Origin of the sequence: Peptostreptococcus sp. (genome assembly GCF_036639115.1) — a bacterium.
In the GTDB taxonomy this organism is placed as follows: Bacteria; Bacillota; Clostridia; order Peptostreptococcales; family Peptostreptococcaceae; genus Peptostreptococcus.
The window spans coordinates 1-57,671 of sequence record NZ_JAVWJH010000005.1 but is presented as its reverse complement, the minus strand read 5'-3'; the positions used below and the strand labels follow the sequence as shown (position 1 = coordinate 57,671).

General features: G+C 31.7%; 49 protein-coding genes. 5 read left to right on the top strand and 44 right to left on the bottom strand.

Features of this window, described 5'->3' with window-relative positions; all coding sequences use genetic code 11:
* Positions 1-48: 48 nt before the first annotated feature.
* The 4 genes from RR561_RS07205 to yedF form a co-directional block, all read right to left on the bottom strand.
* On the bottom strand, positions 49-1,245 hold the full coding sequence (locus RR561_RS07205; RefSeq protein ID WP_332506945.1) for an aminotransferase-like domain-containing protein: 1,197 nt from the start codon (positions 1,243-1,245) through the stop codon (positions 49-51).
* A 161-nt stretch (positions 1,246-1,406) separates the two neighbouring features.
* Complete coding sequence (locus RR561_RS07200; RefSeq protein WP_106777147.1) at positions 1,407-1,586, bottom strand: DUF951 domain-containing protein; 180 nt, start codon at positions 1,584-1,586, stop codon at positions 1,407-1,409.
* A gap of 10 nt (positions 1,587-1,596) precedes the next feature.
* Complete coding sequence (locus tag RR561_RS07195) at positions 1,597-1,863, bottom strand: DUF3343 domain-containing protein (RefSeq protein ID WP_332506942.1); 267 nt, start codon at positions 1,861-1,863, stop codon at positions 1,597-1,599.
* Positions 1,864-1,990: 127 nt separating this feature from the next.
* The gene (yedF, locus tag RR561_RS07190; protein ID WP_332506940.1) at positions 1,991-2,605 is read right to left on the bottom strand and encodes a sulfurtransferase-like selenium metabolism protein YedF; all 615 of its coding nucleotides are present in this window, start codon (positions 2,603-2,605) and stop codon (positions 1,991-1,993) included.
* Between the two features lie 932 nt (positions 2,606-3,537).
* Here yedF and RR561_RS07185 point away from each other — a divergent pair.
* Positions 3,538-4,194 (top strand): GerMN domain-containing protein, encoded by a 657-nt coding sequence (locus tag RR561_RS07185; RefSeq protein WP_332506938.1) that lies wholly within the window; start codon positions 3,538-3,540, stop codon positions 4,192-4,194.
* 146 nt (positions 4,195-4,340) lie between these two features.
* Positions 4,341-5,480, top strand: coding sequence for an aminotransferase class V-fold PLP-dependent enzyme (locus RR561_RS07180; protein ID WP_332506936.1), 1,140 nt, complete (start codon positions 4,341-4,343; stop codon positions 5,478-5,480).
* 72 nt (positions 5,481-5,552) lie between these two features.
* Here the strand turns inward: RR561_RS07180 and RR561_RS07175 are convergent, their stop codons facing one another.
* From RR561_RS07175 to mnmE, 17 genes are all read right to left on the bottom strand, one after another.
* On the bottom strand, positions 5,553-6,344 hold the full coding sequence (locus tag RR561_RS07175) for a hypothetical protein (RefSeq protein ID WP_332506935.1): 792 nt from the start codon (positions 6,342-6,344) through the stop codon (positions 5,553-5,555).
* Between the two features lie 161 nt (positions 6,345-6,505).
* Positions 6,506-7,702 carry an aminotransferase-like domain-containing protein gene (locus RR561_RS07170; protein WP_332506934.1) on the bottom strand — a complete coding sequence of 399 codons (1,197 nt, stop codon included), beginning with the start codon at positions 7,700-7,702 and terminating at the stop codon, positions 6,506-6,508.
* Between the two features lie 122 nt (positions 7,703-7,824).
* Entirely contained in the window at positions 7,825-9,009 is a 1,185-nt protein-coding gene (locus tag RR561_RS07165) for a hypothetical protein (protein WP_332506933.1), read from the bottom strand.
* 170 nt (positions 9,010-9,179) lie between these two features.
* The gene (gene brnQ, locus RR561_RS07160) at positions 9,180-10,523 is read right to left on the bottom strand and encodes a branched-chain amino acid transport system II carrier protein (RefSeq protein WP_332506931.1); all 1,344 of its coding nucleotides are present in this window, start codon (positions 10,521-10,523) and stop codon (positions 9,180-9,182) included.
* Positions 10,524-10,627: 104 nt separating this feature from the next.
* Entirely contained in the window at positions 10,628-11,407 is a 780-nt protein-coding gene (locus tag RR561_RS07155) for an acyl-CoA dehydratase activase (RefSeq protein ID WP_332506929.1), read from the bottom strand.
* 22 nt (positions 11,408-11,429) lie between these two features.
* Positions 11,430-12,425 carry a D-2-hydroxyacid dehydrogenase gene (locus RR561_RS07150; RefSeq protein ID WP_332506927.1) on the bottom strand — a complete coding sequence of 332 codons (996 nt, stop codon included), beginning with the start codon at positions 12,423-12,425 and terminating at the stop codon, positions 11,430-11,432.
* A 36-nt stretch (positions 12,426-12,461) separates the two neighbouring features.
* On the bottom strand, positions 12,462-13,475 hold the full coding sequence (locus RR561_RS07145) for an electron transfer flavoprotein subunit alpha/FixB family protein (RefSeq protein WP_332506926.1): 1,014 nt from the start codon (positions 13,473-13,475) through the stop codon (positions 12,462-12,464).
* A gap of 17 nt (positions 13,476-13,492) precedes the next feature.
* The gene (gene etfB / locus RR561_RS07140; protein ID WP_332506924.1) at positions 13,493-14,278 is read right to left on the bottom strand and encodes an electron transfer flavoprotein subunit beta; all 786 of its coding nucleotides are present in this window, start codon (positions 14,276-14,278) and stop codon (positions 13,493-13,495) included.
* Between the two features lie 21 nt (positions 14,279-14,299).
* On the bottom strand, positions 14,300-15,445 hold the full coding sequence (gene acdB, locus RR561_RS07135; protein WP_332506922.1) for a putative isocaproyl-CoA dehydrogenase AcdB: 1,146 nt from the start codon (positions 15,443-15,445) through the stop codon (positions 14,300-14,302).
* A gap of 17 nt (positions 15,446-15,462) precedes the next feature.
* Positions 15,463-16,590 carry a 2-hydroxyacyl-CoA dehydratase subunit D gene (locus RR561_RS07130; RefSeq protein WP_332506920.1) on the bottom strand — a complete coding sequence of 376 codons (1,128 nt, stop codon included), beginning with the start codon at positions 16,588-16,590 and terminating at the stop codon, positions 15,463-15,465.
* A gap of 24 nt (positions 16,591-16,614) precedes the next feature.
* Entirely contained in the window at positions 16,615-17,826 is a 1,212-nt protein-coding gene (locus tag RR561_RS07125) for a 2-hydroxyacyl-CoA dehydratase subunit D (protein ID WP_332506918.1), read from the bottom strand.
* A gap of 44 nt (positions 17,827-17,870) precedes the next feature.
* Entirely contained in the window at positions 17,871-19,082 is a 1,212-nt protein-coding gene (locus RR561_RS07120; protein ID WP_332506917.1) for a CaiB/BaiF CoA transferase family protein, read from the bottom strand.
* A gap of 567 nt (positions 19,083-19,649) precedes the next feature.
* On the bottom strand, positions 19,650-21,074 hold the full coding sequence (locus RR561_RS07115) for a sigma-54 interaction domain-containing protein (protein WP_332506915.1): 1,425 nt from the start codon (positions 21,072-21,074) through the stop codon (positions 19,650-19,652).
* A 577-nt stretch (positions 21,075-21,651) separates the two neighbouring features.
* Positions 21,652-22,707: a YdcF family protein gene (locus tag RR561_RS07110; RefSeq protein WP_332506913.1), complete on the bottom strand. Its 1,056-nt coding sequence runs from the start codon at positions 22,705-22,707 to the stop codon at positions 21,652-21,654.
* 235 nt (positions 22,708-22,942) lie between these two features.
* Complete coding sequence (gene rsmG, locus RR561_RS07105) at positions 22,943-23,665, bottom strand: 16S rRNA (guanine(527)-N(7))-methyltransferase RsmG (RefSeq protein ID WP_332506911.1); 723 nt, start codon at positions 23,663-23,665, stop codon at positions 22,943-22,945.
* A 34-nt stretch (positions 23,666-23,699) separates the two neighbouring features.
* Positions 23,700-25,583: a tRNA uridine-5-carboxymethylaminomethyl(34) synthesis enzyme MnmG gene (mnmG, locus tag RR561_RS07100; protein WP_332506909.1), complete on the bottom strand. Its 1,884-nt coding sequence runs from the start codon at positions 25,581-25,583 to the stop codon at positions 23,700-23,702.
* 62 nt (positions 25,584-25,645) lie between these two features.
* Positions 25,646-27,025 carry a tRNA uridine-5-carboxymethylaminomethyl(34) synthesis GTPase MnmE gene (mnmE, locus tag RR561_RS07095; RefSeq protein WP_332506908.1) on the bottom strand — a complete coding sequence of 460 codons (1,380 nt, stop codon included), beginning with the start codon at positions 27,023-27,025 and terminating at the stop codon, positions 25,646-25,648.
* A gap of 244 nt (positions 27,026-27,269) precedes the next feature.
* Between mnmE and RR561_RS07090 the strand changes: the two genes are divergently transcribed.
* Positions 27,270-27,806: a TDE2712 family protein gene (locus RR561_RS07090; RefSeq protein WP_332506906.1), complete on the top strand. Its 537-nt coding sequence runs from the start codon at positions 27,270-27,272 to the stop codon at positions 27,804-27,806.
* Between the two features lie 796 nt (positions 27,807-28,602).
* Here RR561_RS07090 and RR561_RS07085 read toward each other — a convergent pair.
* From RR561_RS07085 to RR561_RS07025, 13 genes are all read right to left on the bottom strand, one after another.
* On the bottom strand, positions 28,603-29,529 hold the full coding sequence (locus tag RR561_RS07085; protein ID WP_332506904.1) for a hypothetical protein: 927 nt from the start codon (positions 29,527-29,529) through the stop codon (positions 28,603-28,605).
* Between the two features lie 142 nt (positions 29,530-29,671).
* Complete coding sequence (locus RR561_RS07080) at positions 29,672-29,809, bottom strand: hypothetical protein (RefSeq protein ID WP_332506902.1); 138 nt, start codon at positions 29,807-29,809, stop codon at positions 29,672-29,674.
* A 694-nt stretch (positions 29,810-30,503) separates the two neighbouring features.
* Positions 30,504-32,549 (bottom strand): AAA family ATPase, encoded by a 2,046-nt coding sequence (locus RR561_RS07075; RefSeq protein ID WP_332506901.1) that lies wholly within the window; start codon positions 32,547-32,549, stop codon positions 30,504-30,506.
* Between the two features lie 7 nt (positions 32,550-32,556).
* A complete protein-coding gene (locus RR561_RS07070) occupies positions 32,557-33,033 on the bottom strand; it encodes a DUF6530 family protein (protein WP_332506899.1) in 477 nt (158 codons plus the stop codon).
* Complete coding sequence (locus RR561_RS07065; RefSeq protein ID WP_332506897.1) at positions 33,020-33,376, bottom strand: GIY-YIG nuclease family protein; 357 nt, start codon at positions 33,374-33,376, stop codon at positions 33,020-33,022. Before RR561_RS07065 ends, RR561_RS07070 begins: the two co-directional genes overlap by 14 nt.
* A gap of 330 nt (positions 33,377-33,706) precedes the next feature.
* Positions 33,707-34,255 carry a dihydrofolate reductase family protein gene (locus RR561_RS07060; RefSeq protein ID WP_332506896.1) on the bottom strand — a complete coding sequence of 183 codons (549 nt, stop codon included), beginning with the start codon at positions 34,253-34,255 and terminating at the stop codon, positions 33,707-33,709.
* Positions 34,256-34,282: 27 nt separating this feature from the next.
* Positions 34,283-35,338 carry a cell wall-binding repeat-containing protein gene (locus tag RR561_RS07055; protein ID WP_332506894.1) on the bottom strand — a complete coding sequence of 352 codons (1,056 nt, stop codon included), beginning with the start codon at positions 35,336-35,338 and terminating at the stop codon, positions 34,283-34,285.
* Between the two features lie 38 nt (positions 35,339-35,376).
* Positions 35,377-36,495, bottom strand: a complete 1,119-nt coding sequence (locus RR561_RS07050; protein ID WP_332506892.1) for an MrcB family domain-containing protein — start codon at positions 36,493-36,495, stop codon at positions 35,377-35,379.
* A 123-nt stretch (positions 36,496-36,618) separates the two neighbouring features.
* Complete coding sequence (locus RR561_RS07045; protein WP_332506890.1) at positions 36,619-38,736, bottom strand: DEAD/DEAH box helicase; 2,118 nt, start codon at positions 38,734-38,736, stop codon at positions 36,619-36,621.
* Positions 38,736-40,064 (bottom strand): ATP-binding protein, encoded by a 1,329-nt coding sequence (locus RR561_RS07040; RefSeq protein ID WP_332506888.1) that lies wholly within the window; start codon positions 40,062-40,064, stop codon positions 38,736-38,738. Before RR561_RS07040 ends, RR561_RS07045 begins: the two co-directional genes overlap by 1 nt.
* Complete coding sequence (locus RR561_RS07035; protein ID WP_332506886.1) at positions 40,065-42,497, bottom strand: NINE protein; 2,433 nt, start codon at positions 42,495-42,497, stop codon at positions 40,065-40,067.
* A gap of 275 nt (positions 42,498-42,772) precedes the next feature.
* Positions 42,773-43,216, bottom strand: coding sequence for a hypothetical protein (locus RR561_RS07030; RefSeq protein WP_332506884.1), 444 nt, complete (start codon positions 43,214-43,216; stop codon positions 42,773-42,775).
* An 8-nt stretch (positions 43,217-43,224) separates the two neighbouring features.
* Positions 43,225-44,655 (bottom strand): rhodanese-like domain-containing protein, encoded by a 1,431-nt coding sequence (locus RR561_RS07025; protein ID WP_332506883.1) that lies wholly within the window; start codon positions 44,653-44,655, stop codon positions 43,225-43,227.
* A 295-nt stretch (positions 44,656-44,950) separates the two neighbouring features.
* On the opposite strand from RR561_RS07025, the gene RR561_RS07020 reads away from it, so the two are divergent.
* Positions 44,951-45,895: an HAD family hydrolase gene (locus RR561_RS07020; RefSeq protein ID WP_332506881.1), complete on the top strand. Its 945-nt coding sequence runs from the start codon at positions 44,951-44,953 to the stop codon at positions 45,893-45,895.
* Positions 45,896-46,085: 190 nt separating this feature from the next.
* Positions 46,086-47,465, top strand: coding sequence for an APC family permease (locus RR561_RS07015; RefSeq protein ID WP_332506879.1), 1,380 nt, complete (start codon positions 46,086-46,088; stop codon positions 47,463-47,465).
* Between the two features lie 143 nt (positions 47,466-47,608).
* Here RR561_RS07015 and panC read toward each other — a convergent pair whose 3' ends face one another.
* From panC to RR561_RS06965, 10 genes are all read right to left on the bottom strand, one after another.
* On the bottom strand, positions 47,609-48,463 hold the full coding sequence (panC, locus tag RR561_RS07010) for a pantoate--beta-alanine ligase (protein WP_332506877.1): 855 nt from the start codon (positions 48,461-48,463) through the stop codon (positions 47,609-47,611).
* 2 nt (positions 48,464-48,465) lie between these two features.
* On the bottom strand, positions 48,466-50,238 hold the full coding sequence (locus RR561_RS07005) for a sensor histidine kinase (protein WP_332506875.1): 1,773 nt from the start codon (positions 50,236-50,238) through the stop codon (positions 48,466-48,468).
* A gap of 27 nt (positions 50,239-50,265) precedes the next feature.
* Positions 50,266-50,955: a response regulator transcription factor gene (locus tag RR561_RS07000; protein ID WP_332506873.1), complete on the bottom strand. Its 690-nt coding sequence runs from the start codon at positions 50,953-50,955 to the stop codon at positions 50,266-50,268.
* Position 50,956: 1 nt separating this feature from the next.
* Positions 50,957-51,634, bottom strand: a complete 678-nt coding sequence (phoU, locus tag RR561_RS06995; protein ID WP_332506872.1) for a phosphate signaling complex protein PhoU — start codon at positions 51,632-51,634, stop codon at positions 50,957-50,959.
* 12 nt (positions 51,635-51,646) lie between these two features.
* On the bottom strand, positions 51,647-52,396 hold the full coding sequence (pstB, locus tag RR561_RS06990) for a phosphate ABC transporter ATP-binding protein PstB (RefSeq protein WP_332506870.1): 750 nt from the start codon (positions 52,394-52,396) through the stop codon (positions 51,647-51,649).
* Positions 52,397-52,520: 124 nt separating this feature from the next.
* Positions 52,521-53,564: a phosphate ABC transporter permease PstA gene (gene pstA / locus RR561_RS06985; protein ID WP_332506868.1), complete on the bottom strand. Its 1,044-nt coding sequence runs from the start codon at positions 53,562-53,564 to the stop codon at positions 52,521-52,523.
* Complete coding sequence (gene pstC, locus RR561_RS06980; RefSeq protein ID WP_332506867.1) at positions 53,558-54,412, bottom strand: phosphate ABC transporter permease subunit PstC; 855 nt, start codon at positions 54,410-54,412, stop codon at positions 53,558-53,560. The genes pstA and pstC overlap by 7 nt, the downstream gene beginning before the upstream one ends.
* A 40-nt stretch (positions 54,413-54,452) precedes the next feature.
* Entirely contained in the window at positions 54,453-55,325 is an 873-nt protein-coding gene (locus RR561_RS06975) for a substrate-binding domain-containing protein (RefSeq protein WP_332506865.1), read from the bottom strand.
* Between the two features lie 315 nt (positions 55,326-55,640).
* On the bottom strand, positions 55,641-56,465 hold the full coding sequence (gene panB, locus RR561_RS06970; protein WP_332506863.1) for a 3-methyl-2-oxobutanoate hydroxymethyltransferase: 825 nt from the start codon (positions 56,463-56,465) through the stop codon (positions 55,641-55,643).
* 207 nt (positions 56,466-56,672) lie between these two features.
* Positions 56,673-57,563 carry a Rossmann-like and DUF2520 domain-containing protein gene (locus tag RR561_RS06965; protein WP_332506861.1) on the bottom strand — a complete coding sequence of 297 codons (891 nt, stop codon included), beginning with the start codon at positions 57,561-57,563 and terminating at the stop codon, positions 56,673-56,675.
* Positions 57,564-57,671 lie beyond the last annotated feature (108 nt).

Sequence of the window (57,671 nt, the reverse complement as noted above, 5' to 3'; positions counted from 1 at the left end):
CTGGGGGGCGCCCAAATTCTTCTATAATTTAATAGACACTATAAAATCTTATAGTTCGTCTATAGCTTCCTTAATTGCTAGACCTAATAGTCTTATACCTTCTTTAATCTTATCATCTGGCATATTAGAATAGTTCATTCTAAATGTATTTACATGTCCTCCATTTGGGAAGAATGGTTCACCTGGAACGAAAGCAACATTATGTGGAAGAGCCTTTTCCTTCTGTAGAACTGTTGCATCTACACCTTCTGGAAGTATTACCCAAGTAAATAATCCACCATTTGGATAAGTATAAGTTACTCCTTCTGGGAAGTACTTCTTCATAGCGTCTAACATAACAGTTCTTCTGTGTCCGTATACTTCTCTTAGCTTAGCTATATGAGCATCAACATCATAATCATCAAAGAACTTAGCCATTTCCATCTGAGATATAGTAGAAGCCTGTAGGTCAGCTGCCTGCTTGATTACATTGAACTTAGCAAGTATTTCTGGAGCTGCTGCTACCCAACCAATTCTATAACCTGGTGATAAAACCTTCGATAAAGTTCCTAAGAACATTACTAGTCCCTTTGTGTCCATTGACTTAAGAGATGGTAAATATTCACCTTCGTATCTTAATTCTCCATATGGATTATCTTCTGCTACTGGAATTTCATATTTATTTACTATTTCCATAAATTTCTTTCTTCTTTCTAGAGGCCAAGTTCTACCACTAGGATTCTGGAAATCTGGAATAACATATATAAACTTAACTCTATCATTTTCTTCAAGAATCTTTTCTAATTCTTCCATGATCATTCCATCACCATCAGTTGGAACGTCTATGAACTTTGGCTGGTATGCGTTGAAAGCATTTATAGCACCTAGGTAAGATGGACTTTCGCAAAGTACGATGTCATCCTTATCTAAAAATGCCTTACCTATAAAGTCTAGACACTGCTGAGAACCATTAGTGATTAGTAAATCATCTGCTACTACATTTGTCTGTAGCTTATCATTCATTCTCTTAGCAAGATGCTCTCTTAGTGGAGCATATCCTTCAGTAGTAGTATACTGCATAGCTACCTTACCATTTTCTTCAAGTACCTTTCTAGATACTTCTATCATAGCGTCTACTGGGAATAGCTCTGGAGCTGGCATACCTCCTGCGAATGATATTATTTCTGGTTTCTGAGTTAACTTTAAAAGTTCACGTATTGCTGAACCTTCCATGTTATTAGTTCTTTCTGCAAATTTTATTGCCATAAAAACGCACCTCCATTAATTAAAAAAAACAAAATAATATTTATCTAAATTCAAAGATACAACTTTATTGTATTTCAATTAAAAAATCCTTAACCGAAAAAAGATTGATATTGCATTTATAAATCCACTCAAGATCTATATAATTGTATACTTTAAATTCATTACAAAATCTTCTTTATTCTCTTTTCTGCTGTTTCTCTATCTAACATTATAATTCTTCCGCAGTTATTGCATTTGAACTTTACATCGGCTCCCGTTCTTGTAATTGTAAATTCCTTACATCCACAAGCATGTTGTTTCTTTAACTCCACAACATCACCCACCTTAATAGCTAGTGGCATACGTACCTCCTTAGTCCTGAATCTTTATGGCTTCTCTTTCCCCATCTTGATTCTTTATTATATGGAAAATTCCCCTTCTTTCTAGAGAATTTTCTTCCATTATTGTATTAATCTTTTCTAAATCATCCTTCTCAAATTTTATTGAAAGCCCACAACTTGCAGCTATCTCCCTAGGTGTAGGAAGTGTCAAAATCTTCAAATTTTCCGCTAAAAGAAGCTTTTCTGTTCTTATAGCATGATGTGTTGAGTTAAATGATATCACATAAAAATCGTTCATTAAACGATATTTCTCCTTTCAATTTCTAAGTAATCAACATCCATAATATAGTCTAAATTCAAGGAAATCTCAAACTTCTTGCAATTTAAGCAAACAAAGTATGATACCCTTTGCCTAAAAAGTCAATTTAGCCTATAGTAATTACCTTTGATGCAGACTTCATAGTCTCTACAATTGTATACATATTTGTAAGAGAACCCACTTTTAGTTCTTCTTTAAGTCCATAATAGTCAAGACAAGTTCCGCAAGATAATACCTCAACACCTGCGTCTTCCAATCTCTTTACATTTTCTACTGTTGCTTCATTGATAGTAGTAAGTTCTACTCCACCATTTAAAAATAGCACAGCCTTTGGTAATGGAGTTGCTTCATTAAGTGCAAATAAGAAGCCCTTGATCAAAACTTCGCCTAGTTCATCATTTCCACTTCCTAATCTATTGCTCATAATAGCAACAACTTCATTTGCTGAATTTGGTATATCACAACTAAAATCTTCTGCCTTAGCATCGATTACCGTTCCTTCACCCTTAACTATTCTTATTATCTTTTCATCTGCTTCATCTTTAATTAACTCTGCTTCACAATTTACAGATTTAGCAAATTTCAATATATTTTCTTTAGGTGCATTATCATCCACTGTAACTTCAATTACACCTTCTTCTATTTCTTCCAAAGCCTTCTTTGTTTTGATTACTGGCATTGGGCAAGCAAGTCCCTTTGCATCAACTTTTATTATACTCATTTTTATTCCTCCATTTCAAAAATGTGAAATATGCTTATAGCTATATAATAACATATTATGACATTTATTTACATATTAATATTTCAATTTTTTTCTTTCACATTTATATTTTTAGTCTTTATAAGCAAACTTTTTTTGCATTTTTTATATTATATTCATCTGTTTACTTTACAAAATAAATTTCTTTAATATTATATTTAATAAAATACAGTTTATTTTCTAAACATTCAGTTTACTATTATAATACACTAGATTAAATATTTTTTATAATACATATTTATTTAATCACTATTTATCAAACTTGATATACTATTTCTGCTAATATTATATAGTATTAATACTGTGAATTTTTTAAAATATTGCTATTCTTTTATTATATACCATTTACTCTTATTTTATTAGCTATTTACAAGAAATAATCTATGTTTTGCTTTTAAATTTTAAAACACGTCCTATTTCTAATGCTTTTCCTGTTTTGATGATTTTCTAATCATAAAAAATATACTGTCTTATTTTTCATTCTCTAAATTCGTTTTATTTTTTATTATCCAACTTTGTTTTATTTTCTATTCTCTAATCCTTGATTAAAAAGTTTTTTATTTAAACGTTTTTATATACATTGGATCCTTCAATCATTTATGAATCCTTAAATTTAATAGTTATTTTAAGCTATTTGAGCTAATATCTACATTAATCTAAAAAATTGAATCTCTGCATGTTTATAACAAAGTAGTTAATTCTATTCTTATGTGAAATTTATAGTTCTATATTTAAGCTAAAATTCTTCATTTATATCTATACCTATCTTACATAATAAGATCACTAATTTTTCCAACTAGATAATGGAGTATGTTATAATATAGGGTAGAGTAATTGTTATTTACTTTATTCTGCTATTTGAATTGTTTTATACAATGAAGGAGGTAATATTTATGAAAATTAACAAAAGAATTAAAATGCTTTTGGCAGCAGGCTTGTTGATGTTCTCAACGTTTACAATGTCTGGATGTACAAGTAAATCTTCTAATGAGGCAGACAATAAGACTCAGACTGAGCAAAAGGCTGATAATGAGAAGAAAACAGATAAAGAAGAATCAAAGGATTCTAAAGAAAAAGAAGATAAGAAAGAAGATTCTGCCAAAACAAATACCGAAAACAAAGATGATAAAAGTAATAAGGACAATGTCATCTCAGACAAAAAAGCTGGAGAAGGCAAAGATGAAATTACTTACTATACATACGATATAGATAAAGATGAGATGATCTCTCATAATAAAAAACAAAAGGATATAAGCGTTGAAAGTATCGTCAATGAACTTGTAGAATCAAAAGTACTTCAGGAAGGCACAAAGGTTAACAAAGCCCAAGTAGAAAATAAAGATGGTGTAAAAACTTTAGTCGTTGATATGAATCAAAATTTTGTAGACTTTAATCAAGGATCAAGCGAAGAAATGTCTCAAATACAAGGATTTGCGAACAGTTTAATAAAATCTTTTAATGTTGATCAAGTTCTTTTAACTGTTGAAGGTAAACCATATTCAGGTGGACATGTGGCACTAAATGAAGGCGAAATGCTTAAGTATAAATAGTTTTGAAAAACGGCGATTTCAGTTTAAATACAATAGTTGGTTATATATTTTATCTTTTTTATAAATATTGAGCTAAACACTATATCTATTGTTATTTAGGTTAAATATAATTTGTCGCTAAAATAAAATAATTGGGGGTAAGTTAAATGATTTATTTAGATAATGCAGCTACTACATTTCCAAAGCCTGAGTCCGTATACAAGGCTATAGATGATTGCATGAGATATCACTGTGCAAATCCAGGAAGATCTGGGCATAAAATGGCAATGGAATCTGCAAGAATTGTAGAGGATACTAGAGATTTGGTAGCTAAGCTATTTAACATTAAAAATCCAATGGACGTGATTTACACTTTTAATGCAACTGATTCATTAAATCTAGCCATCAAGGGATTTTTACATTCAGGTGATCATGTTATCACTACAACTATGGAGCATAATTCCGTTTTAAGACCTATTATGGAATTAGAAAAGATTGGTGTAGAGCACACCTTTGTTAAGGCAGATGCGAACGGCAAGGTAAATCCAAGCGACATTGAAGCTGCTATTAAGGACAACACAAAGATGATTGCCATAATACATGCATCAAATGTAGTGGGCACTCTAATAGACATTGATGCTATAGGAAAAATTGCAAAGAAGCATAATATAGCTTACCTAGTAGACGCATCTCAGTCTGCTGGAATATATGATATAGACGTTCAAAGTATGAATATAGACATGCTAGCTATGCCAGGACACAAGGGACTTTTAGGTCCTCAAGGAACTGGTTTGCTATATGTAAATGGAGATATTAAGCTAGATAGCCAAAGACAAGGTGGAACAGGTAGCAGGTCTGCAGAAATTGTTCAGCCAGATCTTTACCCAGATAAATATGAATCTGGTACTCACAATACTCCAGGAATAGCAGGACTTGGAGCTGGTATACAATTTTTATTGGATACTGGTATTGAAAATATCAAAAATCATGAAGAAGAACTTTCACAATATATGATTGATGAAATACTAAAAATCGATGGAGTTACTCTATATGGACCTAAGTCTGCAAAAGAAAGAGCTGCAGTAATTGCTCTAAACATCAGGGACTTAGATTCTGGTGAAGTTACTTTTAGATTGGATAGAGAGTATGATATTGCTACTCGCTCTGGAATTCACTGTGCTCCTCTTGCTCATGAAAGCATAGGAACAATAAAGCAAGGGGCTGTAAGATTTAGCTTAGGATATTTCACAACAAAAGAAGAAGTAGATAAAGCAATAGAAGCCTTAAAAGTTATTGCGTCAGAATAACAAACATAAAAAGACCCCCTATGATTGATTAGGGGGTCTTCTTTTGTTTTTGTTTTACTTTTAAAATGCGATCTAACTACTATGTTGTTTGAGATAATCAAGAAAGCTATTGTCATCGCTTTTTCTATAAAACAATTCTTTTATATACTCTGCAGTTTTAATATTTTCTTTTCCCATGAAATTGATAATATCTTTTTTATTATTTTTTATAAACACAATCTGTTCAACTTCATAACTATCTGCTTTTTCGAATATATTTTTCATCTCTTCTTTACTATATTCAATATTAATATGATAAAAAAAATCTATAGATGACATATTTTTTCCTACAATAAGTTTTTTACATTCAATTGAATCAGATCTATTATCGTTTTTTATATTTATATTTAATTCTTTTTTTAGTTGACGCATTATAGTTTTTTTAGGATCCATGTATTTTTTCATCGTGCTATCACAATCATTTATATCTATAAGGGCTGAAATACATTGATACAGATCTGGATAAAGGCTATGTTTTGACGTCTTTACCAAAATAAAATAATTATCGCTTGTTTCTAATAAAGCAACTGAACTCATTGATCTACATATATTTTTACTCGAGTGATTTTCTTGTGTATATACATAATGAGGATAGTCACTTATATTCAATATAAAATCTATTTTTTCTTTATATATTTTTATCTTCTTCATATTAAGTACCGTATGTTTAGATGTATTTGGCATAGATATATTTCTTTTTCTAAAGTCTGCGTCTATTCTATCCATCAAATCTTGAGATTTATTGTATATCTCCAAAGAATTTAGTAACCTAAAATCGGGAGGTACTTCAAAAATTTCTATTCTTTCTTTATTACTTTCAAGCATAACGCTACCTCTTTCCATCACTAAATTTCAATATATTTATCACCTTAAAATAAAAAAGGTGACCCCTAAAATTTCTTTAAGGGGGCACCTCTAAGGGGCATTTAAAAATTTTCGTTTACACTAATCTTTATGTATCTTTATATGTCCTGTCTCTATATATCTTATAATTCGTCTATAGCTTCCTTAATTGATAATCCTAATAATCTTATACCTTCTTCAATCTTATCATCTGGCATATTAGAATAGTTCATTCTAAATGTATTTACATGTCCCCCATTTGGGAAGAATGGTTCACCTGGAACGAAAGCAACATTATTTGGAAGAGCTTTTTCCTTCTGTAGTGTTGTTGCATCTATACCTTCTGGAAGTATTACCCAAGTAAATAATCCACCATTTGGATAAGTATAAGTTACTCCTTCTGGGAAGTACTTCTTCATAGCGTCTAACATAACAGTTCTTCTGTGTCCGTATACTTCTCTTAGCTTAGCTATATGAGCATCAACATCATAATCATCAAAGAACTTAGCCATTTCCATCTGAGATATAGTAGAAGCCTGTAGGTCAGCTGCCTGCTTGATTACATTGAACTTAGCAAGTATTTCTGGAGCTGCTGCTACCCAACCAATTCTATAACCTGGTGATAAAACCTTCGATAAAGTTCCTAAGAACATTACTAGTCCCTTTGTGTCCATTGACTTAAGAGATGGTAAATATTCACCTTCGTATCTTAATTCTCCATATGGATTATCTTCTGCTACTGGAATTTCATATTTATTTACTATTTCCATAAATTTCTTTCTTCTTTCTAGAGGCCAAGTTCTACCACTAGGATTCTGGAAATCTGGAATAACATATATAAACTTAACTCTATCATTTTCTTCAAGAATCTTTTCTAATTCTTCCATGATCATTCCATCACCATCAGTTGGAACGTCTATGAACTTTGGCTGGTATGCGTTGAAAGCATTTATAGCACCTAGGTAAGATGGACTTTCGCAAAGTACGATGTCATCCTTATCTAAAAATGCCTTGCCTATAAAGTCTAGACACTGCTGAGAACCATTAGTGATTAGTAAATCATCAGCTACTACATTTGTCTGTAAATGATCATTCATTCTCTTAGCAAGGTGCTCTCTTAGTGGAGCATAGCCTTCAGTAGTAGTATACTGCATAGCTACCTTACCATTTTCTTCAAGTACTTTTCTAGATACATCTATCATAGCATCTACTGGGAATAGCTCTGGAGCTGGCATACCTCCTGCGAATGATATTACTTCTGGTTTCTGAGTTAACTTTAAAAGTTCACGTATTGCTGAACCTTCCATATTATTAGTTCTTTCTGCAAATTTTATAGCCATTAAAAATTACCTCCATTAAATTAATATTTTTTAGTATATACAAACCACTCGTCAAAGTAGTTTGTATATACTATTTATATTTATTATAAAATTGGGCGTTAACTAGCTAAAACACAACGCGCTTATTCTGCCATATTTTCCTGTTCTTCAATTCTTTGTTTTTTCCATTTATATCCAGGATTTTCTTTTTTGAACTTTCTGTTCTTATAAATACCTATTGTTAAAAATGGTATTATAATTGCGAAAATTCCTAAGTAACCACAATATCCATATCCATACTTAACTATATTATCTAGTCCAGTTAGAGATAGGAGTATTGCTACTATCATTATTACAAAAGAAATAAATGCTCTTCTAAGTTCTTTCTTTTTTATGAACATCAATTTTTTATGGTCTTCAAATCTATTTACCATACCAAATATTGTTGTTACACCTGTAGATATCAAGCATAAGAACAATGATATCTGATATGCAAACTTCATAGTGTTACTTCCTATATGCTTTGCGACATATAATGTTGGAAGAGTAACTTCACCAGCTGCAGTAAAATCTGTATACCAACCAAGTAGCATGACAATCGCCAAACCTAGAGCAACTACATTCATTATAAATGCAAGAGCCATTGCGGCTGTAGCTTGTTTATCATCTCTTAATAGTTCTCTTGAACTAGCTGTAACTGCTGGTATTACTACTGACTGGAAACCTGCATATGTGAGTACCATTATAAATGGAGTAATATTTCCATTTCCCCAAGTTTCTTTTGTCGCAAATATATTTGTAATCTCTGGAATTTTTAATTTTATACCCGCTGTAAATATTATAACTGAACATATCAAAATTATAATTGCCATAGCTCCTGATACACTTGATACAACTACCGCACCAAATATCGTCAAAAGTAAAAGCACCAGACCAACTACCAACACTGCCAGAAAATATGGTACTCCCATACTTTCAAATACACTGGCTGCACCTGCTATAACAGCACCTACAGCTATTATTACCATGAAGTAATAATATATTTCCCAAAGTATTTCTAGCTTTGTATAAGGTCTCCATAATTCTTCAAATAAATCCTTATAATTTTCACATTCATTATTATTGTACATTACAATTGCTTCTCTAAGCGTTATAGCTAAAATTAGCATTGTCAATATACCTGTAATTGGGGCTAACCAACCATATTTTACAAAATATTGAGTTACTTGATTTCCAGTTGCAAAGCCTCCGCCCGCATGTGAACCAAATAAAACTCCTGCAACACCTAATAGTGCTCCAAATGAACCTAGCTTTATTGTCTTTTTCAAAAAAATCCCTTCTTTATTTTTAAATTCTTGATTTTGTTTTCATAATTTTCTGTTTTTTGCTTATGCAGAAAATTAACTTACCCTAAATTTTATTGTTTTGTATCTATTATACTGTATCTTTTTTCTTACTATATTTGTTACTACAGTTTCCTTACAATAACTATTTTCTTTTATAAATCCGCTGTTTTTACAGATTCTACATTATCATCCAAGTTGCTTGAACTTCTTTTCTTTGATAACATAAACCCGATTATAACTGAGATTAAAACAGGCACAACCCATTCAAATCCAAAGTCTGCTAGTGGGAATTTTGCTACCAAATTTGGTATAGTTTCATTTCCAAGAAGTCCACTTACAACTACTATAAAGCTGAATATTAAGCTTGTAGCTGCTGCAATTCTAAAGACGATATCATCCTTAATCTTTTCATTAAATAATCCGAGTACAACTAATGTAAGTGCTCCTGGATATACTACCAATAATATTGGAAGAGCAAAGCTAAGAATCTGTGTAACACCAAAGTTCGAAACTATCGCACTTAAGATACAAACTGTTAAAACTATTTTTTCATAACTAATCTTATTTTTGCTTAATCTACTAAAGAAAAGTCCACAAGATGATGTTACCCCTATAGCAGTTGTTAGACATGCTAATGCAATCATTATCGCAAGTAGAATTTTTCCACCATTTCCCATTAGTCTATATGTAATTGCAACTAAAAGAGCTGTTGAGTCTATGTCTGCACCATAATTTGTAGATACAGTAGCTCCTAGGTAAGCAAGCCCACCATATACTAATATCATACCTACTGCTGTTATTGTACCAGCCATTATAGTTGCTTTGATCTTAATTTTTTCTTCCTTGTAACCTCTATCTACAAGAGAAGCAATTATTATACTCGCAAACACGAACGCTCCCAAGGAGTCGAGGGTCTGATAACCTTCTTTTACACCTCTAGAGAATAGTCCTCCTTCAATCAATACCTTATTACTCATTTCACCAAGAGGAGAAACTGCTCCCTTGATAATTAAAACTGCTAATGATATTAAAAGTACTGGTGTCAAGAATTGTCCAACTATATCAACAACCTTTGAAGGTTTTATAGTCAAAGCTAGTACAATTGCGAAGAATATTATTGAGAAAATTATTCTATTAAATCCCGGTCCTATTGTTGGTAAAATACCAACTTCATAAGTAGTAGCTGCTGTTCTTGGTACCGCTATCAATGGACCTATACAGATTACTATTACTGATCCCATTACTGCTGCAAAACGTTTTCCAACTCTATTAAACAGCGCATCCATCTCACCATTAAACTTAGTCAGAGAAATAATTACTAATAAAGATAAACCTGCATCAGCAAACAGGAACCCTAAGAATGATATCCACCACTTACTTCCAGAAACAACGCCTAGATAAGGTGGAAATATTAGATTTCCTGCGCCGAAGAACATTGCAAATAACGCAAAACCTACTACGAACACATCTTTTACTCTTATTGTTTTGTGATCCACTTCTTTATTCTCCTTATATAAATATTTAAAGGGCACAGTAATCAAGTAAGCTGTGCCCTAATACAAGTAAATTGAGCAAGATTATTATTTAAACATCAATAAATTTATTTATTATCTAACATATTTACTGCGCTTAATGCCGCACCAATTGCACCCGTTAATTGTGCCTCATCAGGAACAATTACCTCGTGCCCGAGTACATCATTCATAGCTCTAACTACTCCAGAGTTTGTAGCAACTCCTCCAACTAAAACTATGTCTTCTCTCAGTCCAATTCTTTTGGCTAGGCTAGAAACTCTCTTAGCAACAGAATCATGTATTCCTGCTATAATATTTTCTATTGAAACACCTTCAGATAAGTTAGATATGACTTCTGATTCTGCAAAAACTGTGCATGTACTACTTATCATTATCTGGTTATCGGCTTTTTTATCTAGTTCTCCCAGATTTGATATATCTGTTTCAAGAATCTTTGACATAACGTCTAGAAATCTTCCTGTACCTGCAGCACATTTGTCATTCATAACGAAGCTTTCAAGTCTTCCATTTTTATCGATTTTAAGAGCCTTTGCATCTTGTCCACCGATATCTATGATTGTTCTTACGCTTGGTATTAGATGAACAACACCCTTTGCATGGCAACTAAGTTCACTAATTTGTTTGTCAGCGCCATCGTATTTCATTCTTCCATATCCAGTAGCAACCACTTTATCAAAGTCTGAGATATTCATACCTGTTACATCTAAAATCTCTTGATTTAATTTTTGAGGTCCACTAGTGCCTGTTCCATACGGTATTATAATTGAGCTTAGAATGTTTTGATTTTCATCCATTACTACACCCTTCGATGCCGTTGAACCAATGTCTACTCCTAACACTTTCATCTTGCTACACTCCTTTAATTTCCTAATTTGTGCTGTTAACAACTTCTCCAGTTTCATTTTGAAGTTTTATATTATCAAGAGAAGTACATACCATGTTATCAACTGCAGTTTCTGTGAAGAATGCAAAATGTCCTGTTAGATTTACATCATCTCTTGTCATAAGGTTTGGAACTGGTGAATCGTTTAGCTTTTCTTTTTCTACTTCCTGATTTACATACAGTGTTTCACATTCTAATACGTCTAGACCTGCTGCCTTAAGATGACCTGAGTCTAATTCTGCTAAAACTGCGTCTACGTCTACTAGTGCACCTCTACCTGTATTTACAAGGATTGCTCCTTCTTTCATATACTTTATATTATCTTTATTTATTAAATGATATGTATCTTCTGTCAATGGAAGATGAAGTGAAACTACATCAGATCTTGACAAAAGAGTTTCTAAATCTGGAGCATATTCCAATACACCCTCAGCATCAGGATTCTTAAATACATCATAACCTATTACTTCAGCGCCAAGACCCTTGAATAGTGTTGCTGCTGTAAGTCCTATTCTACCTGTACCTATTATACCTACTACACAATTTCTAATTTCTTTTGATATAACTCTTTTTTCCCATTTGAAATTACCTTGAGCCTGTGCTGACTTTATATGATTAATATTTCTTAAAAGCATCATAGCATGAGTAACTGCAAGTTCAGCTATAGCATTTGGTGAATATCTTGGAACATTTGTAACATTAATTCCATGCTTCTTCGCCAATTCTAAATCGAACATATCTACACCTGCTGTACGGGAAGATATCTGCTTAATACCGTTTTCTTTTAATTTTATATATATTTCTTCATCCTTAACCGGGATAACTTGTTGAGTAGTTACTCCATCATATCCCTTTGCCTTATCAACAGAATCAACTGTTAATAATCCGTATTCTATATCAACCTGAACATCATTATTTTCTGCCCAATTCTTTACTGCATCAACTTCGTACTCTTGAACATGATAAGCTAGTATTTTCATATTAATCTCCTATAAAATATATTTTAAATTTATTTATTATGCCTCTATGTTTTCTAACTCTTCTATTATCTGTGGAATTATATCATAAAGGTCGCCTACTAGGCCGTAATCTGCTACTTGGAATATAGGTGCATCTGGGTTTTTATTGATAGCAACTATAGTATCAGAATCACTCATTCCTGCTAAATGCTGTATTGCTCCAGATATTCCGCAAGCAATATAAAGCTTAGGCTTAACTGTTGTACCAGTCTGACCTACCTGATGAGAGTGGTCTATCCATCCAGCATCTACTGCTGCTCTAGATGCACCAACTACTCCATTTAACTTTTCAGCAAGCTTTTCAATTAACTTGAATCCTTCTGGATTTGCAAGTCCTATACCACCTGAAACTATTACTTCAGCGTCTGTAAGTGATACTATATCCTTTTCAGACTTGATAATTTCTTTAACTTCTGTTCTAATGTCAGATGCCTTAAGATCTATATTTACCTTTACTAGTTCACCCTTCTTAGCTGGGTCCATTATTGCTTTATCCATTACTCCTGGTCTTACTGTTGACATCTGTGGTCTATTTTCTGGACATATTATTGTAGCCATTATATTACCACCAAATGCTGGTCTAGTCTGCTTTATCTTACCGTCTTCTTCATCTATTTCTAGCTTAGTACAATCAGCAGTAAGTCCTGTATTTAATCTTGAAGATATTCTTGGGGCCATATCTCTACCAATGTGAGTTGCTCCTATAAGGAATATTTCTGGCTTATATTCATTGATAGCATCACAAACTACCTTTGTATATCCATCTGTAGTATAGTTTTCAAGCTTACTATCCTGGCAGAAATAAACTGTTTCAGCTCCATAAGAGTAAAGTTCATCTACTAAATGACCTACATCATTACCAACAAGTATTGCATTTAACTTTATTCCCTTTACATCAGCAAGTTTTCTTCCTTCTCCTAATAATTCTATAACAACTGGAGTCAGTTTTCCTTGCCTCTGCTCAGCATATACCCATATATCTTTATAATTCGAAATATCTACGTTTCCCATATCTAACCTCTCCTAATTTATATTATATGTTTCTCTTTAAGCTTTTCTACTAGACTCTGTGAGATTTCCTCAATTGTTCCATTGAGCATTTCACCTTGTCCCTTAACTTCAGGTGTGAAAGATCTAAATACTCTTGTAGGAGAAGCTTTTAATCCTACTTCTGACGCAGATATATCTACATCATTTATAGTTAATACTGGAATTTCTTGTTCACAAGCTCCAAATATCTTATCTACATACATGTATCTTGGTTCGTTTAATTCTTTAACAGCTGTAAGTAGTGCTGGCATCTGAAGTTCTATCTTTTCAAATCCATCTTCCAATGCTCTTTCTACTTTCAATGTACTTCCATCAATATCTAACTTTTGAACATACGTTACCTGAGGAAGACCTAATTTTTCAGCTATCTGAGGTCCAACCTGAGCTGTATCTCCATCTATTGCCTGTCTACCAGATAATATTAGGTCATAATCTCCTAATTGTCTTATACCAGCAGCTAAAGCATTTGAAGTTGCCCATGTATCTGATCCACCAAAGGCTCTATCACTTAGCAATACAGCTTCATCAGCTCCCATTGCTAGGCATTCTCTCAACATTTCCTTTGCTTGTGGAGGTCCCATAGAGATTACTGTTACTGTACAGTCTCTGTATATATCCTTTAATCTTAATGCTTCTTCTAGTGCATTAGCATCATCTGGATTTAGTATACTAGGAACTCCTTCTCTTATTAGTGTGTTTGTCTTTTTATCTATTTTTACCTCAGTTGTATCAGGTACCTGTTTTGCACATACTATAATTCTCAAAATCTACACCATCCTATCTATTTATTTAATTACGTGAGCCGCTATAACCATCTGCTGAACTTGAGAAGTTCCTTCATAGATAGAAAGAATTCTTGCATCTCTGTATATTCTCTCGATTCTATAATCCTTTACATAACCATATCCACCGTGAAGTTGAAGAGCCTTATAAGCTACTTCATTTGCTACTTCCGCTGCATAATACTTAGCCATTGAAGACGCTAATCCAGGATTTTGTCCTGCATCTTTATCCATAGCTGCACTGTATACTAACATTCTTGCTGCTTCAACCTTTGTAGCCATCTCTGCTATTGTAAATTGAGTATTCTGGAATCTAGCAATAGGCTTACCGAACTGAACTCTTTCCTGAGTGTACTTTACGGCTTCATCTAATGCAGACTGCGCTACACCTACTGCCTGTGCTGCTACGCCTATTCTTCCTGATTCAAGAGTATTCATCATTACCTTAAATCCAGCGCCAACCTTGCCAAGTAAGTTTTCTTTTGGAACCTTTACGTCATTAAATATTAGGTCTGATGTTCTTGTACCTCTTATTCCCATCTTATCTTCATGAGCTCCGTGAGATACTCCATCCCACTTAGTTTCAACTATGAAAGTTGAAATTCCGCCATGTGTTCCCTTGCCTTTTTCAGTAACTGCAGATACTATTGCAAAATCACAAAATGGTGCGTTTGTTATCCAACATTTTCTTCCGTTTAATATATAATGATCTCCATCTAATTCTGCTGTTGTAGCTGTTGCACCAGCATCAGAACCTGCACCTGGTTCAGTAAGACCAAATGCTCCTATTTCTGTTCCTAATGATAGAGGCTTTAAATATTTTTCTTTCTGTTCTGGTGTTCCGAAGTTTACAAGTGGTAATGCTACCAAAGAAGCTCCAGCTGTCAAGAAAGTTCCTGAAGAACAATCTGCTCTAGATAATTCTTCCATTATTATTGCATAAGACATATAGTCAGCTCCAGCGCCACCATATTCTTTTGGTACTATTACTGAATTGTATTTATATCTAGCCAATTTGTCCATAAATTCTTTAGGCATAGGACGATTTTCTTGATCCATTTCTTTTGCCAAATCTGTGTCATATAATTCTACCTGACAGAAATCTCTTATTGATCTTTTTACCATTTCATGTTCCAGTTTTAACTTCATTTCATACCTCCAAAATATTACACAAGCATTTCGGCAAATGTCTGCACTCTTGTTCTGATTTGTTCGTTACTTCCAACTTGCTGTTCTATTTCTAGATACAAGTGTGGTATATCTGCATTTTTAAGGTCTTTCATCACTATTGGATAGTCATATTCTTCTGGGTCACAGAATTTCATCATTGCATAGATTACACCATCAGCGCCAACTCTCTTAGCATTTTCAACTATCATCTTACCTCTCTTCTTCTGAGGGTCATATGCTAAAGTAGATCCTTCAACATCTCTCCACTGAAGAGCAAGTCTTTCAAGAGCTGATTTTCCTTCATTTGGTACTAAAGTATCAAACTGAAGAGTTTCCTGAGCAACATTGTCATAAGCTATGGCAATATCGTTTTCCTCTAGTAGATTTAAAATTTCCTTATCATCAAATATTATTCCTGTAACCATTACTGTTTTACCATCAAATTTTTCTTCTGGCATTGCCTTTAGTTCTGCATTTAACTGCTTTACTAAATCAGTATGCTCTTCAACCTTCATAAATAATCCACTTCTAATAACTGCGTTTCTTAAATATGGTGTTATTGTATTTAAATGCTTAGGAACTAATTCTATAAATTCCTGCATTACCTTTCTATGTTCATTGTAAACATCTATACTCTTTTGGATAGCTTCTTCTGTTATTTCGTGTCCGCATATCTTTTCAAGCTTCTTCTTTACTCCCTCGTATTCAGTTACAAGGTAATCAGTACCAGCCTGTATCTTTCTATTCTGTGGATGAACAAATGCTATCATTTCCATTCCACTAACACCAGACTTGTAGTTCTGAGTCATAGTTATCAAAGAGTCACACATGCAAGGAATTATTGCAGCTGACATTCCATCATAGCTACCCTTGATTCCATATTCTAATATTGCCTGCATTATTGAACATGCAAATGCTGGGAAATATTCCTTTGCAGCATCTATTTCAGTTTTTCCACCCCATACGCCCATAGGTATCATGCCACTTGCATGTACTATTTCTGTAGGTGTGTATACTGGAAGTAGTCCAATAACCTTTTTATTTTCATCTAAATACTGCTTCATTAGATCCTTAGGATGATTTGAAGCATATTCTAATTTTCCTAGTATATCGTTAATAGTCATTTTATGGCCTCCTCAAAATTAAAACTATTTATTTTTTCTTTCGCTCATTACCTCTACTAGTCCCTGAAGTCTAGTTTCAAACTGTGCGTTTGTGAAGTTTCTTGGGTCAGCCTGATCTCCATCGAATCCTGCATATGGCAAATCAGTTTCTTTAGCAACTCTTCTCATCATTTCGTACTGAATGAAGCTCATCAACTTACAGCTTCTATTCATATGATAGAATGCGCCTTCGCAGTCACCATCTTTTAGAGCGTTTATTCTGTATTCAACCATCTTTTCAATATTAACGTTGTTGAACATTGAGCTGTATGCTCTAGCCATACCATCTAGGTCATTAACTTCATATTCAAGTGCCCATGCGTGAGGATAAACACTACCTGTCATATTAACTCCATACTTAGATAGAGTCTTCATCTTGTATCCTATATAAGGCCAGCATGGAATTCCTTCCATCATTATTCTATACTTTTCTTCTCCTCTGAAAGAAGTTTCTCCCTTTTCAGCATTATCTTCTAGATATTCTACTAGTAACTTAAATGCGTCAGTTGTTTCAGTCTTACCTCTAGCACATACTATTACTGCCATATATGTAAATAGATCGAAGCCATTCATTGGAGATGGATAGTTTCCTTGAGGTAAACTCATTGAATACTTCCATAGCTTACCGTTTTCAGCTGATACCTTCATAACTTCTTCCAATCTCTTAGGATCAAATTCCTTACCAGATATTTCTGATAACTGTCTAACAGCTTCTTCAAACTGAGCCTTTAGATAGTTTATTCTACTATCTGATACTTCATAATCATAGTTATAAGTAGTATCAATCATTATTAGTGGAATATTTTTCTCTCTAGCTATATTTTCATACCACTTAACAACTTCATTACAGATATTGTTACAGCAACATAGAAAATCTGGTTCTGGCATTGGAAGTGTATCTGAATGACCCTTCTCAAGTAAACCAAAGTTTGTTCTTGCATAAGCACATAGATCGTTTGAATATCCTTCATCCTCAGCTAGCTCGCAAAGTTCTAAAGACTCCTTCTTTGCAGCAACTCCTGCAGCATGATTCTCAGGATATAATAAATTTAGATCAAATATTTCTGCTAACTCTTGAGGGAATACTGAAGTAGCCCAACCTACAGGTCTACCTTCTTCTTTTGCCTTAAAAGCATTAGCATACTGTTCTGCCAACAAATCATTTATAACCGTTCTAGCATCTTTTTTATCTGCCATTTCTTTACCTCCTTGTAAATATCAAGCTTTCTATATTTTATAGCTTATTTTATAATGTTATTCTTCTTTAAGTCTTCTAGCTTATCTGCTGAAACACCAAGATCCTTCATTACTTGTTCAGTATGTTCACCCATCTTAGGAGCTCTTACATATCCTTCTCTTGGGTTTTCTGTAAACATTACTGGAGTATTATATAAAACTCCTTCGTTTCCATTTTCATATGTATGCTTTATTAGGTAGTCATTTGACCAACACTGTTCATCATTAAGTACATCTTCTGGTGAAGCAAGCTTTTCATAAGGTATTCCTGCCTTTTGAAGTCTTTCTGCCCATTCTGCAAAAGGTCTCTTTATGAATTCTTCTTCCATCATTATTACGAATTCTTCAGTATGCTTTACTGCTTCCTTCATTGTTGAGTACTTAGAACCCTTTAAGTCAGGTCTTTCTATAACCATGTCACAGAAGTTACCAAACCATTTTTCATATTGGAAGAATGCTAGCTGAACCCAGTTTCCATCAGCACACTTGAATGTAGTGTTTAGTGGGTTAGGTGGTGTTCTTCTTGATATTGGCATTCTGTAACCATACTTAGAAGCTGCTACTGGAATACCCATACCAAATACTGCTGTATGGAATAGAGATACTGTTACTCTTTCTCCCTTACCAGTTTCTTTCTTCTTAAGTAATGACGCAACAATTCCTGCTGCCAAACTGATTCCTGCATAGTGATCACCTAAACCTGCTACTGGGTTTGCTGGTGATGTATCTTTTTCCATCAATGCTCTTGCTACTCCACCTCTTGCGAAGTAAGCTGTATAGTCAAATGCTGGATTGTTCTTTGCTGGACCGTTGTCACCATATCCTAATAAATGTGCAAATATTATATGTGGGGCTTTTTCTTTTATACATTCATAGTTAAGCCCACTCTTATCTAATGCTCTCTGTCTTGTGTTAGTTAAGAAAACATCAGCTGTTTGTAATAGTTCGTAAATAAGTTCTACCCCTTCTTTACTTCTTGTGTCTACCATGATTCCCTTCTTACCTGAGTTTTCCATTTCAAATAATGGATTCTCATCTTCATCTATAGGGAAATTCCATTGCATACCTACATATCTCATTGAGTCACCTTCAAGTGGTTCAATCTTTATTACTTCTGCTCCCCAATCTGCAAGGCATCTTCCACATACTGGTGCTGCAACGTAGTTAGCATATTCAATTACTCTTACTCCCTCTAATGGTAAACCTGTTTTACTCATTGTATCTCCTCCTTAGAAATTATATTGCTTTTAATAAAAAATTAATCTTACTCTTTCTTAAAAATCCCAAAAAATTAATCTTACTCTTTCTGTCTTGTATACAAGCAATTAGCTTGCCAAAACTATTTTTTTAACAATATTTGTTATAATTTTAGCAAAACGGCTTGAAATCAATGTTTTTATATATCTTATAAAGGAGAATACTTATCACTTGTTATTGTATATCTTTTCTTTTTTTTGCATTTGAGCAACTTTTTAACAATCATATATGTTAAACTTTAAACTAAAATGTGATATTTTTATTCGATTTTATGATTTTTAACCTAAAAAGGAGCTTTTTTAGTTGATATTTTCAGTATATTTGAAAAATTGCTAAAAAAAACAGTTTTTTGCATTGTGCGAATCATTCGTTTTATGCAAAAAACTGTTAATATATTCATATTAAATTTTACTTATTCAATAAATTTTGATATGTGTTAAATATAACTTAGACAAAGCCTAATAAACTCTTATAGTTTCTATATACCCACTTTTTCTATTTATATACAATTATTCACGAATTTTATCTTATACATCTATATATCCACTCTTAATCTTTCTATATACTGTGGATGGATTAATTCCAATCGCTTTTGATGCCTCTGTTACATTTCCGTATTTCTTTATTGCCATCGATATTATTTCTTGTTCCACTATCCTATGTGCTTCATCAATGGTTACTATATCATTGACCTTTATCGATGATCTTTCTAACTCTTCTTCCTTATCTATAGATGAATCCTCATTTTTTACTTCTTGACCTGGAAGAGCATCTAAATATTCAATACCCATAATTCTATTTATCTGATCTTTGTTGATAGTTTCATATGCCGAAAGAATAACTAATCTTTCTATTGTATTTTTAAGTTCTCTAATATTTCCTGGCCAATCATTTTTTACCACTGCATCTTTTGCATCCTTGGTAAGATGAACACTCCTATTATACTTACTATTAAATCTTTCAATATAGAAATCCGTTATAGGAAGTATATCTTCCTTTCTGCGTCTTAATGGTGGTATCAATATTGGAATAACACTTAATCTATAATATAAATCTTGTCTGAAAATATTTGGATCCTTTATTTCTTTTGTCGTTTTATTGGTGGCAGATATAAATCTAACATCTATATCTGTTGGTTCAACTCCACCAATTCTTATTATACTTTTTTCTTGTATGACTCTTAATAACTTTTTTTGTGTTTCTAAAGCCAACTCACCGATTTCATCAAGAAATATCGTTCCACCATCAGCATGTTCCAAAAGTCCTTTTTTACCCTCTTTTCTTGCTCCAGTAAACGCACCTGGCTCATATCCAAAAAGTTCTGACTCTACTAAATCTTGTGATATTGACGCGCAGTTAATAGCCACAAAGGGCTTATCTCTTCTACAACTTTGTTTCCAAACACTTCTTGCTATAATCTCTTTTCCAGTACCTGATTCTCCTAAAATTAAAACTGATGCATCCGAATCAGATATTGTAGCAATTATATCTTTTATTCTTTCTATAGATTTACTTTCAGATATATATTCTATATCGCTATCTTTTGTATCACATGAAGCTTTCATAAGGTTCAATATCCTAGAAATATCTCTCCCCGTCAAGACTCCCCCCATGAAGTCCCCTGTAATGCTAAATCTAGGTATAGCTGTATATGATACTACCTTACCTTCTGGATATATAACATCTCGGAAAACCTTTTTCTTAGTATCAATCATCTCCAGAATAATTGGATTATCCACAAGATTATCTTTTACTAATTCTCTGATATTTTTCCCCACAATATCTTTTCTTTTAAAAGGTAATATTTGATCACTTATGGAGTTCATTCTGCGTATGAAGCCATCTTTGTCGAAAATTACTATTATTTCGTCTATATGCTCCATCATGTTTTCAACTAAATTATTATAGTTATTGTACTCAAGTTGTTCCCTACACACATAATTATTGGACATATTCTACTCAAACCTCTCTTTCACGATATACAAAATATTATGATCTTTACTTTTAATTACCCCTAGTTCAAGCTTTCCTCTTATTCTAAATTTTACCACAATTTCAATAATTAATATATGCTTTTTGCAATATCTATTTAAATATTTTTTCAATTATGTAATTTTGCACAGATAAAAAAATTACAAGTTAAATAAAATATTATTTTTTTTTTATACTTTTTGTAAATCTCAATAAAGTTTTTGAATTAAAGTTAGGAATAAGGGCTCTAGCTCTTAATTTTAAGCTATTTTTTATACTTTTAGCATACTTGCGATATTGTGTTTATTTTATTTACAATATTTATTTTTTATAACCATTTTATATGTTAAAACAATCTTTTATATTAAAAATAAATAGCATACTTCAAAATATACTTATTTTTTATACTTTATTTTTCTTTTATTAGATAATCGATGTTTTTTAAAAAAGCGTTGAATTTTTTAATTTTTCTAAATATTCTTATACATCTTTTTTTATTATAACTTTTTAACTCCTTGATGATTTTCGCAAAAAGAGAGAGTATATAAATACACTCTCTTATATTGCAAATTTCGATAGCACTTGTGTTAATAATATTACTATAAAGTATAGTATTGTAATCACTATTATTCTATTTATGTGTCTTTTTCTTGTGTAATGAATATATCCTATAAACTCTCTTATAAATGCATTCAATGTAAAATACCACTTTGATCTTGAACCATAGCCTATACAATCAATTCCCATGCTCTTAGCTATTACAAGGGCCCTAAATACATGGTATGAATTTGTAGCTATTGCAAATTTAGGAACTTCTTTTACATTTGGCTGTGATTTCATCATATTGTAAGAAAATAAGATATTTTCTTTTGTATTTTTAGACTTATCCTCGATCAAAATCTCATCTTTTGGAACTCCTTTTTCTATAGCATATCTAGCCATTGCTACTCCCTCTGCCACTAGTTCATCACTGCCTTTGCCACCTGAGAAGATTATTTTAGAATTCTCATTTTTCTCATACACTTCAATTCCTTTATCTATTCTTCCAGCCAAAAGAGGTGTAACTTTATCTTTTATAAGGCCTGCACCCAAAACAACTACAAAATCAAGATCTTTCTTCTTAAAATTCATCAAATTCAACATGTTTGATAGCGTATACATCATCATCAAAAATAAAAAGTATAGAGCAAGCATACCAACATAAAAATAAATATCACTAGCAATATCATTTGAAGATATCTGATTAAACCTTGGCCATATTATTAAGTAAAGAAATAAAAATATCGAAAATGCCAAAGATAATACATTTCTTGACTTAAAACCCTCCTTAAGCATGATTTTTATGCCATTATAGAATAAAAATATGATTAATAATATCGGTAATAATATTAGTAAAATCACCAATATTGCTGCTAATATACCTATTATTGACATTATTAATGGATAATTGGATAAAACTTGACTATATTTAAAAATCAAAAACATTACCCAAATTCCCAGTAAAAGCAAGGTCAATACAAAAAACACTCCAGACATCAATGTCCTTTTATCCTTTTTCATAATATAAAAAAATACACCTGCAAAAAATAAAACTATAATTAATAAGTAAACCATACTTTCCTCCCTTCTAAAAATAAAGCTTCTAACCTTTAATATACCCATTTATTTACATAAAAAAATAGTATATGAAATATACTATTTTTTATAATTTTAAATTTTATAATATCTTAACTTTTTTATTTTAATAATTTGCTACCTAGTTATTAAGTTTATACCTTTTATCTTAATAACAGTTTTTATCTAATATTAAGCGGTATAGTCCATTTAATATTAGTTCCAAATTAAAGTATTATAGCGGCTCCTTGCCTGGAATTCCTGCTTTTCTAGGAAATCTCTTAGGTGTTTTGGATATTTTTTCAAAAACTAATATTTTGTGATTTAATTCTTCATCTGGAAGCTCTACGTCTATACTTTCAACTAATTCTACACCTAAAAGTTTCATAGCATTTTCAGATTTCTCTAATTCATTTTCAACATTTGGACCCTTTAGACATATAAAATATCCACCCACCTTTACATATGGAACGCATAATTCCAATAGTACAGGTAGATTAGCTACAGCTCTTGCAGTTGCTATGTCAAATGTTTCTCTAAATTCTTTATTTTTACCAAAATCTTCCGCTCTTCCATGCACATATTCTATATCATCAAATCCAATTGAATCTCCAACTTCCTTTAAAAACTTTATTCTCTTATTTAAAGAATCTAGCAATGTAAGCTGAATGCTTGGGTTTACTATCTTAAATGGAAGTCCTGGAAAGCCTGCGCCCGTTCCAACATCTATTACTGACATGTCATCTTCTATATATCCATTATTGAATATTGCAACTGAATCCAAGAAATGCTTTATATAAACCTCTCTTTGCTCAGTTATTGCAGTCAAGTTCATGACTTTGTTATATTCAACTAATATCTCTCTATACTTTTCGAATTTTTCCAACATAGAATCATCAACATCTATATTGTATCCCTTCAGTCCCTCACGTAATAGCTCTATATTTTCTGTAGACATAAATACACCCTTTCTATTATCTTTTTCTTTAATATTATTTATTTCCTCTTCTTTTTTGTTCTAAGTATATTAAAAGTACTGATATATCTGAAGGAGATACTCCTGATATTCTAGATGCCTGTCCTATAGATGTTGGCTTGATATCATCAAGCTTTTGTCTAGCCTCTATTCTCAGTCCATCTATCTCACTATAATTTAAATTTTCGTATAACTTCTTATTTTCAAGCTTTCTAAACTGATCAATCTGTTTCATCTGCTTGCTGATATAACCTTCATACTTGATCATTATTACAGCCTGCTGCTTGACTTCATACGACAAATCTTCTGGACTTGCCTTACCTGTCAATTCAAGTATAGTGTAATCTATCTCCGGTCTTTTTAAAAACTCATATAAAGAAAGTCCTTTATGAAGCACTTGTATATCTTTTTCTTCAAGAATATGGTTAACTTCATTTGGAGTAATTCTTTCCTTCTTTAATCTTTCTACTTCAGACTCTACTTCAGATTTTTTCTTAGTAAATCTATCATATCTTTCCTGAGTAACTAGGCTAAGATCATAACCTATCTGAGTAAGTCTCATATCTGCATTGTCCTGTCTTAGATATAGTCTATACTCAGCTCTTGAGGTCATCATTCTGTACGGTTCATTAGTTCCCTTAGTCACCAAATCATCTATTAATACTCCAATATAGCCTTCTGATCTATCTATTATAAAAGCTTCTTCATCTTTTATCTTTCTAACTGCATTGATACCTGCAATCAAACCCTGAGCTGCGGCCTCTTCATATCCAGATGTTCCATTAAACTGCCCTGCTGAAAATAAATTTTCTACTCCCTTAATCTCTAGAGTCTGCTTTAGCTGAGTTGGATCTATACAGTCATATTCTATTGCATAGGCCGGTCTCATTATCTTGACATTTTCTAATCCCTTAATTGTTCTATACATTCTCTCCTGCATATCAAGTGGAAAGCTTGTAGATACCCCTTGAACATACATTTCCTTGGTATCTAATCCTTCTGGCTCTATAAATAACTGGTGAGTCTCTTTATCGGCAAACTTCACTATTTTATCCTCAATAGAAGGACAATACCTTGGACCTGTTCCCTCTATATTCCCGCTATACATTGCACTTCTAGTGATATTTTCCTGAATCAACTTCTTTGTTTCAGGAGTCGTTCTTGTTAAATAACAAAGTACCTGATCTTTTTCTATATCTTCATTCATAAATGAAAATGGAGTGATTTTCTCATCTCCAGCTTGAGCTTCCATTACAGAAAAATCCACACTATCTCTATGAACTCTCGCAGGAGTTCCAGTTTTGAATCTTCTCATAGACAATCCCAAATCAATTAAATTATCTGTCAGCTTCTTTGCATAGGCCATACCATTTGGACCTTCCTTGAAGGTATCATGACCTATAAATATAGTAGATTGAAGGTATACTCCAGTAGCAAGTATAGTCATCTTTGCACTATACTCAGATCCCAAACGTGTTGCTACACCCGTTACCTTATTGCCCTCATGCAGTATCTCCTCTACCTCATCCATCACCAAATCAAGATTTTCTTGATTTTCTATAGTTTCTTTCATCATTCTGTGATAAAGGTTCTTGTCAGTCTGAGCTCTTAAAGAATGTACAGCAGGTCCTTTGGCTGTATTTAGCATTCTACTTTGTATATAAGTCTTATCTATATTTAGCCCCATCTCTCCACCTAGAGCATCTATTTCTTTTACTAGCTGTCCCTTTCCTGTTCCACCTATTGATGGATTACAAGGAAGTGCCGCTATTGAATCTAAAGAAAGAGTAACCATAAGTGTCTTCATACCCATTCTTGCTGAAGCCAATGCTGCCTCACACCCTGCATGACCTGCACCGACTACAATTATATCGTAATTTCCAGCATTAAATCTTTCCATTTTTTCCCTTTCCAATCTATAATTATTTTCTACTTACAATTTAACTATTTATAATTTTATTATTACTTTCCTATACAGAAATTGGAGAATATTGTATCCAACAAATCTTCACTGATAGTATCTCCATTGATATAACCAAGAGCATCCCAAGCATCCTTCAAATCGACCTCTATAAAATCATAAGACATTTCATCATTTAATGCACTAATAGCATCTTCAATAGCCTTCATAGCCTTGTAAATGGCGTCTTTGTGTCTTGAATTTGTAATCATTACGTCTCCAGAATCAGATATTTCTCCACTAAATACCATGTCTTCTATTCTGTCGTGAAGCAAATCTAGACCTTCATTTTTAAGTGCAGATATGTTGATAATATTGATCTCATCTACAAATTTTTTCACTATATCTAAATCTAGCTTTGACTCTAAATCTATCTTATTTAATATTACAAGAGTCTTTGATCTATCTACACTTTCTAGTATGTCAATATCTTCTTGGTCGATTTCTCTAGAATTGTCCAAAACTACCAAAGTAAGATCCGAACTCTTTAAATGCTTTCTAGATTTTTCTACACCTATCTTTTCTACCACATCATCTGTATCTCTAATACCTGCAGTATCAACTATCTTTAGAGCTATACCTTTGATATTGACAAACTCCTCTATAATATCTCTAGTCGTACCTGGAATATCCGTTACAATAGCTCTATTTTCTCCTAAGATTGAGTTCATAAGAGATGATTTACCTACATTTGGCTTACCCAAAATTGCAGTCTGAAGTCCCTCTCTCAAGATCTTACCAGTATCTGCAGTATTATACATCTGAACTACTTCTCTTTGTATAGCTTCAGTCTTTTCTATCAGTTCCTTGTAAGTAATAAACTCTATATCTTCTTCTGGATAGTCAATAGCAACTTCGACCTGAGCCAACACAGCTGTTAACATCTCCCTTAAATTCTTCACTTTCTTAGACAAACTTCCTTCTAGCTGACTTTGAGCTAATTCATGAGATTTGTCAGTCTTGGCATTTATTATATCTATTACAGCCTCTGCCTGAGAAAGATCTATTCTTCCATTTAAAAATGCTCTCTTGGTAAACTCTCCCGCTTCAGCCATTCTAGCTCCACTTCTAAGAGCAAGTTCCAAAATTTTCCTAACTGAAATAAACCCACCATGACAATTTATTTCTATTACATCTTCTGCAGTATAAGAATGAGGTCCCTTCATGTAGGCAAGCAAAACCTCATCTAAAACTACTCCTTCATCGTAAATATTTCCATAAATAAGTGTTCTAACGGCATAATCACCTATAGAATCTCTGTACAATGGTCTAAATATTTTATTCGCAATCTCTAAGGCATTATTTCCGCTAAGTCTAATAATTCCTATTCCACCCTCTCCAGGAGCTGTGGCAATTGCAGCAATTGTATCATCTATAAACATTTTTCCTCCTAATTTCAATATATATGTTAAGGCTTTATTCGCATAAATCTAGTATTATATTATATCATAAAATATACTCTTTTTTGATGTATTAAAAGAACAAATAATATTTGTCGGAAAATGGACTATTTATTTCTTGCAAAAAGTACTATAATAATTATATGAAAACATTTTCTAATCATACACAAGTATCTATGACAGTATAGAGAAGATGTATCTTGGAAATAAAATACGGAGGTAATTTATGTTAAAAAGTATCACATTAAATCTAGAAGTAATTGAATCTATGCTTTACTACTGGAGCAGTATGGCAGACAGAGAAAAAGTAGCAGAAAGTTTCTTTGTAGACATAGCAAACATGGATGCTATGAAATTAGTTCAAAGCCCAGAATTCAATGAAGAATCTATCAGAAAAGTTCTAAGCGCAATACAAAATAGAGAACTTCTATCAGGAGCAACAAAGCCAGAAAAAAGATTCTGGAGCAAGAATATGTGGATAGCAGATGACTCATCATTAGCAAGCAAGATGGCTCAGCCTATCAAAATCATGAATGTTGATGATCTAGTAGCAAGACTAAATGAAAAATACCCTGACATCAAGCAGGAAAAGATAATAGTTCATATAGCACCACTTCACTTGGATCCATACTATATAATAGATGGTCAGTTGGTTATGAACTTCTTTAAGATCTACTTTGACCAAGAAGACAATGTAATGTTTGAAGACATGCCTATCAAGGAATATATCTTTGAAAGACTTTGTGAATTGGTAGAAAAGTAAAAAACAAGAAATTTATCATTATAAAATAAGAAATACTAAGAATTTAAATTCTTAGTATTTCTTACATTGCAAACATTTATAATTCTATGGATTTTAAAATCTATAAAAACAAAAATATATCTAATTATACTGCTATATTTTTTCATTAATCACAAACTCAAACAATACTTCTATAATCTTAAAAGCTGCATAAACAAATATATAGCAAAAAATTAATATCAAAGTGTCAAAACTAAAATTATTTAACATAATTCCCCAGCCATTTTCATAACTTATACACATATATAGTCGACAATATAGCCATAATTATCAATATTCTTGATATATGTTTTATATATATATAGGTTTATATTTTTTAAGTTCTAATTTTTTGGATTCTATTTTTATAAACTGCGAAATAAACTTATAAAATAAATAGAAATTTGCTGTTTGTAACAATAACATTACTGTTGCAAACAGTTTAAAATCATACTCTTTAGTAAATTTATCTCCACTCAAAAAAATATAATTAAAATTTAATATTATACAGAAAACAGATACAACGATGAAGATTAACAAAATCAATTTTATTAACCTTTCAATTCTTTTAATTTTATTCAAAAACCCAACTCCTAACCATTTAATTTAATATTGAAAACCACAACATTACTGTCATAAAACTATATTGAAAAATTAATTATCTTTTAAGAATCTATTATTTATTCAACATTAATCTACATCTGACTACACTCCATTATCAATAAGTTGTTTTCTTATGTTTATATACTGTATATTAGGCAGCATTATTAAATAAATCTTATAACTCTATTGTAATTTCCATATATCTATTTTTATTTTTAATTGTATTGAAAGATTTTATATATCTTACCTCAACCCAATAATTCAAAATACTCATTATTGCATTTCTAGTTTTTCTCTTTTGTGAAGAAACTTTAACTTCTAAATCTTTATATATTTCTTCAAAAGAAATCCTATCTTTTTTATTTTTTTTATACTTAGAATTTTCTATTTTATATAATAAATATTCTTTAACTTCTATATTTGTTCTTGTAGATGAGATCGGAACCTCAATTATTTTGGAACTTAACCTATTTATTTTATAATAATCATCTAACATCCTATAAAGCAATGGATATCGAAATAATTTTATACCACTTGTTTGAGAATAATTGCCATTTATAAAAAATTCTCCACTTTTGCTAATATTATATATTAATTTTTCTTTTATAATTTCTTTTTTATCTGCACAAAATATATTTTTTTTACTCAAGCAAACTGTAATATCTATTAGGCTCATTTTTTCAATGGAATTTTTTATGTCATCAATTTGATTTTTTCTAGGGGACTTAGATTTAACTCCAGTCAATTCATGAAGAATCATTTTATATGTCATCATATTGTTTCCTAATTCATAAATTCTACAAATAGCTCTAAATACTCCTAAATCATATATGCTTAACTTTGTTATATCCTTTAATTCACAATTTACTGATAACATTATCCAATCTATAAAATTATATTCGGAACTAATTGGATAATATTTTTCAAAAAAATCCATCTTGTTAAGTAGCATCTTACCAACACAATCATTTGAAAAGATAACTATTTCATTATTTTCTTTGGGAACCATTATGGAAAAATTATTATCAATTGAACTTAATGTATGTGTTATTCTTTTTTTCCACATATTATGAGTTGAATAAATTTCTAGTAGATATGACATAACATCAATCTCTTGATTATTCAAGTCGACAAAGTGATTTATTAATTTTTTTAACTTTTCATCAAATACATTTAAACTTTCATTAAAATCAATCAAATTTTTATTAAAATAAAATATATAGAGATCTTTATTTTTTATTATCTTATTTATCGGTAATTATATATAACTCTTTTAATAACTTTTTTGCACCTGGCAAAAAAGGATCATTAAAAGTATAATTATTTTTAATACATTTAACATCTAAAGATGTTTCAATTATTTTTGTAATATTTTTATACATAAAAATTCTCCTAATGTTTCAAAATTGTTTACATCATTTTTGTTAATATATATATTTATATTTTTCAATATCCCTACTTATCTATATGAATCTCATGATATTTTCTGTATAATAAATGGCTTTCTATATTATTTATTGCTTTTGGATAATATATTTTATTTTTCCTTAACAGTAAAACTATATAATTGATAAATACTATTTCTAAATATTTTCCTACTGTATTACAATGTTTAACCTATACTCCTTGTTTATCTTACACATCCATGAAATTTCTAACTCTTATTCAATGATAACATTATATAATTTTTTCTTATTCAATTTATTTATAATTAAAATCAGAATGCCGATAAATACAATATAACATAATGTTAAATTTAATGCAATATAATATATCGTACTAAACATAATATGCATATTTATCTGCCTTAAGTATTGTATATACTGTCTTTTTATAATTAAAATTAGAAAAAACATAGATTTTCACTTATATTAGCACAACTATAATAGTTAATAAAATACTAATTTATATATATCTATAAAAAATAAAAGCCCAATCAAATTTGAAAGGACTTTTTATTTTGAATTTATACTATTTTTTTTAACTAAACAGTGATTTTTTATAATCATAAAGCAATAATATATCCGAATTTTAACTCTATAAATAGTTATATCTTTATAAACTTATAACTATTAACTACAAAAATCTTGAAATGATACGAATCAATTGAACTGGCAGTTGACTTAGATCTGATATATCAAGGCAATGTTCCTGACCATATATATCGCTTATCGTTTCCTTGTCTTGACCAATAGCTGCTGCCAAAAAAGTGATTCCCTTACGTTTATATTGACCTATAGTCTCTTTCATATCATCTATAGCGAGTTTTCCTGTATAATCTGGCATTGCTTTTGGCTGCCCATCACTTATACTTATCAAAAGTTTATTTGACTGAGGCATCTTTATCAATTTTTCAGCAAGTATGTGTAGTGCCATCCCATCCCTATTATTGCTAAGGGCCTGAATTGTCATCAGTGAGTACTTATCATTTAGATCTACCTCTTGACAATCAATGTAGGAATAGATTGACATCCTTTCTCTAGGTGAACGATCTGCTGTATCTCCATATATAAGCACTGGAATGTTACAGGCCTCACAGAATTCATATACAGATATAGCTGCCTTTTTGGCCGCATCAAGACGCCCAAATGCCTTCATAGATGCAGACTGATCAATCCTTAGAGCAACTACAAGTGAAGGATCTTCATTGGGTGGCCTTTTTTGTGAAAAATATCTATAGTCTTGTGATGATATTTTTTCTGCCTGAAACTTTGTCCCATATAAGCGATTCTTACCAAAATCAACAGATACTTCATGCTCCAAAAGTGGCTCTGTTTTCCTCTGAAGCTCTTTGATCACAGGCATCAGCTCGGACACTATTTTATTATATTCACTATAGTGATCCATTGTGGCTTCTGGTCTATGAACTATTAAGGCGATGTCTTCATGAGGGGTAGACTTTACTGACTCTCTAGCTTCTTTATTTAGTTGCTTACGAAATTTCTTTTTTCTCTCTTTTATTTCCGCATTTTTTTCATCGTCTTTAAGTTCATGGTAGATAGCCTTGCCATCTTGATCTTTTGTATCTGATTCTTCGGACTTTGTTGATGATTCTGATGTAAAAGAAGCTGCTCCCTCACTATCAGATGATTTCTTCAAGGCAACTGCAGCCTTATCACTTTCTTTCAGTGAAAAATCATCCGCATCACTATCATCTCCCTCTGTATGAATTTCCATAACTTGTCCATTTGTATTTCCTGAGGGTGAAAATTTTCTCTCTAACTCTTTTAATAATCCTTTTTCTGAGAGTGAGTTTTCTAAAATTTTAATTTCTTCTTCATCCGTACTTATTTTATATATTACCTTGTGATAAAGGGCTTCCACTGCTTGTGAACCCTGCAATACTGCATCTATCCAATAAAAATAAGAACGCATGCCTGCTACACCCTTGATTGCATTTGCCTTTGCAGTTTTATCTAATTCTATTATTGTCTTTGCAAAAGTCTCCAACAAATTCTCATCACTACAGTTTGTTTTTATTGAAGCTCTTTTCATCATTACTTCTATTTCTGGCAAATCCATTTTCTCACTATGTTGAACTCTATCACGTAAGGCCTCATTTAATGGTCGACAACCATTATATCCTCTATTCGTCGTAATCACTACAAGAAAATCCGGATGTCTCTTTACGATACGTGTAGGCAAGTTGATACTGCCATCTGGCTCAAGAGCAGAGTTGAGTGCCATTAAAACTGCGGCATCACGTATTACTGTTGGCTCTTGTATCTCAAGTAGCCAGCCATTTTCATAGGCTCTTACTATTTCTGATGGATAGTATTTATACTCAACGACCTTAGAGTCGCTATCTTCATCAGATAGCACTGGAAGTATCGATCCCAAAATATCTGACTTGTCCATATCTGCAAAGCAAGTCACCTTGCTATAAGGCAGTCCAAAATCTGCTGAAAGAGCCTTTGCTAGCTGAGTCTTTCCTGAACCTGCATCCCCTTCCAACAAAATATTGCTTATTTTCATTTCTCCACGTGTCCAATTTCTTTTCACCTCTTGGCAAATACGAAATTCTGCACTACTTTCTACATGGCTTTTTGGTTTTTTCCATATAAGTTTATTTTCTTCTTCTGTTAGCTCTCTATCTGGAGACAGAAGATAATTATTTTCCATTTTTATATCACTCCATTTCTTCAATTATGCGGTATAAGGTGCGCATTCTTTCACCTGTTAACTCTCCAAGATTGCTGATAGCCTGAGAAAACTCTTTAATATCTTTATTGATATCTGGATTTTCACTACAAACACTCACTGGCATCACTCCACCTTGAACTCCCACTCTTTCAATCACTGGATTCTCTGGGTCATAAAGTAGAGGCAGCCTATAGGCATCCTTAAAGTGAAGAAGTCCTCGACTGACAAATATCATCAAATCCATAATCTGATGAATTGGCAGTTCAATATCAATTTCTTCTGAACCATCTTCATTTTCTTTCCAAATTTGAACAGCAATCTCCATGCTTTCATTCTCTTTTCTAGTGGGTTTTCCCATAGTCAAACGCTTTATATTTGAATGGTAGGCATTTCTTCCATCAATAAGGTCATAACCCTTTGACTCTATTACAACATCTTTTACAATATCTTTATTTTTTTCCATTATTTTTTAATTTCCTCGCTTTCTTATCTTCTTCAAAGCACTCTTCAATCAGCTTTTTTAACTCTTTTGTATGATCATCACTAGGATCTTTGTACTTCAACACCCTGAGTACGGAAAGTTCAAAACTTTCCTCACCGTGCTCATTCCAAATTCCTTGAATAATCTTATTTGGATGTCCTCCCATTGATAACTGGAAGCGATTACTATTGATATCCGCCTTGGTATCATTTGAAATTTCCAAAAAAGACTCCCCTGTTTCCTTACATCTAAACGATATAACACCCATCTCTGGATGACGATTTTTCCACTCTTGTAATAACTCTTTCTTTCTCTTAATATCCATTAATCTCACCTCACATTCTATTATAAGATTTTGAAGAATATAAACAATCCACGCTCCGTAGACTTGGGCAAAATCTATTAAATACTTCTGAGTTTTGAGAATAAAAAAGATGTTGAGCAATTACTCAACATCTTTCACCAACTTATATTGTTTTTGATAATCTGCCTTCATAGAATGTTTTCTATAAAAACTATCTACTTTTGATACCATTTTAAACGATTAATATAATCACAATCAAGTCGACCTTTTATCCAGTTCAAAATAAAAAATATATATCATATAAATAAAGCCTTATTCTTATGCTATATTTTTTATATGTAGTTTCGGATCTTATTTAGATATAGAGTCTCTTTTTCTATATGTTAGCTCAATAATTCCATTATCTGTCTCTGTTTTTGTAAGGCTCAAATTTATCTTTTCCTTACCATTTCCAAATAGGGATATTCCCTCACCCAAAATAGTAGGAATAATAGATATTCTATACTCATCTATCAAGTTACTAGCCACTAGATCTTGAACGACACTCGCTCCGCCACATATCCAAACATCCTTACCATCTTCTTTTCTGATCTTTCTAATTAAATCAGAAGGAGATTCACCAACAAATATTATATCATCTGAATCTGATTTAATATCTCTATGAGTGATAACATAACTAGTCATGCCCTCATATACCCACTCATCTGGAGATAGCTCCGTAACTATCTGATTGTATGTCTTGTAGCCCATCACAACAGTATCTACTGTCTCCACAAACTTCTCATATGAATCAGATCCTTCTGCGTTTGGGTCTTCACCTGCCAACCAATCTACATTGCCACTGCTATCTGCTATATAACCATCTAAACTCATTGCTATAAATAACACTACTTTTCTCATGAATACTACCTCCTCTTATTATTTATTCTAATACAAATTTCTTAATTCATTTTCTATATTCTTTGATACTGACTTCTCTCCACCAACTATTATTATATTTTTTATTCCTCTATCTTTGATATATCTAGCGGTATCTTTATTTAGTTTATTCGATTGAGTAAGCAATACTGCTCCATTATTTTGAGTTGCCACTAAACTTGATGATAGTGCATCTGGATAATCTTCGCCATTTACTAATACTATTGTATTTATATCTTTATTTAAATAAGTTTTGTATCCTTTGGCTATTTCCACTGCTGTCTCATACCTATTTTGTCCATAGATCCTATTTTTATCGGTTTTTATAAAATCATCATTTATATACTCAGCTATATTGTATTTTGCTGAAACAGAATTATGTCCACCAATATTCATATAGTGATTAGCCCCTTCATCTATATTCATTCCTACATACAGCTCTTCAGGATTTACTATATATTTAAACCCTTTTCTTGCCAATTCAGATGTTAGCGGTATAGAAGAAAGTAGATCAGGAAATTTATTATCATTTATTGCAATTGCGTTTGAGAAAACTCCTCTAATTAAATCATCTGGGAAAAAAGTATTAGCTATTTCCATATCTACTTGCTCACTTAAGGTACTTTTATAATAACTTCCATTTCCTATCGCTTCATATCTTTCATAAAACCTTTGAACCTTCATTCCTTTAGATTTCAATGTATTATCTACACTTCTATCAAGCACTTTGTAGTCGCCTACCACATATACTCTATTGACATTCAACCTTTGCATTTCATTCAATATATCAGTTCTAACTCCGTGCTTAGTATTTACAAAATAAGGAACCTTCAAGGCAGACGCCATATGACTCCCATATAGAGCTGTTTTAAAATCACTTCCACTACTTATTACTGCTAGGTTACCGTTTGCATGGTTCATAAATCTCTTATTAGCATTGACCGCCGTTTCATATCTGTCATATCCAGAAACTCTGCTGACATTGATGGTCTCATTAGCACTTGATATTCCTATGCTTGATATAAATAACATAATTCCAAGACCTATTGATAATAGCTTTTTCATAAATAACTCCCTTCTTTTAATAAACACATATACTAGAATTACCAAAGCTTCTTAATATCATAAAAGCCAAGTAAATCCTCCAAAGATAAAGCAAGACCTGTTTTTTCTAGTTTGACTTTTCTTTTATCATACAGAAGCTCTATCATCTTTATCCTATCCTCATCTTTTGAAAAGTGAATTTTTCTATGACAATTTGGACAAAGGCAGCAAATATTAGATATATTGTCAACTGAGTAATCAAAAAGATCTCCTTTACTGATTGGAATTAGGTGATGAGCTTCCATGTAAGTCAAAGCCGTAGACTTGTTGATAAAAGTGTTGTGACTCTCATCCACTTCACATTTATAACCAGCTCTTTTTAAGGCTTTCGCAGCCTCATTAGGATCTCTCAAGTATAGTTTTTTGCCACATTGATCAATTACCGGTTCTTTTTTATCCTTACTCGTATACTCCAAATAGCCTTCTTCATTTTCCTTAACCTGAAAAGTAGAGTCTATTATATTTTCTGTATCTAATAATCCTTTTTTTTCAGCAATAATAAAATCATAAAATTCTTCAATTGTTCTAGTATTTATTTTTTTATTTATTTCTTCATAGACTTCGATTAATTCTAATAAATCTTCAACTAGAACTGATTCATCTGGCAGTTCATTTAAATCATAGTCTTTACCCGTTATGTGCCCTGCCATATAGCCTTTTCCTAATTTATTTGATGCATTTAAATATATGTTACTATGATTTCTCTTAGAATAAGACTCAATCATATTACTCAATGAATTTGCCATATTTTTTATTTCTTCTTTTGCCTTTTTTGTAGTAAATTTATCGCTAAAGTAAGTATAGCCCTGATTTAAACTAAGATAGACACCTGTCATATCAGCAGTATAAAGATATACAATATAAATACCCCTAGTTGCACTTTCAGTTATTTCCTTATTAAATATAGCTACCCAAGGAATCTCTGCGTACTGACCTTTCCCTATAGATCCTTCAATAATATATTTATCTTCACTTATTCCTAACAACTTTTTTAATCTACTGGGTATTTTTTTAGTTATTATTGTACCTATATTTGACCCTTTAAATTCCTCTCTCTCCTCTGATTTATATAGATTTCCTGCCTCTTGAATCAGTTCTGTCAAAGTCTTTTCACTCATATATAGAAATCCCCCTATTCATTCTTTATTAAAATACTTGATTGTAATTTCTATTAGTCTCTAAACCTAATTGATTCTATTTAGATTTATTTATATAAGATTATTTCTATAAATAACAATCTTTTATAGCTCTTCATTTTTAATATCTAAATAATTTCTAACACCCTCCAAATCTATTTTATTATCCATTACATATTTTATTTTTAAGTTTTCTGGTAGCAATTGTCTGTATTTATTAGTCATTAAATGCATTTCCACTATCTCTGGATTTTTTTTCAAGTAATTATATACATCTTCTTCTGAAAAATTTTCCTTTATAATTATATCTATATCTTTTTTTATGTTAGGTCCTTCTATAAAACTTTCATAGTCTTTTAATGTATACAATTCTGCATCTTTATTGTTTGACATATTCAACAATAGTTGTAAGCTACGATTTATTTTACTTCCCTTAAATGTTCTAAGGCCTATTTTATTATTTTTTTCTATCCATTGAAGTTTTTCATAATTCAAATTGTTTTCTGATAAACTTAATAAAACTTCTTTAATTTCTTTATTATATTTCTTCCATTCTTCTTTATCCTCCAATATTTCTTTCATTCTATTTCTTATTTCATCACTTACACTACCTCCTCTTCCTAAAAAATTTGCTACCTCTCCATTCGTTGTACTAGTAACATATATTTTTTTTTCTTTGTCCTGTATATCTTTTATTTTCCATATCCGTCCTCCCAAAACTATATTAGTTCCCACTTTTGTCTCAAGAGTTAACGGTATTTGACCAATTTTACGTTGGGAGCTATAAACTGAAAATTCATCTGCTATATCAAAATGTGCAAAAAAATCACTTCGTCTAAGCAATTTTTCTGTTGCCCTACCTGTTATAACTTCATTTTCTAAAATTTCTATATAATTGTTTTTTACAAGATGATCTATTAACTCACTATACTCTTGATCTTCTATATTCTGCCAACAGTTAAAATTTTTATTGATATTTTTTAATTCTGAAACAGACATTCCATTTTTTTCTAAAAGTATTGATATTACCTGATGAGCAAGTACATCATATGGTTTAATAACTTCATCTATTCTATCTATTTTTCCATCTTTATAAAGTCCTATTATTGCTAACCCTTGTAATAAAGACCATTCATTCGTCGCTATAAAATGTAATATACTTTTTCCTGTGGATCTACCACTTCTTCCTAACCTTTGCGCAAGACTTGACACTGAATATGGAGCATTATATTGAACAATGCTATCAACCGAACCTATGTCCACCCCCAACTCTAAAGTTGACGTACAACATATTGTGAATAACTCTTTTTTATTATTTTTGGCAAATTCTTCTACACTCTCTTTTATCTCTTTACTTATTGAAGCATGGTGTGCAAAATAATTAGCATATGATTTCCTTTTTTTAGCTAACCTTGAAAGGTTTACTGATAATCTTTCCACCTCACCTTTGGAGTTTGGAAAAACCAACATCGATTCTTTTTGAGAGTAATTATAAATTTCTTCTAAATCTTTTTTTGATTCATTAAGCAAATCAGATTTATAATAACTAGTACTTACTTCTAATTCATTTTTTTTGCTATCTAATAATACATTTGTAATTTTATCATTTATAAAAAATTCTTTAATATTTTTATAGTTTTCTCTATTTAAAGTGGCTGACATACCTATACACCTTGTTTTTTTTCCCATGTAAGCATTTATTCTACCGATTAAAGATCTTAACTGCACTCCTCTATTGTTACCTAAAAAACTATGTATTTCATCCACTATTATCCACTCTGTTTCCTTGAATAGTTCTTTCGCTTCATTTGGCCTTAAGCATAACATTGCCTCAATAGATTCTGGAGTTATCAAAAGTATTCCTTTTGGATCTTTTAAAAGCCTTTTTTTCTTTGAAGCAGAAGCCTCTCCATGCCAAGATGTAACCCCTATATCCATATATTCACATAAATCATATACCCTCTTAAACTGATCATTTATAAGAGCAATTAATGGAGATATATAAATAACCTTTATCCCTGAGTTCCAGTCTTTAACTGAATTAATAGCTGGCAAAAAGGCTGCTTCTGTTTTACCAGAAGCAGTAGGAGCCGCTAATATTAAATTATTTTCTGTTTTTTGAACTTGCTTAATTGAGGCAGTTTGTATACTTTTCAAAGATTCCCAACCTTCATTATATATATACTGTCTAATTTCTCTTTGTAATAATTCATAAGCATCCATTAAAATACCTCTATTTCATCATCTTTATTATCCTCATCTTTGGTTATAGGCATCGACTTTCTACCAAATTTTTCATATATAATACTTTCTATATCTACCTCCTGATTTTGTCTAATTAAGTCTAAAATTTCTAAATAATCCTTTATTACTGCACGAGGAGTTAAAAATTCAGCTGCCCCTGGCCTATTTAACTGCTCTTCCATATATATTTTTATGTGTTCCGTCTTCATTCCTTCAACTTGTTTATAATGTATATTATAAATTTCATTTAAATTTTCAAGCAGGGTATATATTTCTTCTACTATCAAAGGTTTTAGTGGTAATACAGTTCTATTTGTATTTAATAGTTTAGAGTCCATAGCTCTTTCTGCACCCAATCTCCCTTTTAGAGCTCCATAGCTTGACATTCCACGATATTCATCAAACACAGTTTTTCTAGTTGCTCCAAAATTTATAAATAAACCTCTTGCAGAATTAGATTTACATTCATTAAATATATTTAATATTTTTTCATAGTTTCTCTCCCTGGTTCTAGACATAGGTAATTTATATAAATTTACAGCTTCATCAAAATTTATTACAAATCCAGAATAACCAATTCCTAAGAATAGTTCTGCCAAGTTTTTAAGAGATTCATACCAATTATCATCGTTTATTACTTTGTCAATTCCAAGTTCTTTTTTCGCTTCAGTTTTTGTATCTATATCCCCTCTAATCCACCTTAATGATTTTAGTTTTAAAACCCTATCGTTATCCATGATACCTTCATAATACTTTACTATAGCTTGACCAAGTTCATAAGATAAACCAACCGAACCAAATGAACTTGTAATATTTAGTATCTCATTTTCTACAATGTTTTTATTCTCTAACTTTAATAGATCACTTACAGGAATTTCATCTCTTTTAGAAACATCTAAAAGTATTTTATTTATCCATTCTTCAAGTATTGTATTAATTGCATTTCCATTTTGAGATGTTTTTATAACTATATTATCAACTATTTCGCTATATAAGGCCTTTGCCTTTCCATCAGATGCATAAAACCTTCTTGTAGGAGTTAAATCAATTGTTGATACAACAAAGTTTTTTTGTATTGCCACAGATTCTATTGTCCTTAGCATAAAACTTTTACCACTACCAAAATCGCCTACCCAAAATCTTATATCACTTTCACCTTCTTTTATAGAATCTAAAATAGAAATAATTTCCTGAACCTCATTATTTCTTCCTACCAAAAGGTGTTGAATGCCTTTTTGTGGTACAATACCAGCTTCTAAAGCCTTTATTATATTATCTGCTTCTTTTCTATTAACTTTCGTTTTCATTTACACCAACTCCTTAACTAAATCTATATAAAAATCATCTATTTTTATGTAGTCATCCTCAACTATAATAGCCTGATCTTCTACATACTCATATAATTCTTTATTTACATCACTTATAAATGAATTTAACAGGCTAGCATTTTCCATTGCTATTTTATTACCTTTATCTACACTCATAGAGCCTGCTATTATTTCTTTTATAAATTCTTTGTACTTAATTTTTAAATCCAATTTATTTTCAACTTCTATTATTTCTTCTTCCAAAGTTTTTTCTTCTAAAGTTTTCAACGTTTCTTCCGATTGAATTTCTTCTTTATCTCCTATGAAATCTTTTACTATCTCTACTGTTTCACTTAACTCTTTTTTTGATAACTCTACTTTTTTCATGTCTAGTTCTATTTTTTTTCTAATTGGCTCTCTAAGCTCTACTAACTTTTTTAACAGTTCTGGTGACAATTTTTCTTTTGAATTAAGCATTTCATTGTATCTTAGTTTATTACCAGGATGTATTAATTTTTTTAGTAACTGATTGTTCTTATTGCTGAGTTTTTCCCTAGTATTTATTCCATATAAAGACATTAATAGTAAACTTTCATCATCAGTTTCATTTGCTATACCTTTTAATATATCTACTAATTCATCATTTTTATTATATTTATTTAAAATACTTATTTGTCTACTCAAATCTTGCATCAATATATATTTAACTTTGATGTTAGCATTACCTGGTTCTTTATTCATCATTTCTAGTAGTATTTTTTCCATTGTTTCATCGTCTATTTTTTCTTCGAACTCCATAATTTTATTTTCTATTTCTTCCACAATCTTTTGAGGCAAATATTCTTTAATGACCTTTTTTTCTCTAAAAGTATCTAAAACCTGAGTGTTTGGCATAATACTTCTTACGGCATTTTCTGAAAGTTTAACCAAGGACGATAGAAATTTTGAAAACCCATCATTAAAATAATAGCTATTATTAATTTGGTTTTTAATAGATTTCAACTCTCTTTTACTCTTATTTTTCCACTTAATATTGCTTTCTAATCCTTCTGATATTATCTTCCAAATATCTAAGTATATTATTATAATTTGCTTTTTTACACTTTCAAAATTCCATACTACTGTATTTCTTAACGGCATTCGATCTAAAATATATATTTCAAAGTCACTAAATTCAATGTCTTTTCTCAGCCTTCCATCAATATCCCAAATTTTTGCTTCAAATTTATTTTCTTTACGATAGAAATTTTTTTTTGTATCGTTATTAGCTAATGGCAGATCTTTTTCTAATTTATTAGCTAGTATGTAAACTTTTCTTCTAATATCCTTTCCCATGTTTTTTTCCAAAATATCATATGAATAATCCGGATCATAATATATATTATTTTCATTATAGAATTTAGTAACATGTCCCTCTGATATACAATAAAAAGTATATAGAATATTATTATAGTGACTGTTTTTCTCACTTATTTTATTATTTTCTTCATTTAATGAACTATTAATATTTTTTAATTCTTCATCCACAAAAGTACAAAGTTTTTCATAAAATTTTAAAGTTTCTTCCTTTACCTGAGATACTCTCATCACTTTTCTTTCATATGGTATACTTAATTTTTTTATCCAGTCTATTTTATCATTATTTATTAAATTTTCATTTTTTTGTATTATAGTTGTTTCAATATCAGGAACTTCTATTATTTTTTTTCCCTCTAACTTACTAATATTTTCTATTTTTTCTATAATTATATTAGGTTCTTCTATATCTTTGTTAGCTACAGGTTTATTTTTACTTAATTTACTGTTAATTATTTCGTCACTAATAATACTAGAAGTTAATTTTGGGGCTGTAATTTCTTTCATACCGTTTTCTTCAGTATTAAGTACCTTATTTTCTGATTTTTTATCAACGCTCAATTCTTTACAATATTCTTTTTCTGAGCTTTCCTCAACATTTAAAGTTGTATTTTTTATTACTTCATTAGTAATTATTTTGCTACCCAATAAGTCATCTTTTATAGATTTTTCAGGTTTTAATTCGCCAATTGAGCTTTCATCTAAAATCATGTCATTTTTAATTACTTTATTATTAGTTATATTTTCATTCACTCTTCTCTGTAATTTTTTTGTTTTTTTATTTTTTACTTCTATATACTTATATTTCAAAGAAATAAATCCTTTAAATATATACACTATTCCCTCGAAAAAGGTTAACATCATTATTATAACTGCCAACATGGCACTTCCCATTTCTAAGGAAGCAATTGTAGATATTAAAAATATAAAACCAGTTAGGTATCTTTTCATATAAAATCTGTGTATTCCAAATATACCAAGAAAAACTGATAGCATACCTGCTATAAACGGATTTCTTTTAATCTCACTATACTCTTCAATACTTAACAGATATTTCTCTCTTTTTTTAAACTTCACAATTATCCCCCCTTAAATATATTTATTCTTTTTTGGAAAAATCATCCTAACAACAATACTTTCTTTTATTATTAATATTAAATATCTTTTTATACCAAATCTAATTACATTCTAGCATATTTAAATGTCAGAATATAGGCAAAATAATAATTATATTATAATAAACTATCTATCTTCCAATGTATTGCCTACTCTATCTATAACTAAAGACCTCTCCTACTCTTTCTCCACGCAAAATACAGCACGACGAGTCTCCCCACCGTGCTGTATTAACCCTAAGCAATCTTGTCCTTACACAGTATCTTGTTAATCCCATAGTTAACAATCGAAATAATCATACACAGTATGATCGCCAGTATCCAATATGGATATATCAGCTCTCCTGCCATGTATTTCGAATGTAGAGAAAACTCCAATAAAAGTCCTGCTACAATCGTATTTATCAATGGTAAAAAGATTATAAAGCTACTTTTTTTTATTTCTCTTAAAAGTACAAGTATCAAAACTATTAATATTCCTGCAGTTAAAAGGGTCAATATTTTGATATTGCTCGGAGTTAGATATTTCAATGTATACTCTGCCTTTTTAAATATAAGGTGGTGATTTACACCTGCTTTTTTATAGGCTAGTCTTTCCAAGTATCTCATTGAAAATATTATTAATATTTCTATTATAATTATTGCTGTTGTTATAAAACCTGCTTTTTTTCTATTTTTCATTTATATTCCTACTTTTTAGGTATTCCTGTTTCTGATGGGTAGTTTGCATTTGACCAGTCTATCCAACCTGCTGAGTATAATGAAGTATTTTCCATTCCCATAACTCTTGAATACCAATATGTTTCAGCGGCTCTCCATCCACTACCACACATAAATGCCAAATGATTTGAAGTGTTTATATTATCTTCTTCCCATAGATTTTTGATTTCATTTTCATTTCTCATTGTTTTATTTATATTTCTATAATAGCTCATTGAGCTAGAGTTTTTCACTCCTGCATGTCCAAATACAGCTCCTGGTATTCTACCTTTTTTCTTATGGTATGAATATCCTGTAGTTTCGCCTATATATTCTCCCCAAGTTCTATTATCTACTAGTGTAAAGTCTTTTTTCTTTTCATCACTTGTCATTATATCTTTCATTTCAGCAAGTGAGTTTATTACTTCTGGTCTAGCTGGTGTTTTTTCTCCAAATTCCTTTACAGGAGTTGGCTTGTTTTCGCCCTTTTCAAGTTCGTATCCCAGAGATTTCCATTCAACAAGTCCACCATTCATCACTCTTACATCTTTTACTCCTAGATAGTAGCATATTGTTGCAAATCTTGATGCAGCCATAGGTTCTGGGCTTGTACAGATTACAGCATCATCAGCCGTAATACCAGAGTCTAGTATAAGTTTTTCTAATGTCTTATCATCTGCTAAGCTCCAAGAAGTGTTTCCATCTTTGTCTGTCTTTGGTGGTTCAAAAGAGTCTGTATTTATATGAACTGCACTTGGAACGTGTCCATCTTTGTATCCTGATTCTTTTGCATCACCCCAGCTAATATCAAAAATCTTAATGTCTTTAGCCTTTGTAAATCCTTCTGGAGTATTTCCCTTTACTATCTCATTTACAACTGTTGGAGCCACTAGTAATTGATAATTCTCATATGATTCCAATTTTTTATCACTATCGTTTATCCACTCTTTTGCATCATATGTTTTTACATTTTTGATGCCTTTTTCTATTAAGTATCCTGCAACTTTATTTGCATCCTTACCATTGATATCATATACTATTACATTTTTATCTGCTGTTAAACCTTTTTGTTCCATAGTAAGGTTTAACACCTCTTCTCTTGTTCTGCCTTCAAGATTTTCCTTTTCATCATATTCACTTGTCAGCCAATCCGCAGAAAAATCCGAGCTACCTACTAGGTGCCCGCCACGTTTTGCTCCTTCAATAGCCCAGCCATTGTAAGCATCATTTATTCTACTATCTAGAACAATGTCTTTCCCATCTTTGTTTTTCAAAGCATCTTCCACTTCTTGAGTGCTTGCTACTTTTACATCAACATTTTTACTCTCTTCAGATGCTTTCTTTTCTCCACCACATCCAGATAGCATTGTCAAAACAGCACACATACTAATTGCCATTGCTATATTCTTTTTAAGCTTCATTCATTACTTCCCCCTATAATATTTTACATTCATTATAGCATAAGAAAACCCTACTTTTTATTAATTAAATCTATGTTCTAAGTCTTGCTAATAGTTAGTTTCTATAGATAATCTGTTTTAAAAACTTTCATTTAAATTATAGTCTTTCCATCTATTTTTGAAACAAATAGATCTTAGTTTTTATAAGAATTCTTGAATCTATATTTAGAGCAAACTCTAAATTATTTTGAGTTTATTTCTACTTTCTTGACCCCTGTTATATAATAGAACTAACAATATTTTCAAAGGAGGATTTATGATTTTTGTATTTGACATAGATGATACCCTATATGATCTTGAAGATCCCTTCAAGCTAGCTTTTTTCCATATGTTTGGCCACACACCTTCTGATATCCACGATATATTTCTAGATTTTAGAAAATACAACAATGAGGTCTATGAGCAGGCTCTTCTTGGAGAGATTACCATGGAGGAAATGTGTATCTACAGAGCACAAAATGCCTTCAAGGATCACGGTATTATAATAGATGAAAAAAAGGCTCTTGAGTTTCAATTACTTTATTTGAAAGATAAAAAATATATAAAATTAAATGAATATATAGAAGCCTTATTGAAATTTTTGAAAAAAAAACAAATTCCTATGGGAATTATTTCAAATGGCCCCCACAAGGAGCAGTTTGAAAAGATCAGCTATCTTGGTGTAGAAAGATATATTCCAAGAGAGAATATATTTATTTCAGAGGATGTTGGCTTTCACAAGCCTAGCGTGGAGATTTTTGATTATGCCAGAGAGCATATTTTAGAGAATTTACTCTCTAGGGAGAATAATCAGAATAATGTTGGCAATCATAATAAGTATAAAAGTGAACAATTTGATAAAAAAATATATGAAAATTCTACGATAAATTCTATTTCAAAAAATAGCTCCGCTTTGCCAAAAGTTTCCAGAAATACATGTGAAATTCATATAAAAAACAAGTTAAATAACTCTGAAAACACTAAGCAAAATCATTTAAATACAAGTAAAATTATTAAAAATAAAAAAGTTAATTCTGATTATGACTTTTTTTATATCGGGGATTCATATTCAAATGATATCTGTGGAGCCTATAATGCAGGCTATAGAAGCATTTGGATAAATCATAGGAAATACAGTCATAGCAATATGATTTGCAAGGCAGACTATGAGCTGAGTAGCTTCGAAAAACTCTTTGACTTAATAGTTTCTCTGGTCGATTAATAGCTTATTTCTTATGTTTTTCTTTTGCATTTTTATTTTTTATATGTTAATACCACACTTTTTGTAAACTTCAAACAAACTTTACCTGTATTCATATTAAGTTCTCTCGTTATTCATAATTAATTCAACTGAATGATATAAAATGATTTTAGCATATCGTAGTAAAAATATTTTTTTAGGAGAATTAACTATGGAAAAGAAATCACAAGGACTTGAGAAAAACCTTGGATTCTTCTCAGCACTTACACTAGTTGTAGGTCTTGTTATAGGATCTGGTGTTTTCTTCAAGCCACACGCAATTTACACAATTACAGGTGGAGCACCTGGAATCGGTCTCTTAATTTGGCTTTTGGGCGGTATTTTATCAATACTAGGCGCACTTACTACGGCAGAAGTATCAGCTGCTATACCAAAGACTGGTGGTATGGTAGAGTGGATAAGAGCTGGATTTGGCGATACACTAGCATTTTTAGTTGGATGGTGTCAGACACTTGTATTTTTCCCTGCTACTATCGCGGCTTTGGCTGTAATATTTGCTCAAACAGCAATTATACTTTTAGGATGGGGACCAGAAACTGCTATACCTTTGGCAATCGCTACCATCATATTCCTTGCAATAATGAATTCAATTTCTGTAAAACTAGGAAATGCGGTACAGGTTGTAGCTGGTGTAGTAAAGTTAATACCACTTGCAATTATAGTAGTGGTAGGTCTAATACACGGACCATCAGTTGGTAATGGTGTTCAAAATCTTGGACCTTTCGTTGCACCAGATGCAAACATAGCATCTGTTCTTGCTGGAGGTATCCTTGCAACATTATTTGCCTATCAAGGATGGATTGACGGTGGAGCTATTGCAGGAGAAATGAAAAATCCTGGAAAAGATTTACCTAGAGCTTTAATTGGCGGACTCTTAGTTATTATAATTACTTATATAGCGATCAACGTAGCATATTTATTCGTTGTTCCAGCAGATGTGATGATGACATCTGAAGCACCTGCTACTGAAGTAGCAAATCTATTGTTCGGAAAAATGGGCGGTACCTTCATCACTATTGGTATCTTAGTATCAGTATTTGGATGTTGTGGAGCGAACTTATTCTCTGCTTCAAGACAGCCATATGCTCTAGCTCAGACAAATGCACTACCATTTTCAAACCTTTGGGGGTCAACTACAAAGAACGGTACTCCTGCTGCATCTACAATACTTATCACAGTGATATCTTGTATATTTGCACTATCAGGAAAATTTGACTTATTAACAAACATTGCTGTTGCAACTATATGGATATTCTATATACTTACATTTGCATCTGTTATGGTTTTAAGAAAAAAGTCACCAGACATGCACAGACCATATAAGGTTCCTTTCTACCCAGTAATACCTCTACTTGCTATGGCTGGTGGATTATTCGTTGTTGTCAATCAGATGATTACAAATCCTGATCAGGCATTTATAGGTATAGGAGTTACAGCGCTTGGTCTTCCTATCTATTGGTTTAGAAGAGGAAAAATGAACAAGGGTGGAGGAGAAACTGTACAGTTAGATCCTGCAGCAAATATTGAATAAATATAATTTATTAATAAATTGAATATAGAGCTAATTTATTATTAGCCCTATAGACGCCCAAAGAGGTGTTGTAGCCAGATAACCTGGTTTACAACACCTCTTTGAGTTTGTAAATTATTTATATGAGTTTTTCGGTATGTGCATTAATCATTTAAATCTATTACCATATTGTCTATTAGTCTTGTCTTTCCTATATATACGGCCATAGATATTAGTGTTCGTTTTTGTATTATCTTTAGTCTTTCAAATGTCTCAAAATCTAATATTTCTATGTAATCTATCTTAGCTAAGGGTTCTTCTTCTATCATCTCTATAATACTTGCCTGCACCCTTATAGCATCTTTTTCACCAGAGTCGATCATTTCCTTGGCTCTTAATATACTCTTTCTTAGAATCGTTGCTGCCTTCCTCTGAGAGCTATCTAAGTATGTGTTTCTAGAACTTTTTGCCAGACCATCATCTTCTCTCACTATAGGACAGCCTACTATATCTATATCAAAGTTCATATCTTCTACCATTCTTTTGACTATTGCAAGCTGCTGTATATCTTTTTCTCCAAAATAAGCTTTTTGAGGAGATACAATATTAAATATTTTTGTAAGTACAGTACAAACGCCCTTAAAGTGAGCTGGTCTTGTAACTCCACACATTATATCTGTCATATTCTCTCCAGGAACTACAAAAGTAGAAAAATTTTCTCGATACATATCTCCCTCTTTGGGGTGAAATATATAATCTACTTTCAACTCTTCACATATTTTAGCATCTCTTTGTAAATCTCTTGGATAGTTCTCCAAATCTTCTTCTGGAGCAAACTGTGTTGGATTTACAAATATACTCACTACTACTAGATCATTGTCCTCTTTGGCCTTTGCTATGAGGCTTTTATGCCCCTCATGAAGGTAGCCCATAGTTGGTACTAACCCCATAGTTTTTTTATCAAAATATATATCCCTTGATATACTTTTCATTTCCTCGATAGTTTTTATAATTTTCATAGTTACTTGGGTAAAACCCCTCTCCCTTCTATATTTTTAGTAAGAAAGATTTCCATAGTGGTCCCTTTACCTATTTCACTCTTTACGTCTATTCTTCCACCTAGCCTTTTGACTATATGTTTGACTATTGCAAGACCTAATCCAGTAGAGTTTGAATTATTTTTATTTCTGGCTTTATCAACCATATAAAATCGTTCAAATATTCTAGATAAATCTTCTTCTTTCATTCCAATTCCTGTATCTGACACAGATATTTTTATATCATCTTCTCTATCTTCTATCTCTAGTCTTATTCTTCCACCATCTATATTGTAGTCTATTGCATTTGTCATTAGATTATACAATATCTCTTCAATCATAGACTCAACTGACTTGATTTTCACTTCACCCCTTGGATAAAATTCTATATCAATATCCTTGTCCATAGCCATGCCTTCTACCATGCTCACTACAGAATCTGCAACCTTATTGATATCCACCTCTACCTTATCCAAATTTATATCTTCTGAGTCCTCTTCATCTAATCTTGATAGCTTAATAATATCATCTATCATTTCTAGAAGCTTTCTACCTTGAATCAAAATAGTTTTAGCAAATCCTCTTACATCATATTCATCTGCCATGCCTGCTGCTATTATTTCTGCATAGCCATTTATACTAGTTAGTGGCGTTTTTAATTCATGGGATATATTAGCTGAAAACTCTCTTCTATATTTTTCCTCTATATAATTTTGAGTATTATCTATAATAAATATTATCTTCCCACTCATACTCTCATCTGAGTCACTTAACTCTGATACAAATAAATTTAAATATTTTTCATTTTTACTCAAAAATATAGTTTTGCTCTTATTTAACTCAATCGCCTCTATAAAATCTTTTTCTCTAACTAGGGATATTATATTCATCCCAATATGGTTTATATCAGGCGAGTCCAAAAGATTTATAGCAGATCTATTTACCGCTACTATATTATCCTTTTCATCAAGCATTATTAGGCCTTCATTCATATTATCAAGTATCTCATCTGTGATCTTGATCCTAGCTTTCAAATCTTTCACATAACAAGAAATTTCTTTTCTTTGTCTGTCTATTATTTCTATCAAAGGAAGTAATTCTTCCTCTACGCCATTGACTGGTATGGCCTGTTTTCCAACTATATCTTTATTGACATTTTCCACAACAGTTTCCACACTTTCAAAACTCTTTTTGAGTATTCTAGATAGAATGACCATAGTGATTAGTGTTGATATCGTAGTAATTATTATCACTGCTAGCAAACTATTTATCATCTTTTTGTATGTAGATACCATTATGGTTGAAATTCTTATTACGCTTGAATCTGAATTCTTATATGCATAATACCTATATTCTTTGTCCAGGGTTTTAGAATATCTTTTGGATACTCCCACCTGATTTTTCATAGCGTTTTTTACTTCTTCCCTATCGCTATGATTTTCCATATCTTGGTAATTCGCAGAAGAATCATAAATTACATTTCCTCTGCTATCTATCCATGTAAATCTGTATTGGTCTTCAAATCTGTGTACATCTTCTATCTTTTCTATATTTTCATCTATTTTTGCTTTGCTTATATTTTTATTATCTGTTCCTTTGCTGTCCATCTCTTCTGATAAAGACGTAAGAATCAGATTCATATGACGATTCATATCCTCTATATTATTTTTATGTTCCGAAAATATCCAGATACACATACTTGCAAAAACAGCGATAAAAGTAATCAAACTTCCCCTAATTAGGATTTTCTTTTTCATACTGTCTCCTTATCAAAATAATATATCCTATATGTCCTCAATCTTATAACCTACATTTCGAACGGTTGACAGACTCTTTGAACTATCTTTTAACTTTTGTCTAAGAGATGCTATATGTACATCCACAGTTCTAGTTTCCCCTTCATATTCAAACCCCCAGACAGACTCTAAAAGTCTATCTCGAGTGAGTACGATCCCCTTATTTTCCATAAGAATTTTCAGTAGCTCATACTCCTTGAATGTTAGATTTACTAGTTCCCCAGATACCTTACATTCTCTAGATAGTAAATCAAGTTCTATATCTCCTACAGATAATAAATTCTTTTGTTCCGTAGAACTTTCTTGTGATAGTTTCTCACTTCTTCTAAGTGTTGCCTTTACTCTGGCAACCATTTCTAGTACCGAGAAGGGCTTTGAGATATAATCATCTGCTCCAGAATCGAGTCCCTTAATTTTGTCGTACTCACTGCCCTTGGCAGTCAACATTATCACAGGAACCTTGCTCAAGACACTGTCTTTATTTATAATTGATAGTATCTCAATTCCATCCATACCAGGGAGCATTATATCTAATAAAAATAGCTGTGGGATGGTGTCTCCGATACTTTTAAACATATCTTCACCACTTTCAAACCCCACGACTTCCATTCCTTGACCTTTTAGTGCATATGTAATTAACTCTCTAATGTTTTGATCATCTTCTACACAAAATATCAATTTAACTCCTCATCTTTTTTGGGTTCTTTAATGACTCTACATAATCACCCGTTACAGAAAACACTACCCATTCAGCAATATTTTCAGCATGATCTCCTACTCTCTCTAGGTATTTTGCGACCTGCAATAAATCAATCCATTCTTCAGCTGAAGCTGGATTTTTTGATGCTGAGGTGATAGCTTTTTTTCTAAAGCCCATGTACATTTCATCTATTATATCGTCCATTTTTTTAGCTTCTTGAGCAAGATTTATATCAGACGCTATAAAAGAATCTATTGCATCTTTAAGCATTACCTTTATGATATCAAAGAACTTGTGAAGCTCATCTAGCTCATTTGTAATTCTATTTTCACCTAGAGATATCGATATTTCTGATATATCTTGAGCGTGATCACCTATTCTTTCTAGGTCTGTAACTATTTTCAAACAAGCAGATATATTTCTCAGATCACTGGCTACTGGTTGTTGAGTAAGAATTAGATTTAAGCAATCTTTTTCTATCTCTCTCTCCATTCTGTTTACCAGTCTGTCTTTATATATTGTTCCACTTGCAAGATCCAGGTCTCTTTTTTCTAGGGCAATCAAAGAATTTTTTATTTGCTCCTCAACCAATGAACCCATCTCTACTAATTTATTGAATAACTGCTGCAATTCCTCATCGTAAGTTTTTCTAAGCATATCTTTTATCTCCTAACCGAATCTTCCTGTAATATAATTTTCCGTCTGTATATTTGATGGTGTTGTAAATAATTTATGAGTATCATCATATTCTATTATTTCACCATTTAAGAAAAATGCAGTTTTATCTGAGATTCTAAGAGCCTGCTGCATATTATGAGTGACCATAACTATAGTATAGTTGTCTTTCAAATTTGTACAAAGTTCTTCTATTTTCCCTGTAGATATTGGATCTAGCGCTGAAGTTGGCTCGTCCATCAAAAGTACTTCAGGGTTGACAGATAGTGCTCTTGCTATACAAAGTCTTTGCTGCTGACCCCCTGATAGGCTTAACGCTGACTTATTTAGCTTGTCCTTTAGATCATCCCATACTGCTGCTCTTTTTAATGTAGATTCAACAATTTCGTCTAGTTGAGACTTATTTTTTATTCCATGAGTCTTGGGACCATAGACTATATTGTCATATATGCTCATTGCAAACGGATTCGGCTGCTGAAACACCATTCCTACTCTTTTTCTAAGATTATTTACATCTACATCACTTCCATATATATCCATGCCATCTAACCTAATATCACCCTCTATCTTACAACCTCTCACTAGATCGTTCATCCTGTTTAGACTTTTCAATAGGGTTGACTTTCCGCATCCAGATGGTCCTATAAATGCTGTTATTTCTTTTTCTTCTATTTCCAAATTTACATCTTTAAGAGCATGAAAATCTCCGTAAAATAAATTCATATCTTTTATATCAAATTTCATTCTTGTTCTCCTAATCTATTACTTCTATATTATCCAAGCTATGACTATACCAACAGCAATCTTGCTTATCGTTGATTATATACTTTAAAAATCAATTTTAGCTTGAGTGATTTGTATTACTATATTATTTCATATAGTTCTTTCCTGCAATTTTTCTTCCAATAAAACCACTGATGGCATTTAAAATTAGAACCATCAACAGTATTACAACTGCTGTTGCAAATGCTTGATCTATAAATTTGCCTTCTCCAGACAACATATACATATGAACGGACAATGTTCTTCCTGAGTCAGACAGTGAAGTCGGAAGCTTTGTAGATGTACCTAATGTATAGATAAGTGCAGCTGATTCACCGATTATTCTACCTGTTGAAAGCACTATTCCTGATATTATTCCAGGAAGTGCAGCAGGAAGAACAATTCTAAACACAGTTCTCAACCTACCAGCTCCTAATGCTAGTGATCCCCATCTGTAGTCATTTCTAACATTTAGAAGTGCCTCTTCTGATGAACGGATTATTACTGGTAGCACCATAATCGACACTGTCAAAACTCCTGATACTATACTGTTTTTCAAGTCCAAATAATAGACGAAAAACAACATACCGAACAGTCCGTATACAATAGATGGTATGGCTGATAATGTATCAGTAGCAAGTCTTATTATATTGATAAATATGTTCTGTGGATCCAAGTACTCAACCATAAATATCGCTGTGAAGACTCCTATTGGAACTGATATCAATAAACCTAATACCACTATGTACAAAGTAGTAATTATTGACGGTAACATTGAAACATTGCTAGTCGTATATTTTTTTTCAAATAACTGAGGTGTCAAATGTGGCACTCCATTTATTAATATATATGCTACTATAAAAAATAATGTTCCAAATGTAATGAATGTGGCTATTTTTGTCAAAATCTTTCTATAATTTCTTATTGATTTTATTTTTTTCTTAAAACCACCGTCAAGTTCATTCTTTTTATCCTTGCTTTTATCAAGATTTGAATATTCTACAGATGGAGAATTTGCCATCATATAGTTATTTTTAGCTTTATCATTTTCCCTTGATATTGTATTTATATTTTTTGCATTATTATCTATGTCTTCTATCGCAACTGCTGTTGCCAGATTAATGTTTTTTGTAAGTTTTTTGCTTAGCAATTTGTATCCCTCCTCTTTAACATCATAAATATGGAGTTAATTACTAATATGAATACGAACAAAACTACTGCAGTCGCTATTAACGATTCTCTGTGCATTCCTTCCGCATAAGACATCTCCATCGCAATGTTAGTTGTCAATGTTCTTCCACCTTCAAATATTGACCCTGGTACTCTTGTCTGATTTCCTGCTACTCTTAACACGGCCATTGTCTCACCAATAGCTCTACCCATAGCTAGAATTACAGATGCCATAATACCATTTTTGGCTGCAGGTACTACTGTTCTAAATACACTCTCTTCATCATTTGCACCAAGAGCTATGCTTCCTTCATAATAAGACTTAGGAACTGCCCTGATACTTGCTTCTGACAATGTAATTACTGTAGGAAGAATCATTATTGCAAGAAGTATGGAAGCTGTTAAAATACTTAATCCATCTCCTTTTATATTTCTTATAAGTGGCGTTATTACATTTAGAGCAAAGAAGCCATATACTATAGAAGGTATCCCAGCCATCAACTGAACAGCTGGAGATAATACCTTGTATAATTTTTCTGGGCAAAACTTTGCCATATATACTGCTGTCAAAACTCCTATTGGTACACCTATTATCATCGCTCCAACTGTTACATATAACGAACCTAATATCATAGGAAGCAATCCATAAGATGCTGGTGTGTTACCAGGTAACCATTCTGTACCTGTTAAAAACTTTATTAATCCATATTCCTTAATAAACGGAACTCCACCTTTAAATATAAAGACTGAGATTACGACTATTGAAAGAATACTTACCAATGAAGCTATTATAAAAACATACTTCATTACTTTTTCAAAACTCTTCATTTATTCCATTCCCCTCATATAAATACTCTTTCTTACAATTTTATTTTTCTTCTAACTTAGTCCATTCTTTAATATTTCCCATGTAAACTTGTGCAAGATTTTCAACAGTTATATTTTTTAATTTATTTTCCTTATTTACTACAACTGCTATTCCATCTATTGCCATATCCTGAGTATCTAGTTTTTCTGAATCCTTAAGGTTTCTAGAACTCATTGCTAGATCGGCTGCTCCATTTTTTACATCTGCAAGACCTGCACTTGAACCATTAGATTGTATATTTATGTTTAGGTTAGGATTTTTTACTTCATATGCTTCTACCAATTTTTCCATCAAAGGAGTCACACTAGTAGAACCTGAGATTAATAAATCTCCCTTTGGCTTTTTAGATGTAAACTTTCCTTTACCACCTCTTGAAACATATCCGTTCTTTGTCACAATATCTTGCCCTTCATCGGAAAGAACAAAGTCTACAAAGTCCTGATTTTTATTGTTTAGTTTGCCTTTATATGCTAGTAAAAATGGTCTTGAAAGTTTATATTGTCCATTTTTTACGTTTTCTTCATTTGCTTCTATTCCATTAATATTTAAAGTTTTTACAGTGTCATTAAGAGAGCCTAATGATATATATCCCAATGCATCTTTATCTGAAGATACAGTAGACATTACTGTTTCTGTTGAATTTTGTATGATTGCATCCTTAGATGTTCTATCGTTTTTCTGATCTCCATTTTTCTCCAAAACTTTTGTAATATCAGAAAATGCTTCTCTTGTTCCTGAGCCATCTTCTCTAGATACTACATGTATTTGGTCTGAATTTTTGGCACTGTCACTGCCACCGCATCCTGTAAGTAATACCGATCCACTTATTGCAGCTAGACACAAAACACTTAGTATACCTCTTTTAATCTTCATATATTGCCTCCTGTTATAAATAATAATTGCTTAATAATTTTCTATTTAAAATTTATAGTTGCTTGCCATTCGCTATGGGCAATACTCAACTCTACAACTACATCTTAACAGTGAAACATTATGAAAATATTATGGGCGTGTAAAGAACTTGTAAAATTCAAAATTTGTTTTTAATAAAAATATGTTTTATTTTTATCATTTTATCTGTTTTTATTTTCATTTTTTAAAGATTTTTTCGTTTTTCATTAACTATATTAAATAAAATTTCATTTTTTTAATTTACGAAACTATTCTGTTAATAATACACAATTTGATTTATATATTTTTTATTATCTCTGGATCTATCTTGAAGCAATGCTTTTCTTCTGGGAAACTACCATCAGAAACTGCCTCTATATAGGATTTAATGCCCTCTCTCATTACATCTCCAGTATTGGCAAATTTCCTTACAAATTTAGGTGTAAAATCACTATATATTCCTAACATATCTTGATTTACTAGAACTTGTCCATCACACCCTGCTCCAGCTCCTATTCCTATCGTTGGAATATCAAGCATCTCAGTTACCTTACTAGCAAGTTCACTTGGAACACATTCAAGTACCACTGCAAATGCACCTGCCTTTTGAACAGCCAAAGCATCTTTTATAAGTTTCTTGGCAGAATCCATATTTTTACCCTGAACCTTAAACCCACCAAAGGCATTGATTGCTTGTGGAGTCAGTCCTATATGAGCACATACTGGGATTTTCGCTTCTACTATCTTTTCTATTACATCACAGACTTCTTTTCCACCTTCAAGTTTTACGCAGTTTGCCCTTCCTTCACTCATCAATCTCCCTGCATTTATTACAGCATCTCTAACTCCTGTATTGTATGACATAAATGGCATATCGCCTACTATAAGGGCATTTTTAGCTCCTTTGGCAACTGCCTTTGTATGATGTATCATATCATCCATAGTTACGCTTAACGTATCTTCGTATCCAAGCATTACCATACCTAGAGAATCACCAACAAGAATAGAATTGACTCCACATTCATCCACTATTTTAGCTGTAGAATAATCATATGCAGTAAGCATAGTCAATTTTTCACCATTTTTTTTAGCCTCTTTAAAAGTCATCACTGTATTTTTCATATCGATATTTGACGCAATTGCGCCTCCTCCTTATTTTTATATAGACTTACTTAACTAATTTTTATATCTCTTATATACCATCCTATTAATAATGTGCCTTACATAAAACACTGAATAAATAATCCCTAAAATAATTTTCTTTATTAAATCAGTACTTTACATCCTACTTCATTCCTAAAGCTTTTATAAAACTATATTTCGAAGATATTAATCCTCTTTTAGTAATTTTTGAATTCTAGAGTAATCTCTGTCTGGATGTTTATTTTCGGCTATCTCCAATACATCTAAACTCAATAATTTATAAATTTTTTCTACTCTTTTGAGACTTTCCTCATCAAAAGTATCTAGTTTTTTAACGGATAAAGATTTTATATGATTTTTAATAGTTTCTCCATCACATCTTTCTACTGGACCTGTCAAAGCTTCCTCCAAGCCAACATCAAACATTCTATTGATATTTCCAATTGTTAAAGAACTTAAAGCTTCTAGTGATTCCTCTTGAGAAAATCCATACTCAGATAAAAGTTTGACTGAGATATTTCCCATTCCAATTACCAAGTTGCTCATAAATACTGACGCTAGATGATATCTTGTCTTATCAGCAGAACTCATTATTTTGTAGGGATTTTTCTTGTATTCAAGGAATTTTTTCATAACTTCTATAGCCGAAGAGTCGCCCTCTAGGGTAAAATACGAATTACTTAAATCTTTATAAGATTTTTCCTTGCTATTGATTGCTTTTAATGGATGTATTGAACAGGCAAAGCTGCCTTTGGAAGATCTATCGAAGAAAATTTCTGATGAAAGCGAGCCACTACAGTGGCACACAATCTTATTTTGAATATTAAAGTTTGATAATTCTCTCCAGACCTCTGCTATTGCATCATCTGAAGTAGTAATTATTAAGACATTACATTTTTCTACTAATTTTTCTAAATTGTTAAATTGGGCTGAGTTTGTAAGTTTTGCAGCATAATTTGAGCTTTCTATACTACGACTATAGTAGCCACACAGCCTAGTATCGGGACAATTCTCAAAGAGATATCGTCCTAAGGATATGCCTACCTTTCCAGCGCCTATAAAACCGATGTTGTACATAGTTATCACCTCCAAACCTTATAGAGTGTAACACTAATAATTCATTATGAGATTTTTGCTTTTGCTTTTGCTTTTGCTTTTGCTTTTGCTTTTGCTTTTGCTTTTGCT

Coding starts and splice junctions, on each gene's coding strand:
- RR561_RS07205 (WP_332506945.1), bottom strand. CDS start 1,245: ATGGCAATAAAATTTGCAGAAAGAACTAATAACATGGAAGGTTCAGCA.
- RR561_RS07200 (WP_106777147.1), bottom strand. CDS start 1,586: ATGCCACTAGCTATTAAGGTGGGTGATGTTGTGGAGTTAAAGAAACAA.
- RR561_RS07195 (WP_332506942.1), bottom strand. CDS start 1,863: ATGAACGATTTTTATGTGATATCATTTAACTCAACACATCATGCTATA.
- yedF (WP_332506940.1), bottom strand. CDS start 2,605: ATGAGTATAATAAAAGTTGATGCAAAGGGACTTGCTTGCCCAATGCCA.
- RR561_RS07185 (WP_332506938.1), top strand. CDS start 3,538: ATGAAAATTAACAAAAGAATTAAAATGCTTTTGGCAGCAGGCTTGTTG.
- RR561_RS07180 (WP_332506936.1), top strand. CDS start 4,341: ATGATTTATTTAGATAATGCAGCTACTACATTTCCAAAGCCTGAGTCC.
- RR561_RS07175 (WP_332506935.1), bottom strand. CDS start 6,344: ATGCTTGAAAGTAATAAAGAAAGAATAGAAATTTTTGAAGTACCTCCC.
- RR561_RS07170 (WP_332506934.1), bottom strand. CDS start 7,702: ATGGCTATAAAATTTGCAGAAAGAACTAATAATATGGAAGGTTCAGCA.
- RR561_RS07155 (WP_332506929.1), bottom strand. CDS start 11,407: ATGAAAGTGTTAGGAGTAGACATTGGTTCAACGGCATCGAAGGGTGTA.
- RR561_RS07150 (WP_332506927.1), bottom strand. CDS start 12,425: ATGAAAATACTAGCTTATCATGTTCAAGAGTACGAAGTTGATGCAGTA.
- RR561_RS07145 (WP_332506926.1), bottom strand. CDS start 13,475: ATGGGAAACGTAGATATTTCGAATTATAAAGATATATGGGTATATGCT.
- acdB (WP_332506922.1), bottom strand. CDS start 15,445: ATGAAGTTAAAACTGGAACATGAAATGGTAAAAAGATCAATAAGAGAT.
- RR561_RS07130 (WP_332506920.1), bottom strand. CDS start 16,590: ATGACTATTAACGATATACTAGGAAAATTAGAATATGCTTCAAATCAT.
- RR561_RS07125 (WP_332506918.1), bottom strand. CDS start 17,826: ATGGCAGATAAAAAAGATGCTAGAACGGTTATAAATGATTTGTTGGCA.
- RR561_RS07120 (WP_332506917.1), bottom strand. CDS start 19,082: ATGAGTAAAACAGGTTTACCATTAGAGGGAGTAAGAGTAATTGAATAT.
- RR561_RS07115 (WP_332506915.1), bottom strand. CDS start 21,074: ATGTCCAATAATTATGTGTGTAGGGAACAACTTGAGTACAATAACTAT.
- RR561_RS07110 (WP_332506913.1), bottom strand. CDS start 22,707: ATGGTTTACTTATTAATTATAGTTTTATTTTTTGCAGGTGTATTTTTT.
- rsmG (WP_332506911.1), bottom strand. CDS start 23,665: ATGTCTACAGAAAATATAGAGCTATTACGTGAGGGACTGAAGGGATAC.
- mnmG (WP_332506909.1), bottom strand. CDS start 25,583: ATGGAAAGATTTAATGCTGGAAATTACGATATAATTGTAGTCGGTGCA.
- mnmE (WP_332506908.1), bottom strand. CDS start 27,025: ATGTTTATAGATGATACAATTGCTGCAATTGCCACAGCTCCTGGAGAG.
- RR561_RS07090 (WP_332506906.1), top strand. CDS start 27,270: ATGTTAAAAAGTATCACATTAAATCTAGAAGTAATTGAATCTATGCTT.
- RR561_RS07085 (WP_332506904.1), bottom strand. CDS start 29,529: ATGTCATATCTACTAGAAATTTATTCAACTCATAATATGTGGAAAAAA.
- RR561_RS07080 (WP_332506902.1), bottom strand. CDS start 29,809: ATGTATAAAAATATTACAAAAATAATTGAAACATCTTTAGATGTTAAA.
- RR561_RS07075 (WP_332506901.1), bottom strand. CDS start 32,549: ATGGAAAATAATTATCTTCTGTCTCCAGATAGAGAGCTAACAGAAGAA.
- RR561_RS07070 (WP_332506899.1), bottom strand. CDS start 33,033: ATGGAAAAAAATAAAGATATTGTAAAAGATGTTGTAATAGAGTCAAAG.
- RR561_RS07065 (WP_332506897.1), bottom strand. CDS start 33,376: ATGGATATTAAGAGAAAGAAAGAGTTATTACAAGAGTGGAAAAATCGT.
- RR561_RS07060 (WP_332506896.1), bottom strand. CDS start 34,255: ATGAGAAAAGTAGTGTTATTTATAGCAATGAGTTTAGATGGTTATATA.
- RR561_RS07055 (WP_332506894.1), bottom strand. CDS start 35,338: ATGAAAAAGCTATTATCAATAGGTCTTGGAATTATGTTATTTATATCA.
- RR561_RS07050 (WP_332506892.1), bottom strand. CDS start 36,495: ATGAGTGAAAAGACTTTGACAGAACTGATTCAAGAGGCAGGAAATCTA.
- RR561_RS07045 (WP_332506890.1), bottom strand. CDS start 38,736: ATGGATGCTTATGAATTATTACAAAGAGAAATTAGACAGTATATATAT.
- RR561_RS07040 (WP_332506888.1), bottom strand. CDS start 40,064: ATGAAAACGAAAGTTAATAGAAAAGAAGCAGATAATATAATAAAGGCT.
- RR561_RS07030 (WP_332506884.1), bottom strand. CDS start 43,216: ATGAAAAATAGAAAAAAAGCAGGTTTTATAACAACAGCAATAATTATA.
- RR561_RS07025 (WP_332506883.1), bottom strand. CDS start 44,655: ATGAAGCTTAAAAAGAATATAGCAATGGCAATTAGTATGTGTGCTGTT.
- RR561_RS07020 (WP_332506881.1), top strand. CDS start 44,951: ATGATTTTTGTATTTGACATAGATGATACCCTATATGATCTTGAAGAT.
- RR561_RS07015 (WP_332506879.1), top strand. CDS start 46,086: ATGGAAAAGAAATCACAAGGACTTGAGAAAAACCTTGGATTCTTCTCA.
- panC (WP_332506877.1), bottom strand. CDS start 48,463: ATGAAAATTATAAAAACTATCGAGGAAATGAAAAGTATATCAAGGGAT.
- RR561_RS07005 (WP_332506875.1), bottom strand. CDS start 50,238: ATGAAAAAGAAAATCCTAATTAGGGGAAGTTTGATTACTTTTATCGCT.
- phoU (WP_332506872.1), bottom strand. CDS start 51,634: ATGCTTAGAAAAACTTACGATGAGGAATTGCAGCAGTTATTCAATAAA.
- pstB (WP_332506870.1), bottom strand. CDS start 52,396: ATGAAATTTGATATAAAAGATATGAATTTATTTTACGGAGATTTTCAT.
- pstC (WP_332506867.1), bottom strand. CDS start 54,412: ATGAAGAGTTTTGAAAAAGTAATGAAGTATGTTTTTATAATAGCTTCA.
- RR561_RS06975 (WP_332506865.1), bottom strand. CDS start 55,325: ATGAAGATTAAAAGAGGTATACTAAGTGTTTTGTGTCTAGCTGCAATA.
- panB (WP_332506863.1), bottom strand. CDS start 56,465: ATGAAAAATACAGTGATGACTTTTAAAGAGGCTAAAAAAAATGGTGAA.
- RR561_RS06965 (WP_332506861.1), bottom strand. CDS start 57,563: ATGTACAACATCGGTTTTATAGGCGCTGGAAAGGTAGGCATATCCTTA.